The sequence below is a fragment of the Nitrospirota bacterium genome (genome assembly GCA_016212215.1).
Lineage (GTDB): Bacteria > Nitrospirota > 9FT-COMBO-42-15 > HDB-SIOI813 > HDB-SIOI813 > JACRGV01.
In genome coordinates, this window is the sequence record JACRGV010000106.1 from 1 (window position 1) to 40,551 (window position 40,551).

Here is a 40,551-nt window from a genome sequence, read left to right on the forward strand (position 1 = left end):
CAGCAGGAGGTGGCAAAACGCACTTACCTGGAATTTGTAAAGGCCGGGCTTGTCACACCTGATAGGATTCTTGAGGCCGGATGGGATGAGCTGGTGAAGGTTCTGGATGAGGGACACTATGTCCGGTATGATTTCTCAACTCCATTCTGCAATGCTGCTTTCCGCCATTCCGGTAAATTCATGCCTCTCTTCGGGTGTGACTTCAGGCTGTGCCGTCAAGAGCGTTATATCAAGATGCAGGGCATCTGCAATCTTCCTCAAGGTAGTGAGTGAAGGTACATGGTGCCCTTGTTCTAAGCGGACTATATTGGGCCTTGCTATTCCGGTCATCTTTGCAAGGTCTTCCTGTCTTAACTCCTGCTGTTCTCTCGCCTCTCTGATTCTCTGAGCAATAGCCCAAACGATAACCCTATTTGGATTTGCCTCTTTACGGATACTTATCTTTTTCTTCGGAATATGTTGTTTTATGGATGTTGCAAAATGGCACCCGCTAATAGCAGCTAACAGATATTTGATTATCCCCGGACCAAATTGAAAGTAGAGGATTTGTTCAGCCTCCTTAGTCTGTTTCTTATACCGCCTAAGATTCTTTGATGAGGAGTAAAGCATTGAATCAATATTAAGCATTCTTTTCCCTCTTTACTACACGTCTTTTCTTTTTGACAGGCGACCCAGACATGGAAGTCTTGAGCTTAAGATTCTCCTTTTTAAAAGTGTCCAGTTCCTTTATAAGTCTGTTATTTTCTTTGTACAACTCGGCGACTACATCATTAAGGGTTTGTATCTCCTTATATAAAGCCGTATTAACACTCTTCATGGACAGATAGGCACTTGAGACCTGTTCATAACGCCCTATCATGTTGTCATAATGATGCTTGAGGTTGTCTGCGTATGCCTTTAAATTTTGATGTTGGTCTTCAAGTCTCTTTTGTTTAACAATCTGTAATATATTTGCTATCAAACTCCCAAATGTGACCAGGCCGAGGAAATCATCTGATATATTTTTTGGTTTGTAATTCCCCAAACTGACCTACCTTTGTCACCTCGATGTATTATGCTCCTTCTCCAATAGTAGTGGAGAAGGACTTCTTCCAAATGATTATTTTCAGAAAAGATAACAATAATTTCCTATTCAAAAAGATCCTCACCATTGCATTTATAGTTTCTTTTGTATTTGTACTGAATATATGCTCAGTCTCTCTCAGCAAGGCGGCAGCAGGCGGAGAAGGAAATGGTTTATTTAAACCAAGAAGCCGTGAGTCAATAAAAGAGGTACTCACATCCTACAGTGGAAGCATAACCTTCCTTTACAAGAAGGCACTCAGGGACAATCCGGAACTCAAAGGGACAATAACTGTTGAATTTACTATTGAGCCCAGCGGAGAGATTATAAATGCACGAATTGTCTCAAGTACAGTTAATCCTTATTGACAGTGAAATATCATCCTGCTACTTTAAACCCAGAAACATTCATGAGCCGGGGATCACAAAGGGGAATGAAAATCAGCGGGACAAGAAAACCCCACCCTCACCCTAACCCTCTCCCTGAGGGAGAGGGGGCTATGTTGATTCCCTCCCCTTCAAGGGGAGGGGTAGGGTGGGGATGGGGTTGATTTTCGGATGAAACAGATAATTAATACAGGCAAATGGACTGTTGAGGAATTAGACCGCATCCTGCATGAATCATCCTGCATAGAAGATGCCGGGGCACGGATAGAATTTATCTCAGGGATATTTCTTGATGTTGGTTATTCAGGATCAACTTTGATTGGAGACGTAACTACGCCGGAGGTCTTTGTTGTTAATCTGGCAAAGGTGGACTGTTTTACATTTATTGATTATGTTGAGGCAATGAGGCATTCAGGTTCTTTTTCGGGGTTCATGGAAAATCTTGAGCGGGTGAGGTATCATGCAGATCTAATTTCCTTTGAAAACAGGAACCATTTTTTTACAGACTGGATTGAATATAATGGAGGGTTCGTTGAGGATGTTACAGATATAGATGGAGGACACAAGGCAATTCAAGTCATAAAAAAGTTAAATCTCAAAAAAGATGGCACTTATGTTGTTGATGGGATAAAACCGGTAGAACGGAATATTGAATACATCCCTGCAAATGCATTGGATAACACTGTGATAGAAAGGCTTAAAACCGGCGACTATGCAGGTATATACTCGGATGAAGAGGGATTGGATGTCTCGCATGTGGGAATAATTATCAGGGCAGGAGATAAGATTTATATTCGTCATGCATCTTCACGACCGGCAATCAGGAAAGTGCTTGATGAGGATTTTATAAAATATATGGCTGAGAAACCCGGTTTGATTGTATTAAGACCTAAGTGACTATCTTCACAGGCAGGCGGCCATTAAACTCTATCTTACCCATCAGGCAATTCATCACAGCACGCTGAGTCTTTTCATTATTGCCATAGGCCGCGATAAGGACATCTGCATCACTGAAATATCTCAGGACATAAGGGCTTCCCAAGGAGATAACAATAGATTTGCCGGAACTTTTAAGTATATCTATAAGAAGGTCTTTCTCCTGTTCATTAATGCCTGATCTGCCTTTCCATCCGGCGGTTTCAGAGAAGATGGCGAAGATGGTGGTGGAATGTGAAAATCCTTCCGGCGGGGTTGAAAAACCCTTCGTATCCACTCCCATGCCATCCCACACCGAAGGGTCATAAAACTTCTTCTCCCCTGCAATGATCAATTGGACATTTTCATCCGCAAATCCCTCCGGCGGGGTAAGAAAACCCCGCCTATCCAAACCTATATCAAGGATAGGTGGGACATTCTTGTCCCATCCATTTTCATTTCTCCCTTGAAAGATATGTGGAACATTCCTGCCCCGCCCATTTTCATCATCCTTTGTGAGGCCAGCTTTCACAAGTGTAATTGCCCTCTCTGTAATATGCTCAGAAAGGGCTTCGTGTTTATTGTAATCAATATGTACTTTTTTTATTTTACTCAGGTCTCTCTTTGCCTTTATGATACGCTCTACAGCATTATCAATAATCCCTTTATCAAGCATCCCTGAATATATTGCCTCTTCAAGTTGTTTTACAGTTACGTCTGGGTCAGTGGGATGGAGAAGTATATCAATGCCTGCTGACATACACCTTGCAGGGACATTATCAAAATCATCGAGGGCAGACATATTTAATGCATCAGTGATTATGAGGCCGTTGAAGCCGAGCTTTTTTCTTAATATCTCTGTGATTATCTTAGCGGATAGGCTTGCAGGGGCTGAGTCAACAGCCGGTAATGTTAAATGTCCGACCATTATACTCCTTACCCCGGCATTAACTGCCTCAACAAAAGGTACTAACTCCGTCTTCACAAGTTCATCATAAGATTTTGTTATAACGGGAAGTGCAATATGAGAATCTATTGAAGTATCGCCATGACCGGGGAAATGCTTTGCACAAGATATGAGACCTGTTCCCTCAAGAGCCTTTATATATTCAGTGCCGAACCATGACACATCTCCGGCATTGTCAGAGAACGCCCTTGTGCAGATAATGGGATTGTCAGGATTAGAATTGATATCCAGAACCGGGATGAGAGGCATGTTAATTCCGACATCTGTTGCCTCAAGTGCAATCGCCCTGACTGCATCTCTCAACATGCAGACATCTTCCGGATTATGCTTATCTACAGCCGCTGAGAACGCCATTTGAGAAGGAAAAATTGTACAGCCATTAATCTGCTGTCCGACACCGCGTTCTATATCCGAGGCGATGAACAAAGGAATCTCAGCTAAAGACTGCATCTCATCAATAAATGACCTGATACTTTCCAACTCTCCTCCGAAGACTATGAAGCCGCCTATCCCTTTCCTGACAAGCTCAATGATTCTTGCCCTGTAAGCCTCTGAATGAATATCATGGCCATTAAGCCTGCTGATGATGAGCTGGTATAATTTTTGTTGCATGGTTGTTATCTGAAAGCCTCCATAGCTCACCCCCACCCTGTCCCTCCCCCCTCAAGGGGGAGGGGATTAAGAGAAGGCGGGGTAAGAAAACCCCGCCTATCCATTTCTACGAGGATAGGCGGGACTTTCTTGTCCCGCTGATTTTCATTCCCCTTTGTGAGCGCCCCGCCTCATGACGGTTCACTCGAAAATCTCCATAGCTCACCCTCCCCCTTCCCCCCTCCCATCAAGGGAGGGGGGAAGATGGGGGGGACGTATAATTCAGCCCGCCGGTATCAGGGTTATAATAAATTACATGGATATCACTGTCTGCAATAATGGACGTGAACATACCCGGATTATCGAACATGTCTAAGATGTAGGTTGTCCAGTTATCCGCTATCCCGTCGTTCTTCTCAGGATTACGGGTGATGTTTTCAACATTGTCTGATGTGCAATTTAGATTTAAAGAACATACCGCATATTTCAATACGCTCAAGCCGGCAGAGATACGGTTATACACAATGTATACCTTATTATCTGTTCCTATTGAGAGGGCTGAATGAATCCCTGCCCTGTCATAATTATCAACCACAACACGATCCCAACCACCGCTTCTATTGGTTGCATATTTCAGGTCACCTGTTGTCTCATTAAAATAACTTATGTGAACATATCCATCCTGATCCACTTTCACAGAGGTATAAAGCCCTCTTGCATCTATTGCGCCGCTGACAGGTTCTTTCTTTCCTTCATCAATAACCTCTGTTGTCCAGTTATCTCCTATACCATCTCCGTCACCATCCTCTATACAACTACCCCCACATACGGCAATCATTAAAGAACCCTTTATCCTTTCAAAGTAACTCATATAAATCTTATTTGCAGATTTATCTATGGCAATTGAACTATATTGCCCGACATCATATATGACAATATTATTGACTATCACACTCTTATCAACAAAAACCCTTTTCCAGTTATCACCAATGCCGTCTTTGCCATTATCAACAGTACATCCTGTATTACAGAAGGCATACTTCAATGACCCTGATGAAATATCATAATAACTAATATGAATACCGTCGTCTTCATCCGTAATCAATGACACATGAGAGAAACTGATGTTACCGGGAAGCCCCATCTCAATTATTGTGCTTGTCCAATTCTCAGGTTTAACACAGTTATTTTTACACACAGCATATTTAAGCCCATTAATATCATTATCATAGTAACCTATATGTATATTTCCTCCGGAATCTATTGCCATAGATGTGTACTCCCCTGATGATGACCCGTTTCTGCCGACAACCGCTGTCCTCCATGTTCCTGTTGTATTCTCTGCATATCTGAGCGCTCCCCCGCCTAGGTAGCTGACATGAAGATTCCCGTCAGCATCCATTGCAATAGAATTGTGCCTGCCTGCATCTCCGGAACTTAGTACACGTTCGATTGACCAATTAGAAGCATCTGTGCAACTGCCGGTACAAACAGCATATTTAACGGATAGATTAGTGCTGTCAAAATAACTTATATGAATATTATCTGAATCAGCAGCAATAAGATTATAAAGACCGGATGTTCCAACCGTGTCCAAAGAAACAGTTACCCACGAACCGGTCTCATTAGTTGCATACTTGAGCACTGAAGTCTTTGTGTCAAAGTAGGATATATGAACAATGTCTCCGGCATCCACAGTGATTGAAAGAAAGTTTGCTGTAAAACTATCTTTGTCCAATTCAGCAGGCTCCCAGTTACCTGAGACAACAGAGGCATATCTTAGAATACCTGTAGTGTCATAATAAACGATATGTGGTTTGTTGTTGGAATCTAATGCAATATCACTATAATCGCCGGAATTATTATCTACAGTAACAGGAGTACCCCATGTACCATTACTATCAGCAGTCACATATTTTAGAGAATTATTCGTATTATCAAAATAACTTATGTGAACACTGCCGTCTGTCCCTGTTTTTATAGAACTATGGTTTCCCACATCCCCCGTGCTATCCAAAACTTTGCTTGTCCAATTAACCGGTTCAGAACAGTCCGACACACAATTTACATACCTGAGGTCCCTGCCTCCTGCATCATAGTAACTTATATGCACCCCGGCTGTACTATAATCAATATCAGGAATCCCGGATACATGTCCGGAGCTATCCACTGTTGTATATTTCCACGCACCTGATGAGTTTGTTGCATAGATAAGATTTTTATTCCCATCAATGTAACTCAAGTGGACATTTCCTGAAGAGTCGAATGATGTGCCGGCATGTGAACCGCCTATATCAATGTCATCTAACTTTTCTATTGTCCATCCTGTTGCATCCTGGACAGCATGATATAATTTATTTTCACCGAATACTATATTGGGATAACCATTACTATCAACCAGTAATGCATGGCTGAACAGACCATTTGCAAAATCCCTCTCCCCGTCAATAGTCTCTTTCTTCCATCCTTTTTTAATCTGACCTGATACAAGAAGCACCTCAGCAGTTGTAACATCCGATATTTTCCCGCCAAGGTCCTTAATCCACACCTTTATCTTCTTTATCCCGTCACCGGACGGGGACGGCAGACTATAAGTAATAGTCTCATCATAAGTTGTACCTGCAGGGGCAATGGTGATCCAGTTAGCAGGAATCAAGGCATCCCCGGATGTGATATAGTAACCTGCGATTCCAACGTCATCACTCCCTTGTATCCTGACCTTAACAGTAATCACATCAGAAGGGTCGCTTCTGAGCATACATGGGACATCTTTGCCGCCCTTATTACAAATGTCATTAGCCTCAATAGAAACACCGAGTATCTTAGGCGCCTCAACATCATTCAGCCCGTGAGTACAGCCGCTCAGAATCAGCAATAAGAAGATTATAAGAAAGTGCATGGCCTGTATTTTAAATATTAAGGCGTCTAAAGTAAAGAGAATGAAAATGGAACTCCGATGAACCTATGTTCACAAATGTCAATGAAAATCAGCGGGACAAGAATGTCCCGCCTATCCTCATAGAAATGGATAGGCGGGGTTTTCTTACCCCGCCGGAAGGGATTTTCGCATGAATAAATTTCAGATCAATAACCACGCTAATAAGATCACAGGCAGCAATAAAACCCTTACTACAGCCTTTGCCCAAGGTCTTTGGGAAATCCAGTCAGCCGCGGGAGGAGAGAGCCGGTAATATGCGTCCACAAACCTCCGGCCTAAAAAACTCTGCATCAGCACATCATCACGAAAGTCCCGTAATATCCTGACATAAGGATGCAGGTACGAGCCGAAAGCTGCTGTAGCAATAAAACATCCGCCTCCACCACCGCCGCCGCTCTTTCCACCGCTGCCTGAGCCTGTATTATCTTTGGCGGCAGCCAGGGCAAGTCTTGTAGCAGGGTCCCCGAAGAATGTAAATACATCCAGGTTTTCCTCATATATTTCACCCTTTATAAATGGATTAACCTTTGCCGCAGTTGTTACTGACCCTAATATCTTATTCCCTTTCTCAAATATCCCTGAAAAGAGTTCCTTGCCGATTAACCTCTGCTCTGATGGATATGCAAATGCAGAGGGACTCCACATTGCAATCGCACCCTTGCTATCCTGCATCAGCATGGCCTCTGCAAGGGGAATAGAATATGTGATTTCGCTGCCGTCAGGAAGTTTAATGGGTACACCCTCTGAAGGCTCTGCAAACAGCCCGTTAAGGCAGGCAAAGACGACAATAAAGGGATACATCCCCTGGTTCGATAGTCTGGATGCATCATCCGAAGTAAACAGCTCCTGAATATCAGCGGTCACTGCCCACAGGTCAATACTACCGTGACCGAAAAAACTTGTTAGTGCTACCCCGTTATTCAATTGATTAATAAGGTCAGTCCTCGGCTGGGTCTTATCCATATATTGACTGGCGTATATCTTCGTGGTGGTGTAATCCGGCGGGATATTACCGATCCACTCATCAGAATTCTCATCAAATCTTGGGTCCTGATCATTGGTTGCAAATAATGTGCGGCTTTTCCAACTGCCGTACCCGCTCGTCTCATAAGATAAAATCTTATTAACGACAGCCTTTACTTCCTCCGGTGATTTAGCGGGTATCCTCCCGATAAACATATCAGGGAGAAGGTCATCGCCAGCCACTGTTACAAACCAGTTATCACTGGGCGTCTCTCCAATCTCTGTGTCCACAAGAAAAGTTGGGACATAGTTGATCTGTTTTGTCACTATATAATCTTTAAGGTAGTCTTTATAATCTACATTAGCATCTCCAATAAGTACAACAAACTCAGGGGGATCACCTTTCCAATTTTCATAAGCATATTTCAGGAAATTCTTTATTGCCTCAGGCGTGAATATGCCGCCTGAAAATTCATTATATATTTCCCTTGTTGTAACAACCTTTACCCTGTAGCCCTGCCCTTCCCTGTGGGAGGCAAGAGGGAGAACAGAATCTTTCAAATCCTCATGTGTAATTATAATGTAATCTGCCCCGTTATCTGCTGATTTAAGAGATAATGGCTCAGTAAAAAAATCAAACTTGTTTTCTTTGATAACAGGGCGTGCTATAGCAAGATATGTTGCCTTCTCCGATATTACGTCAGAGAATTTTACTTTATTCCCTACTCCGCCGACTCCGGTGGATGAGGTAATTACGGGATTTTTAAGCCGCCTTACGTTATAAGGGTCAGTTACATCAAAGACATTAATCAGCGGACTGCTGAAACCTGAAATAGAGAAATTCCGCTCACCCTGCCCCTCTGCTGTAAATTTAATGCGGTCTCCTTCTGCAATAAATTTCTTGAAATAATCTATCTCTATCCAGTTGACGAATATGCTGTCTACGGTTACATCCGGATTCTTGATCTCTTCAAAGGTTACTATATTATCTCCATCCTTTAACCGGCTTGCCGGTATATCATTGAATGTATAGGTAACCGGCTTTTGGCCATCCCATTGTACCTCACCAAGTTCATTCCCATTTAGACTGACCTTTGTTGTATGGTCAGAGGCGGCTGAATCATCCGTTCGCCCATGCAGATAAACCCTTACATCAGCAGACTTAGAGCTATCTAAGTTAGTAAGGTCCAACCCTTTTAATCCATGCGGCCGGCTTTGTCCTGCCTTAATCCTGTCTCCCCAGAACCAGTGGTCCAGTCCGGCACCATCAGGCATACTCTCCCAGTAGAACCAGTTAGACTCCCAGTGGTTTGTATGCAGGTAGGACGTCTGCGTTTCACCTGAACCTGTAGAATCCCATTCGGTCATCCTGGCGGCAGGGTCAGAACTTATTTTAAGCCAGTAAATGTTTTCATCTGTATATTTATATTCTGCATCACCAGCCCTTATTGGTACAGCATAAAATTCTATGAAATCGCCTGCATCAAATGTCCCGTCTTCTTCGCCTTCCACATATACTGCAACATCCTTTTCCCTGTTATAAACATGAATCTGTGAGGGAACAATGTTCTTTGGATTAATGCCGTTAGACTTGACATATTCAGCCCCAAGGTATTCATAGGTAATCCTGTATATACCCTCCTCAGTAACAGGTATCCTGAGGATGAAATCCTGAGCATGGACTTCATCCGGAGAACTGATAAGGATTAATAAACACAGAATTATAGAAGAAGATAATAAAGGAAAGACTGCTTTAATATTATTAAAGCTCACATCAATAAAACTCACTTCACATTGTTGTTAAGACCTGGTTTTTCTGTTGATGAAATCTTAAAGATCATCCCCATCTCATGATCAGCCATTAACGGCTCAATCCGATAATCATACTTAATCCCAGGCTTCACACTGTTATCAATATAAATATACTCATAAATATCCTGTTTGTTACTGCTGAAATTCGGTATCTCACCTGAAACTGGCTGATATTCTTTGCTGTTATTTTCAGCCCTGTTCAGAACAAAACCTTTCACCGGCCCTGCCCCTTTCCATGAAATTATCATACGCCCGGCATCCTCTTTTACATTAAATGAGGATACCGATGACTCTGTTAAGACAGAACCATTAATCCTGCTTATTGTAAGAAGGTTTCCCTTCTTATCTTCAATAGAGACCGACAGAGATGAATGAGCAGTATCAGTATTCGGATTGGGGGCATAAGCTATGTCCTGCCTATGACCGTCAACATGCGGTTTGCCGGCTGCGTTCATGCCTTCGGTGTTCACCTTATCCGCAGCCGCAGGCATTTCGATATTATTGTTTGCATCTGCAGGGATAAGAGTTTCAGTATTATTTGCCGGTACAGGCTTTTCTTGGTAATCCTGAACAGCAATAGTTACCGTCTGACTGCGGGAATTTTCCGGGGCCTTGGCACTAACCTCAGTATTCGTTGAAATAACTTCCTCCGCCTTGCTTATTACATCAGCCTTCCCTTTCAATTCCGCAACATCAACTAAAACAGAAACAACATTATGAGCAGTTACAATCCCTTTGGCATCAATATCCTGCAGCTTGTAATAATATTTTTTCCCTGCATCAACTCCATTATCTGTAAAGGCATACGATGCCTTCATACCGACACCGCCCCTGGTTGGAATCATACTCGGATTAATTTGTATAAATTGACCATCAGCAGATTCACTCCTCAGGATATTAAACCCTTCATTGTCTGTCTCAGATGAAGTTGACCATGTCAGCACCACTCTCTCGCTGTTTGCCTTTGCAGACATTCCGGATATGGATACCGCTGTGGACCTCTGTTGTGCAACAATAAAAGGTGAAAACCCTCTTGTCCTGCCGCATATAATATTGGCAGTGGTATCTACATTTGTAGTAATATCATCCCATTTAGTCAGATTATAATGGAGCAGTCTCAACCGGCTTTCCCATGTATATTTTGTCTGATCGTAAGGAAGACAAACTGTTGCATAACCGGTAAATGCAACATTGGTAATAATATCATGGTAAACAGGGTTAGGGCCTTTGTCATATCCGGAAGGTACTTCCGGGCCTGTACTGTCAGTTATATCCGTAGTTGTACCGCTCATTGAGACCGAAGAAAAAGAGACCTTAGTTACGCCATCCGGTGTGTGTTCAGCAACTTCAACGTTCGCCCCGCATGTTGTGTTGCCCCCCTGAAAGCCCTCATCAACGTTGCCGTCATGGTCATTGTCAATACCGTCACATTTCTCTAAATGCTCTGTTGGGTCAAAGCTATTTATTATCTGACCATAAACATCATAGTCTGTGTTATTCCTGAAGTCCTGCCACACTGCAAAGAGATTCGTTCCATCAAAGGCAACACGCGGACGGGATTGGTCTCCGGATGCAGACGATACCTTAAATTTATATTCAAGCACAGCACCGGTCTTCTTTATGAACCTGCCATATATATCCCCAAGTGTTGTCCGATAACAAGAGGCGGCAGGACATTCATCCCATACTACAAAATAGCGGTCATCATTATCAAAGATTATATTTCCAGGCTTCTTATACCCTGCTCCTGTAGTGATCGCAAACGGACTGCCTATAAGTGCCCCTGTTACAGACAATCTCTGCCCATAAATATCCGTCTGTATCCCGCTGTTGTTATCCCGCCACACAACAAAGAAACGGGTACCATCAAAGCCTATCATAGGGCTGTCTTCATTGTTTACTGATGAGGCTATTGGAAACTCCGTACCTGAAAGAGCGCCTGCAGACGTAACGAACCGGCCATACACATCCAAATTACCGTTTCTGTCATCCTCCCATACGACAAAGAAGTCTGAGCCATAAGCCTTGATCTCAGGACGCTGCTGATTACCCACAGAAGTGCTGATAGGAATCTCACTACCGGCCAACGCACCGGATGGAGATACCATTTGACCGTATATGTCTGCGTCCACCCCATTCCGGTCATCCCACCAAATTATAAGATAATTAACACCATTGAAGCCTATCACAGGTCTTAACTGCGAACCTGCGTTAGTAGTGATTGGAATCTCAGGCCCTATCAGTGAACCATTCTTTGAAAGAATCTGTCCATATATATCAGATGTGCCGGCCCTGTAATCGAACCAGACAACAAGATAGTTTGTTCCGTTAAAATATACTGCAGGACGGTACTTATTATAAAGCGAGGTGCTTATTGGAAAATTTGTTAATGACGGGACTCCTGATGTGGATACAAACCGCCCGTAAATATCAGATGCACTGCCATTATTATTCTCATAAGTAACGAGATAATTTGACCCGTCAAAAGCAACCAGAGGCCCCTCCTCACTATTAAGTGAGTTATCAATAACAGCCTCTACGCCCAAAATCGTCCCATCAAATCCTGTCAGCGTCCCTTCAAACGACCCTAACAATTCTTCCTGACTACTGCTTGCAACAGCATGAGGAGGAACAGAAAATAATACTATCAATCCGATTAATAACAGAGGTAAAAACAACTTTGCACTAAATCCGGTTGAATCAGACTGATAACGAAGAGATACACCTTTGAACATGAAAAGCCTCCTGTAAAAAAAGAATTAACAATAGAAATCCACAAACTCAAGTCCGTATTTTTAAGTCCTTTCAAATAATATGCAAATTCAATACCTGATAAAATAATTTTAAATAATTTGTTATAACTACTTGAAATCCTTAGTTTTATATGGCCACATTAGAAAATATAGAAGGAACCCGGCCGGCGTATATTTTTTATACAGATTGGCTACAAAAGTAACAATAGCGTGAATGTGGGAGTTTAAAAAACCGTATTGGTTTGATATTAACGGGAACGATCAAGACACCTTCCCCTCCCCTTGCGAGCTGAGTATCCCGCACAATTCATCCATGCTATGAAACGCCTGTTTCTCCTCTGCCCCCACATGCTCCACTATCCCTACCACTTTCCGAATATCCTCTTCATCCCTGCGATAGATACGGACGATGTAATTGTCCACAATAAACGGTTTTTTATTTTTCATAAGAACTATTATTATCATGGGGAGATAACGGATTGATAACGGATTGGGGGGGTATTTTGAAAATATTTTGTTTTTAAAAGAAAGTTTTACCTTTTCAGGAGTAATTTATGGATGGCTTCAGTCTCTGCGGAGGGTTCTATGCCGAGGTGGGTAGATAGGAATGTTTTTAATCTTTTATACGCCCGTATTGCCTCAGTACGGCTGCCTGTGCGTTGCCGGCAGAGCATGAGGCGCTGGTATAGTCTCTCGGCAAGTTCATATGCCTACATCCATTTAAAGATAACTTAAATTTCTCTCAAGTTTTTATTAAGATAAAAACATTCTGGGGGATGAATATGTCAAGAGTTGAACAAATTGAACATGAAATTCAGAAGTTAAACCGTGAGGAGCTAACAAATTTCCGGAACTGGTTCCGTGAATACGATGCGGATGAGTGGGATCGACAGATTGAAGGTGATATTCATGCAGGAAAACTGGATAAGTTGGCAGAAAAAGCCCTTGCAGAACATAAAGCCGGAAGGACTAAACAGTTGTAGCATCTTTTGACAACAGCTTTATCCTGATACTTGTCTTTTACTCGCATGAAGGACTGTAATACCTACAATTTCCCCCTTTTCGTACCTTATAATAATATCATCATCAGTAAGCTCGCTATCATCCGCATGACTCGGTTTCTTAAAGTTTAAATACAACACATCCGCCTCCTCATCATAACTGGACCAGATACGTTTAAATGGTATGTTCAAGAGTCCGGATGTAATGTTTAAAACCTCTCTGACGTCTACTGTGGCCATAGTTTTCTCCTCTTCTGGATCTGTTTAATCCTCCTAAAATAATACCCGGCCATTTCAGAATGTTCTTCAGTAATATGAAGCCATCTATTTTCATTAAGCCTGATCGGCACACTATTTTTTGATTGTACTATATCCATAATATATTGAGCTTTCCTGTCTGAACCTGAAGATCTGAACCACTTTCCTGACTTTGTACAATTCCATTCACCATGGTTATTCTATAATACCAGACATTCCAATGCAATAATCGAAATTAGATTATCAAATTCTACCCCGCCAGGATGGCCTTAGAGATCGTCTCGGTCTCCCGTGAGGGTTCAATTCCGAGTGGGTAAAGAATATTCCCTCCACATTGACGGGGTGGGGGTGATTCTATGGGGAACAGAATAATAACATTGGGAAAAGATATTAGGAAAAGACCTACAGATGCGGAACAATTGTTATGGATTCACTTGAGAATCAAACGGTAATAAGGGAGAACTGCTTATACCACCCTCCCCTTACCCCCTCCTACCTCCCCCTGCAAGTGGGGGAGAGATAAGGAAGTGGAATAATTATAGCCCTCCAGTCAAGGGAGGGGAAAGAGAAAATGTTATTCATTACGGAAGATGGTTTACCCACTTGAAATGAGAAAGAACCAAATAATTTTTTTCAGGATTTTTTTACCCCGGGCGACGTTACAACCGACGTTACAACCGATTTGACACCACGGATAAACTCTTCTATCATAATTTCCACAAGGTAAAGGATTGGACAATGTCATTGATTGCAGTTTTACAGGAGAGAGAAAAAAGGCTTAAATGCTTACGAGAGGATGCCATAATCGAGGCTGAAAGGCTCGCATCCCTTTTAAGAAAAAAGTATGACTTCGACGCTATTTATCTCATTGGCTCTGTTCTGACAGGAAGATTCAGGATTAACTCGGATATAGATATGGTTATAAAAGGCTTGAAGATAGAGGATTTCTTCAAGGCTTATGCCTTTATCATCAAAGAGGCCGGATACAGGGTTGATCTGAAACCTTTTGAAGACCTCTCAGAGGAATTTAAAAAAAGAATTTCAACTGAAGGGAAGCAGCTTGGATAAAGAGATTATAAGAAGTCTGATATCCGGCATTGAAAGAGAGTTAGAAAATCTCAATGAACATAAAAGAGAGTTAAAAGATATAGATTCCTACAACTCGATCATCATCAGACGTTCAATCGGTTCAATCCTCCATGATTTTTACAACTGTTGTGAAAGGATATTCAAGAACGTAGCCATTGAGATAAACGGCGGATATGAGGATAGTGATAAGTGGCATAAGGCCCTGTTATATAAAATGACCATGGCAATTAAGGACACCAGGCCGGCGGTTATTTCAGAAGAACTTGCCGCTGACCTCGACGAATTTCTCTCCTTCAGGCATGTTTTTAGAAACATCTACGGATTTGGGCTCAAAAGTGAAAGGATAGATTACCTCGCAAAGAAATTCGATAAAGTTGTAGACCGGTTTATCGAAGAAACCACTAAATTCCTTGCCTTCCTGAATGAGGAACTCGTAGAAGAAGCATAGACAACATTAGCAGGCATAGCCGTAATCCATGACTCCAGCACCTGATACCTTCACTGTGACAACAACAATTCTGAATATGCAGAAGAACTTATCTCAAAGATACACAACTCAGAACTGATCATCCTTGAGGGTGCCGCCCATTCTTTCAAATTTGAAAAATCCGACATTTCCGGTACATATTTCATCTACTATAGCTAAAACGACTCAAGCCCATACCTAACCTCCGTCCCGTTAGTAAATGTAAATACTCCTCCCTTGAGATCAAGATTGTGTTTTGCAACACCCACCTTTGTCTCAATATCAAGGCCTTCATCACAGTAATACTCGGTATAATTCTGTGACCTGTTGGACACAAACCCCTTCTGATAATATATGTCCTTGTCCTTTTCAACCTTTGATTTATAATCTCCTTCCCAGAACCAGCCGGTAGCATCCTTTGTCATCAGGAAAACAGAATCATGGAAATCCTGTTTAATACCATAATATGTACTGTTATAAACAGTGCCGTCATAGGATATGCCATATCCGCCGGTGTAGAATTGATTGTGTATATTATCGAATGGCGCAAGTGATGTTGTAATACTGAGGGTGAGAGTGTCCTTGTCACGTGGAGGTACCCCATTATAAATCTCCTTACTGTTTACCATGAATGCAATATAATCAGTCCTTAATCTGAAGGATACATTGAGACTGCTAATATCCATCCCTGCGAAACTTATATCCCCGTCAATGAAATCATAAAGCGGTCCATGGTCGAAATTATATTTCACCCCTTTCAGTGATATAGAGATTTTTATATTTGATATGAATGTCTCTTTATCAAATAAGTTGTATGGTATTAAATCGCCGGTGTGATACGTCCCTAAGTCTTTTGCAAAATACAATTTAAAACTTATTCCCGTCCCGTCCTTTGACACCTTGTATACTCCATCATTAAATGAAATCTTATAGTCAGAGAGGCTTGTAAAATCAATGCCATTAAGGACAATGTCTTCAATAAGCCCCTTTATAATATCTGAACTGGTACTGCCTTTATCCCTGTAAGCCCCTACAATAACAAGATTTCCATTAAAGAAATCCATGAACTCGTCCCTGCTTAAATCTTTCCCGCAAAAATCATACTTAACAGTTATTGTTATATTGTCAGTTACCAGTGATGATGACTCCCTGACTGAAATAGTCGCTGAACCTCCGTCTGTTCCAGTTACACGTCCATTTTTATCAACAGTAAGAACCAAAGGGTCTGAAGATGTCCATGAGAATCTATCTGATGAAAGCGGTAATTTATTTCCGGAACTATCGTAAGCAGACGCAGACAGTTGTGCTGTTCTCCCTGTTTGAATATCCTGCACATCTGGGGTAATTCGCAAATAAGCAATATCATACTTTACATTCATTATCACTGATATGCTTTTCCCTGACACAGACTCAGTAGCAGCAATCTGAGTACTCCCTTCTGATAAGCCTGTGACAATCCCATTCTTATCAACAGAGGCAGCCGATGGAGTTGAAGATGCCCATGAGAATCTGTCTGAAAGAAGCGGTAGTATATTTCCAGAGCTATCATAGGCAGACACAGTGAACTGTACAGTCTTGCCAATTTTAATCTCCTGAGTATCAGGTATCACACGCAAATAAGCAATGTCATACGTTACCTTTATTGTTATTGATGTTTTTATCCCGGAAGCAGATTCCGCCGCAGAAAGCTGTGTACTGCCTTCTGATACTCCTGTAACAAGTCCATTCTTATCAATAACAGCAATTGCCGTATTCGCAGAACTCCATGATATGCTCTCATTTGAGACTGATACCGGATTTCCTGATGTATCATACGCTGATGCTGTCAGAAGCATTGCTTTCCCAACCACCACAGAGGGGTTTGCAGGAGTAATGCGTATCTCTTGAATCTTTGGTGCCTGTTGTTCATTCTCAGGCGTCTCCACATGAGATGTACAACCATCCAGTAAAACTGCAATAGAAAATAATACAACGATTACTTTACATGAGAGAATATTTTTTTTATTCATAATCTGACCTCTGCAAATCCTATTCATTTCCATACTTACTGCACTGTCACAATCCCGCTTTTTATATATGAATAATTCAACGCCTTATCCTTTGCCTGTATCTTGTAGGTGTATGTGCCTGCAGGAACGAGCACTCCTGAGTTGTTCTTTCCATACCATGTTACGGAGCTTGCTGCTCCTGCTGTTGGACATGGTGCCCATGTCTTGTTAATTGTTTTCACAAGGACATTTGCTGAATTGTAAATCTTCACTGTAACGTCACACGTAACTGATAGATTATCCGAGACTGTAAAGCTGAAGGTTGTCTTACCACCGGTACTAGGATTGAATGGGTCTGGGGTATCTGCGACAGAGATAACTACTGGTTTAGTTGTATCCAGCTTGATGCTGTCGGAGTATCTAATTGAGATATTTCCTGCTAAATCCCTGAATCTGACATATACCCATCTGTTTCCATTTCCTGTAGCTAATGTCCATGCCTTGCTTGTAACATAAGACTCCCACAGCTCTGTATCAAATATACCGTCACGTGAAATCTGCATATCAACACATCCACTGCCGCTCCCATCATCACAACTGATTGTTAAGGTCACGGATGTGGTCTTTGTCCAGACAGCGTTGTTGTTGATTGAAATAGAGCCGGTTGGAGAAGCGCCGTCTGCAACCACGACCATATTATCCGTTGTCACAGCCTGTCCATCACTTACGGCAATCTGCAGTACATAACTGCCTGATACATCAGGTGTAAAATCTGCACGAACAGTATTGCTGTTAATTATAGAGGCATTCGTAAGGGTACTTCCTGAAGGGCCTGCCGGGATTGAGACAAAGCCCCACTGGTATGTAATCGGTTGCGGGCGGCCATCCTGGTCATAGCTTCCTGAACCATCAACTGTTACTCCCACTCCCAGTTTGATTAACTGATCTAATCCTGCATTTGCAACAGGCGGAACACTGACATCCGCAGTGATTATTACCTGATCGTGAGTTGTGTCAGTACCATCGCTGACAGCAAGATTAATATTATAATCACCATCCGTATCAGGGACAAAACTTGCCATCGGGAGATTATTTCCTGTTATGTCATTATTTGTTATGACGCTTCCTGAAGGGACACTCATAAAACTCCACAGATATGATAAAGTATTCGGCCCATGGTCAGGGTCATTACTGCCGCTGCCATTCAGCAGAACAGCAAGCCCTGTAAGAACATTCTGGTCAGGGCCTGCGGATGCATTCGGCAGAACGTTCGGAGTGACAGCAGATATAACAACAGAATCTGCCCCGTTGCAGACCCTATGGTCGCAGACCGTCAGGTTAAAACAATATGTCCCCACTATATCAGGGATAAATACAGGCTTTGGTATCGTAGAATCAGACAGGGCAGAAGAACTGCCGGAAGGCAGGCATGTCATTGTCCAGTTATAGGTTATCAGGTCATCATCAGGGTCAGAGCTTGCACTGCCGTCAAGGGTAACCTGACTGCTGATCAAAACATTCTGGTCAGAACCACCATTGGCTGCCGGTGGATGGTTTGGTAAAGATGCCGGATCAACCGGGCTTGATCCCCCTGAAAATTCTGCACTATTTGTAAATCCGTCGCCGTCAGGGTCCCCATCAGCGCCATTATTGCCTGTCGCATCAAGTGGATTTAAGCCATATTGGGCTTCCCATGTGTCCGTTAATCCATCGTTGTCGTCATCTGTATCAAGGCAATCAGGAATACTATCAAAATCAGTGTCAACCATGGGACAGTGAATCAACTGTCCGCCGTAAACAGTACCACCCAAGTCATCCAGATTATTGTAAAAAAGATCGTGTCCGTTAAGGTTCAGAGACGCACCTGAACTTAAAGAGAGTTTGCCGACATAAAAGGTTGAACCACCACCCCCGGTAATCATAAGGTTTCCCCCATCTCTCAATTCTAATCTAATGTACCCCATGCAAACCTGCCGACCGCCATATCCCCAGGGTAAAATTTATGCGTACCAGTCCCGGTAAATGCAAGATAGGCGATTGCCGTATCCCAGAGAGCCGGCTGATTGCTGTAGTTGAGATAGTTGTTGCTTACAAAGAACCGGTCATAAGCACCTCCAACAAGATAACCATCTTGATAGATGGTGAGATCATGAAAATAGTTGTCAGATGTGTCGCTGATAAAACCGCCATTGTTTATAAATGTATCTGTAAACTCTGCCGTTGTCCCGGTTGTTTTAACAGTGCCTCGGGGGACATTTGAGAAATTTCCGTTTACAGTCCTTGTGCCGCTGCCGCTCATGTTGAAGTGAGCACCATTAATTACGCCAGTGTTAAGTGTGCCGCCTGAGTAATTGAAGGTACCGTAATTTTCAAAAAATACGGTTGTTAAGGTTCCTCCGCTTAAGTTATATGTGTCGTTTAGACTGGGATAATAATAATTGCCAATGTAGATTTTTTGGGCCACACTGTTAGTCCCGCCTGTCTGCGTGTACGTGCCGATGCCTTTATTAGGGTTACCACCTATGGACTCCCAGCTTGCAGTGTTCGTCCCGCCTGTCTGTGTAAACGTGCCGGTGCCTGATAAACCAATGTCTTCACTCTCTGCCGTTAGGTTTCCGCTGTTAAGATTATACGTGCCATTTGAACCGGAATCATAACCGAGGAAGAGATTTTTCACATTGTTCGTCCCCCCATATTGATAGAAAGTACCCGTATTTGAATAGTACAGGGGACCAAGTGTTTGATTTATTCCCGGTCCTGTAGTTATATTATACCCCCAGTTGCTTCCGATGATCTCCCTATCATAGGTTGCACTGCTGCTCCCTGATAAGTAATAGGATGATGGATACATATTTGTATACCCATAATGTCCCGGCAACACTTCGCTAACAGGGGATAGCTCAAGAGTGATGTATCCAGAATCAACCTCACCATCAATATTGTACCAATTAATTGGCTGAGGCCCACCCGTAGTGGACCAATTACCCAATGGTGGTGGTGCAAAGACAAGCGGTTTACCATTTGGATCAGGTTGGAAGACCAATTGTGATGGTACCCATGTATTAAGACCGAAGTTTTTGTCATATCGTAAGTGTCCGTCTATCGCGCTTACTCCGGCAGGCGATAAAAATGCTGTTACAGACAGTACAGCGATCATCTTAAGAATTCTATGTTTCATAATGGCTTCTTATATTAATGTTTTTTTGTTTTAGTTATCTTTTCCTTTTCCGGAATGACAGAGACTTTTGCAAGAGGCTCCGCAATAAATAGTTCAATACCCATAATTACGGACATATTATCACAGAAGAGATAACGGATTGATAACGGATTGAAAATTATTTTCCATTTTTTATTGAGGCTATAGGCAGCATTGACTCATTTACAAGCTTCTTCAAATTATACTCTCAATTTCTACCCCGCCAGAATAGCCTTATAGATTTCCGCTGTTTCCCGTGATGGTTCTATGCCGAGGTGGATGGAGAGGAGGGTTTTTAATCTTTTAAAAGTCCTTACTGCCTCAGTACTATTGCCTGTGCGTTGCAGGCAGAGCATGAGGCGCTGGTAAAGTTTCTCGGCAAGTTCGTCTATCTCTATCCCTTTGTTGTAACAGGCAATCGCGTTGTCTGTTACTCCCCTTTTCTCGTGATACTGGCCGAGTCTGCTGATTGCTGTAATGAATCTGTCTCTAAGACGTTCGCGCTGTGAAAGTGTCCAAGGCTCTTTTATATCACCGGGCAGAAAGTGTCCCACGTACATAGTGATGGCCTTTTGGATGCATGGGATTCCCCTTCCCGCTTTACCGCCTGCATCAATATCCTCAGACTGTTTCAGGAGGTGATTGAAACCCCATGTATCCACCCAGCAGTGTTGCCTGTCTATGGCCAGTCTGCTGTTGTTGTAGATGACTGTCTTGTCACTTCCTATCAGTCTCCTTAGCCTGCAGAGCGCCATTGAAAATGCCTGATTAGCCTGGTCTCCATCAGAGTCAGGCCAAAGTGAGTCAATAACATCTTCCTCTGCAGCTCCTTTCCCCCCTGCGGCAATAAGCATCTTTAGTAAGGACAGCGGCTTTTTCTGTACCTTCCCGGAAAACTCTACTTTCTTGTTATCTACCCATATCTCAAACCTGCCGAGGGTATATATCTTTATATCCCATGGCCAGTCAAGGACATCCGGCGAAGGTGTGTAATAGGCAGTCAGATTATTCAGCCGGATCAATTCCCTTACATGAGGTACTTCAATCCCTTCTGCACATAGTCGGGCTGCAGTAGGTAAGGTGGTCAGCATAAATATAGAAATCCCTGTTGTCTTAGACAGTGCCATGGCTCCCCTGAATTTATCACAAAAGATACTCCTCCTTGCTTTCATCATTGCAGACATTGCTTCTAATAGCAGGCACAGGTATTCATGAAAAATGCTGTTTACAGCCTTGCCTGTCCTTCGTATTTCAGCAATATCTCCTTTTAAAGATACGGACTTGCCGGCCTCAAGCCTGTATAACGCAAGTACGTATCTGTGGAAGTTCAGCATAAGAGGCCCGCCCAGTTCTTCGGAATGTCTGACACACTCCTCTGCATGTTCCAGAGCACAATTAATATCAGAAGTGAACATGGCTAAGTGCATTGCAATATTTGACATCTGGTGATGATAAAAGACCCTGCTGTAACTGCGGATTTTGTCCATCTCTGCGGTTAATTTCTGGGAATATTTTTTTGCTGAATCTTTATCACCAAGCAATACTGAATTATAAATCCCGGTTCCATAAAACATAACATTCAATAACTGTATCCCTGTTTTTTCAACAATTCTGAGACACTCATCAGTCATGTCCATTGATTTCTTCAGTTGTGCAGTGTAGACATAATACATTGCAACAGAGCGGAGCCAGAAAAGGTGAGGTAGATAATGGCTGACAGAGGTATTATAAGCCTGTGACACAATATCCAAAACAACACTTGCCTTGGCTATCCTGCCTAACCAGAGATAGTATAGAATAATAGTGTGACCGACCATAAGCTTACGGTTTATATCCTTGGAATTTTGGATGATATCCAATGCACGGCCTTCCCAATATGCGATTGCCGGATTTTGAGGCTGTCTGAACATCATGGCGCTGAATATAGCGGATACGGTACGTTCTTCTATCCCTCTTGTTGGAAAATCCGGGTAAGCTGCTATTATGCCCTCAATGTCCTGCAGATAGCGGTCAAGCGGTTTAAATGCCTTCCACTCATACAGGTATGTCTCTACAATGCCGCTCCATGCCTCAAATATACTGGCTGCATCACCGGCTGTTTTAAACAGCCGGTACGCTGATTCGAGACTGGATCTTGCTTTCTCAGGGTCTGCGGACATAAGGCACATTCCAAGATAGTAGAGTAATCGCGGAGATTGGTTCATTACTTCAGCAGGTACAGACGTAATCCATGACTCCAGCACATTATACCTTCCTTGTGATAACAGCAATTCTGACTGTTCTGATATAACCTCCTTAAGTCCCGGCCACTTTTCCGCTTTAATAAAGAGATGTGCGGCATTTTCTGGAAAACCTGCATCTTTTAGCACATAAGCGGCAGTTGCAGTAATTTCCCTCCACTCATCCTTATTAAACCGCCCTTTAGCATAAGACTGGAGAAACTCCCTGAACATGGGATGATACTGATATATTGCATCCTCATGATTAAGAATATTTATAAAGAATCTACCGGCGTTTAATTGGTAAAGGATGTCTCCACCGGCAGGATTTAATGTAAGTTTCAGGGCCATTTCAACCGTAATTTCATTAAAGAGTGATATCTTCACTAAAAAGTCCTGTGTCCCTGCATTAAATTTCTTAAAGACTTCTCTCATAAAGTAATCAAAGAGTACCTTCCTGCCTGTATGTCCTACACCAAATGACTTATCCTTTCTTTTAATGCCTTCTTTAATATATCCCGTCATCAAAACAAGCCCTGCTGTCCATCCCTTTATAATATCCTGTATCCTGCAAACCTCGTCATTACCTGACAGACGGCATCCCAGCAACTTTGCTATCCCTGATACATCTTCATCAGACAGAAGAAGCTCTTCGCTGTCAATAATATCCATTTCACGATTTGTAATATGTCTCGCAAATATAGATGGAGGGGATGTCCTGCTTATAATGATAATGCTGCAATCGGCCGGTATCTCTTTAATGGCAGTATTGATGATTTCCATGAAGGTTGAGTTAGCTGAAAACACCCCCCCAGCCCCCCCCTTGAACAAAGGGGGGGATTTTAATTTCCCTTTGTGAATCTAAGACTCCTGGCGGGACGCCCGACAACCCTTGTTGCTCGCACTCCCCCTCACCCCCTCCCGTCAAGGGAGGGGGAATTAATTTTGTACCCTGTCCCCCACTTGTGAAAGACTGGGAGGGGCTGGATAAAAAAGCACCCTCCTGAAAATTATCAAAGACAATTACGGAATGAGGAGGTATCTGTGTAAATAATTCATGGAAAAAGTTTCGTGTAAAGGTGGATAAACCTCCCTGGTATTCAGAAGTAAAGTGCGGAAGGTCTTTCAGCTTACTGTTTTTCTGTTGTGATTTGACGGCAAGGCTAAGATAGTGGAAAAGGGTGGCAGGGTCCTTGTCCCCTGAGTCAACCTGATACCATAGACAAGGGGTTTTCTTTTTATCAATGTAACTATTCACAAGGGTTGTCTTACCTGCACCGGGTGGGCCGTTAATCCAGACTGACTTGTATTTAATCGCATCATTCAGGAGCTTAAAGAGCCGCTTGCGCAGATAGACTCTGGATACAACAGGAGTGGTAATCTTTGCAGGGGCCTTTATTCGTTGTTGCCGTTGTCGCACGAAAATCCTATCTCTGTATTCATGGCTTAGAGGGTTATTTTTACCTTGATTTTTTTCTGTAAAATATACAATAATACAACTCCAATTTCAAGCTAAAGGAGGGGATTTACATGCCGGTTGTAAAGGTAAATGACATAAACATGTATTACGAGGTTCATGGAGAGGGTGAACCTCTTGTGCTTATCCACGGCTCATGACTTGATTCAACTGCATGGTCTTTACAAATGCCGGCGTTTTCTGCAAAGTATAGTGTAATAATCTTTGATAACCGCGGTGTCGGACGAACTGATACGACAAAACCTCCCTACTCGGCAGAACAGATGGCAGGAGACGTAAAGGGGCTGATGGATGTACTTGGTGTCAGGAATGCCCACATACTTGGATATTCCATGGGCGGACAGATTGCGCAGGAACTTGCAGGAATGTATCCGGGATATGTAAGGAGCCTGATACTTGCGGGTTCTTATGCCCGGCAGACGCCTATCGGCCTGAGCAAAACACGATTGCTATTACAGATGTTCATGGAAGGGGTTAACCCTGAATTTGTTGTGAAAACATTCTTCCTATGGCTCTTTTCAAACCGGTTCTTTGAAGATGAGGAACAGGTAAACATTGCTGTAAAGAACTTTCTGAATCCCCATTATCCTCAGCCACCGGATGGCCTTGAGGGTCAGGGACTTTCGATTATTAACTATGACGGCCGGGAGCGGGTCGGCAAAATCTCCGCACCAACCCTCATAATAGCCGGCAAGAATGATATAGCCATACCTTTAAGCTGTACAGAAGGACTCGCCTCCAAAATCCCCAACTCAGAACTCATCATCCTTGAGAACGCCGCCCATTCCATGATCTTTGAAGAACCTGAAAGATTCAACCGGATAGTGATGGAGTTTCTGGGGAGGATGAGAATAGGTGATAGGTAGGAAGGCTGAAGTAAGAAATGAGTATCCCCCTTTAGAAAAGGGGGGCAGGGGGGATTTGAAGCGAGGATTTTCGGATGAACTCCCATGAACCGAGGGTTCACAAAGGGGCATGAAAATCAGCGGGACAAGAAAGTCCCGCCTATCCTCGTAGAAATGGATAGGCGGGGTTTTCTTACCCCGCCGGAGGTCATTTTCGGATGAATATTTTATCTTGGTTCCGGCTTGTACGGTATAGGGCAAACTAACTGATTGAAACCTACAACCATATTTCATATAATGCTTACATGGATGAACATCAAGTCACAGAGTTGAGAGCAATCTTTAAAAATTATCCTGAGGTCAAATTGGTCTATGTGTTTGGTTCAAGGGCGGCAGGCAAGGAAGGACCATTGAGTGATTACGACTTTGCTGTGTATATAGCTGACGACAATAGGATCAGAAACTTTAATATCAAATTTTCTTTAATGGACAAAATCAGCCGGTTACTTAGAAATGACAATGTGGATGTTGTGATTTTAAACTTTACAGAGTCTCCAGAATTAAAATACAATATTATTGCTCAGGGAAAGTTAATCTATGAGGAGGAACCATTCAGGGTAATTGTAGAACCCCGCATACTTAATGAATATTTTGACTTTCACTCTCTGCTCTTAAAATACAATTTAACAAAGGCATAAATCTATGACTAATATATCCGTCATTGAAAATAAGATAAGCTCTATCAGAAAATATTTGAAGATTCTGGAAAGGTATCCTGAATATTCCAGAAAAGAGATTGGCGAAAACATAGATATAAGAGGCGCGGTTGAGCGTTATCTCTATCTTATGGCTCAATCTGCAATTGATCTTGCAGAAGCCGTAATCGCATATAGAGATTTAAGAAAGCCGGCTACGATGAGTGAGGCATTTTATATATTAAATGAAGAGAATATAATCTCAGGTGAATGCACGGACAAGATGGTAAGGATGGTCGGATTTAGAAACATAATAGCCCATGACTATGAAAGGATTAATTATGATATTGTGTATGATATCCTTCACCATAGATTAAAAGATATTGAAGAATTTATAGAAAAGATCGAAACCATGTAATTGCCCCACGAATCCACCATACCCATATCACCTTTCCCATTATCTTATATAAAAATAGTATGGATTACGCATGTAGGTTCGATACCCATAATTGCGGATACTGTAACCGTTCACAGTTGACAGTTTACAGTTAACGGTTAAGAAAAATATAAAAGTAAGAGGAAATTGTGGGCGCTTCTTTTGAAGATTTAGAAGTATGGAAAGAAATAGTATCCCGGATTTCCAGAGATTCTTAAATATAGCAAAAGGTTCGGCTGCGGAACTGAGAACACAAGTATATATTTCACAAGAGGTCAAGGTATTTTCTAATAGTAATGCGAAAGAACTCATTCAAGAATTGAAGTCAATTTCAAAAATGCTCCAAGCGTTACATAACTCGTTGAAAAACCGTGAACCGTAAACTGATAACTGTGAACGGTTACGAAACTGGATACATATCTGTATTATGGCGGATACCCGGGGCTGCCCCTCTTATCAATGACAGAGACAGGTGGGCAAGGTACATTGTTGATTCCCTCATATAGACAACCATTTCCCGTGACATCCTCCTGATGACACGTGTTGATAAGCCTGCCCTGTTACGCAGGCTCTTTCAGCTTGGGTGTGTATATTCAGGCCAGATACTTTCCTATCAGAAAATGCAGGGGCAGCTCACTGATGCAGGGAATACAACAACATTAGCCCACTATCTTGAACTTCTAGCAAAAGGGTCTCGTGGTCCGACCCCTATACACCTCCACTATATCTTTCCCTTTCCTCGGGATAAACGACTCAGAGGTTTTTTTAAATAAAATTGACTTATGGTTTCGTCTTTGCTTTAATCTGTAGCTAAGATAATCGAGAAATCATTACAAAATCCTCTGGGTTAAAACAGGAGTAATTTAAGTGAACGCGGTTAACAATACCCTGATTGAATCACACAAAGACGATTGTATCCAGAATTTCCTGAATGTTTTCCGGTAATAAGATTTTTGATAAAATGTTAAGGTAAGAAGTTTTAAGATATGGAGGATATTATGAAAGAGGTATCGCCAGCACACATTGATATAACACCGGGAGTGGCCGGGGGTAAGCCTCGTATAGCAGGTCATCGTATTACTGTTCAGGATATCGTTATATGGCATGAACGTATGGGATCAAGTGCAGATGAAATAGCTACAGAACATGGCCTCTCATTATCAGATATATACGCTGCCCTGGCATATTATTATGATCACCGTATAGAAATAGATGAGGCCATCCGTTCTGATGAAACATTTGTTGCCGAACTGCGCCGTAAGACACCCTCCAGGCTGAAAGATAAAATCGGTGGCTGACCCCCTAAAGTTCTATATGAAGGTCTCATACTGGCGTGAGCGCGGCCGTGAGGTTGATTTCATCATAAGCAGAGGGAGACATGAACACATAACAGATAAAGGTAAAGTAGTTGGATTTGTTGTCCAGCATGCTTATTCTGATTTATCTATTCTTTGAAATCTATTTCTTAGGCAGCCCGAATCTCAATGTGTTGCTGAGGCCCTATAATAACCTGAGCGTCCAGTGCATTGACCAGTTTCAAGAGGGTCTCAAGTGTTGGGAGATAATCACCGGATTCTATTGATTAATGGTCATTAAGGGGTCTGTTTCTTCATGTCTGGAAGTTAACGGGTAAATCAGACTGTTACGAAGTGTTACTCTGATTTGCTGCGGGTATTTTTGCGGCTGGTTCCACGCATTGTGGAAACTATCTCTTTGATGGCTTTTGAGCGTTGTGTCCTGTCTTTGATCTCTTTCATAACCTTGTCACGTGCGTTCTTTACATGCTCAAGGCGCTTTTTAAATTCAGGGCCGCCGTATAATTTCTGCAGCTCTTCACGAATCTCTTTGGCTATTGCAGGACTTGCCCCGCCGGTAGATATGGCGATTGTGAGTAAGCCCCTCTGGAATACAGCAGGGGTGATATAACTGCAAAGTGCCGGTTCATCAACAACATTTACAAGTTTGTTGGAAGCCCTCGCATCATCAGCAACCTTCTGATTTATCTCTTCATAGTCTGTTGCGGCGATTACAAGAAATGCAGTATCAAGGTCACCGGCCTGATAATCACGTTTAATATGGGTAATCTGTCCCTTTGCCTGAATGTCTTTGAGTCCCTTGGTAATCATTGGTGCAATAACTGTTACATCAGCACCGGCCTTTATAAGTGACTCGCACTTCCTTTCTGCAACACTCCCGCCGCCTACAACAATGCACTTTTTACCTGTGAGGTCTAAGAATATCGGAAAGTAATTTTTCTTTTCTTGAGTATCATCCATAATTGGGAGGGATTATAGCAAATGAGGCTGAAAGAAACAATAGGTTTTTTCATGCAAAGATAACCCCATCCCCACCCTAACCCTCCCCTTGAAGGGGAGGGAATCTCTGAGATTACACCTACCCCTCCCCCGTCAAGGCGGAGCGAATTTCTTTTGCAATTCTTATTTCTTACGTCTTACTTTTTACTCCAGCCTTCTTACTTCTTACTTCTTACTTCTTGCCTCTTACTTCTTACGTCCACCTTCAGTCTTCAGCCTTCAGCCTTCTTACTTCTTACTTCTTACTTCTTACTTCAACCTTCAACCTTCTTACCTCTTCCCTGCCATCTCCCCTCATATTGACAATCTTCCGTTATAAAGTGTATTTTAACGCATGTTGCTTCAGCAGGTTATAAACGGCCTTACGCTTGGCGCTGTGTACGCACTGATTGCACTCGGCTATACAATGGTGTACGGGATACTTGAGCTTATTAATTTTGCACATGGTGAGATTTATATGCTCGGTGCTTATGTATCAATTATTACACTCTCTTTTCTAACTGTTACTGGATTTACTTCCAATAATCTTGTCCTGTCATTATTAATAGTGGTGATTGTTGCCGCCATATATGCTGCTGCTTATGGCCTCACTATGGAGAGGCTGGCATACAGGCCATTAAGAAATGCACCGAGGCTTTCACCGCTTATTTCTGCCATCGGGGTTTCTATCTTCCTGCAGAATTATGTTATGCTGACTCAGGGTTCTGCTGATAAGATATTCCCGCATATACTCTCATCCGGCGGGGTATCTCTCGGCAACGCAACATTAACTTATCTACAGGGATTTATAATCATTACCTCCATATTCCTTATGACTATCCTTCATGCATTTATAAAAAAGACCAGATTCGGCAAGGCTATGCGGGCTACTGCACAGGATAAGAAGATGGCATCACTTGTGGGGATAGACATTAATACTGTCATTATGACAACATTCATCATAGGTTCAGTCCTTGCAGCAGTTGCAGGATTTATGGTTGCGATGTACTACGGACTTGTAAATTTTTACATGGGTTATGTTGCAGGGATAAAGGCATTTACAGCCGCTGTACTCGGCGGCATCGGGAATATTCAAGGCGCTGTTTTAGGCGGCTTTATGCTGGGGATTATGGAAAGCCTCGGTGCTGCATACATCTCAAGTGAATACAAAGACGCATTCGCATTTATAATCCTCATATTAATCCTGACATTTAAACCAACAGGTCTGCTTGGAGAAAGTGTTCCAGAAAAGGTATAAGATTATTTTTTTATCAATATGGTCCGGCTTGCTGTTACTGCCATTCCTCGGCATTTTTAATTCAGCGCTGGCGGCCGGCATTATCTTTTCAGGTATCCTCCTGTTTCAAGTTACACAAAGGATTGTAACAGCTTCATCTTGCAGAGATACTTTTCAGCAGATTAATGTCAGAATTCAAAAAATAGAAACAGTGTGCAAGAAAAAAGGTGTTCAAAATGCTCTTCTTGCCGCTCTTTTATTATTGCTCGTGACTGCCCCGTTTTTAATAAATAACTATTATACAGACATCTTAATTATCACAGGGATATATGTTATCCTTGCACTCGGTCTTAATATTGTGGTCGGACTTGCGGGTCTCCTTGACCTCGGCTATATTGCCTTTTATGCAATAGGGGCATACTCTTATGGAATCCTGAATACAAACTTCGGGATACCCTTCTGGCCGGCCATATTAATAGGCGGGACGCTTGCAGGCATTGCAGGCATGATACTTGGTATGGTGACCCTGCGTCTCAGAGGTGATTATCTGGCAATAGTTACGCTGGGGTTTCTTATGATTGTCCACCTTATGCTCAATAACTGGGACACTGTCACACGCGGGCCGAACGGTATACTTGGGATCAAGCCGCCGGCTATCGGAGGCTTTACATTCTCTGAACCGGCGCATTTTTACTATCTTATCCTGCTATTTGATATAATAGCTATTTTCATTATAAACAGGCTTAATAACTCAAGGATAGGGAGGGCATGGATTGCAATAAGAGAGGATGAGATTGCCGCCTCGGCAATGGGTATTAATATTACAACAATGAAGATTCTCGCATTCACAATGGGTGCATTGTGGGCAGGGATAGCGGGTGTTTTCTTTGCAGGCCGTTATGCATTCATATCACCGGAGAGCTTTACATTTCTTGAAACAGTGCTTGTACTCTCAATGGTAGTTTTAGGTGGAATGGGAAGCATCGCAGGTGTTATAATCGGGGCTGGATTGCTTATAATACTGCCGGAGGTCTTCAGGGGTTTTCAGGATTACAGGATGCTCGCATTCGGCGGGGCTATGGTACTCATGATGGTATTCAGACCGCAGGGGTTGATAGGAAATCCGAGGAGGAAGATAGAACTGATAAATGAAAATAGTGAGCAGTAAGCTGTAAGCTGTAAGCAGTGGCGGCAGGTTTTATCTGCTAACTGCTCACTGTTTACTGCTTACTCAAAAGTATTTTCGCGTGAAAGGGGGATTTTAGAATGGAGTGCAGAACAAAGGTAATCGCAACACTCGGCCCGGCGAGTAATATGCCGGAGGTAATTGAAGAGCTTATTAAGGCAGGGATGGATATAGCAAGGCTTAACTTTTCTCACGGGAGTGCTGAAGACCACAGGCGGGTAATCAATAATGTAAGAACAGCCTCAAAAAAGGCAGGACGGGATATCGGTATACTGCTTGACCTCCAAGGCCCCAAGATACGAATAGGCAAGATCGAAAACAGGGTAATAACATTAGAAGAGGGCAGGAATATTATAATAACAACACGGGATGTGCCCGGAAATAATAAAGAGGTATCTACAAATTATGAAGGACTGCCGGCTGACCTCAACGAAGGCGCTCATATCTTATTGGACGACGGTCTGCTGGAGCTTGAGGTACTGAAGATTTCAGATACTGACATAGAGTGCAAGGTTATCCGCGGCGGCGATTTGTCTGAGAAAAAGGGGATTAATGTCCCGAATGCAAGATTATCCATCAAAAGCCTTACAGATAAGGACAAGGAAGACATGCTTATAGGGATTAATGAGCATGTAGATTTTATTGCAATATCATTTATCAGGGATGCTGAGGACGTACAATCGGTAAAAAATATCCTGAAGATGGAGGGTGCATCTATCCCTGTAATAGCCAAGATTGAGATGCCGGAGGCAATAGACAACCTCGAAGAAATACTGAAGGTATCAGATGGGATAATGGTAGCAAGGGGAGACCTTGGCGTTGAAATATCTCCTGAAAAGGTGCCTATATACCAGAAGATGATAATAAGGCGTTGTAATGAGGAGGCTATACCGGTTATTACTGCAACCCAGATGCTGGAGTCAATGATACAACATCCGAGGCCTACAAGGGCAGAGGCATCGGATGTTGCTAATGCAATTGTTGACGGGACTGATGCAATAATGCTGTCAGGAGAAACGGCCGTAGGCAAGTATCCTGTTGAGGCCGTTGAGATGATGAAAAGGATTGCTTTTGCAACAGAGGACAACCTGCTCGATTCCATAAGACCCGACCCTGAACAGATTAAAGTTAAAGGTGACCCTGAACACGCAGTTGCCCATGCTGTTTATTACACTGCAATGGATATAAAGGCAAAGGCCATAGTTGCCTTAACAAAGACAGGCGGGACTGCAGGTATTATATCCAAGTATCGCCCTGATATTCCTGTGATAGGCATTACACACACAGAACCGATTCTGAGGAGGCTCTCACTTTACTGGGGTGTTAAAGGTGTCATGGTTGAGGCTATAGATAACACGGATGTCATGATTGATATTGTTGAAAAGAAACTGTTACAGGAAAAACTCGTTGAAAAAGGAGATACCATAATCATCACCTTTGGCGTCCCGATGGGCGTGGCAGGATCTACAAATATGTTGATGATACACCATATAAAATAGTGAATAGTAAATAGTGAGCAGTAAGCAGTGAATAGTAAGCAGTAAAGGAAGTCTTGATCTGCTAACTGCTTACCGCTTACTGCTTACTTTGAGGTTATTTTCGGGTGAACTCCTATGAACCGAGGGTTCACAAAGGGCCATGAAAACCCCACCCTCACCCGGACCCTCTCCCTGAGGGAGAGGGTGCTTAGTTTTTATCCCCTCCCCTTCAAGGGGAGGGTTAGGGTGGGGATGGGGTTGATTTTCGGATGAACCGACATGAGCCTTCGGCTCACAAAGGATGATGAAAATGAGGCCCCCTCACCCGTGCCCCCCTCCTGCCTCCCCCCGCAAAGGAGGGGGGAGGAATTTGGTAGGAATTTTATTGCAGCTCTCCCGCCGGGCGGAGAGGGTACATGGTTTTATTCCCCCTCCCTTGACGGGAGGGGGTTAGGGGGAGGGTGAACTATGGAGATTTTCGGGTGAACCGTCATGAAACGGGGTTTCACAAAGGGACATGAAAATCAGCGGGACAAGAATGTCCCACCTATCCTCATAGATTTGGATAGGCGGGGTTTTCTTACCCCGCCGGAGGTATTTTCGATTGAAAAATAAGCGTGTAATTGTACTAATCCTTATAGTGATTTTCATAGTCGTAGCTCTTACTTATACCCGATGGAACGGCTCTGTTAAAAAGGGGCTTGCTATCGAGGCAACGGGTATGATTGAGGCATTGGAAGTTGATATAAGCCCTAAGATTCCGGAGAGGATAGAGTGGTTATGCTGTAAGGAAGGGGACAGGACAACTAAGGGGATGATATTAGTACGCCTTGACAAGAGGGAGATTACAGCAAAAGCAGATGAGATAAATGCAATGTTAAAGGGTGCAGAGGCAGGATACAATGTATCACTCTCTAATTATGAAAATGCAGAGACAAAGATTGAACGGGCAAATGCAGAGATTAAGGCCGCTGAATATGAGATAGAAAGGGCAACAGCGCTTTTTGAGGATGCAAGGGATAATTTCAATCGTATCACAGAACTGTTTAAACAAGGCTATGCTGCAAAGAAAGACCTCGACACAGTAAAGACAGCATACAATGCTACTAATGCCCAGCTTAATGCTGCATTATCAAAGAAGCATAGTTTAGAGGCCGACCGTTCGGCTGCAGGTGCAAACCTGAAGACATCTACTGCACAGGTAACATCAGCAAGGGTCAATATTAAAGAGGCCGAGGCACGGCTCAGGCTTGCAGGTCTACAGATAAAAGACACGGAAGTATCCTCACCTATAGACGGGGTAGTAGCATACAAATATTTTGAAGAAGGGGAAATGGCATCACCCGGAAAGACAATACTTACAATATATGACACAAAAAACTTATGGGCAAGAATAGATATAGAAGAAACCAATATAGGGAAAATCAGGCTCGGTGAAAAGGCCGTCATTACAGCAGAGTCAGTACAAAACAAAACCTTTGACGGTGAAGTAACAGAGATAAGCAGAGAGGCTGAGTTTGCCACACAGAGAGACGTAACCAGAGGCAGGCAGGATATAAAAACCTTCAGAATAAAAACGGCAATAAAAGATAATGAAGGAGAATTAAAACCCGGGATGACTGTAAGAGTCAGATTTGAATCAGTAAATGGTAAATGGTGAATAGTGAATGGTGAATGGTGAGGAAACACCCATCACCCATTACCTATAACCTATTACCTGTTACCTGTTTTTAATATGTATGCAATAGAAGTCAACAATCTATTAAAGAAATATGGCTCCTTCACAGCGCTGAAGGGTGTCTCTTTTTCAATTAATCAGGGGGAATGTTTCGGGCTTCTCGGCCCGAATGGCGCCGGAAAAACAACCCTGATAAGAATTCTCACAACACTGCTAAAATCCACATCCGGTAAGGCAAATATGCTGGGGATTGAGGTAGGAAAAGATAATACAGCAGTAAGGAGATTAATCGGGGTTGTCCCTCAGGCCATGACAAGCGATTTAGACCTGACAGGCTGGGAGAACATGGACATATATGCCAGATTTTATAGTATGCCCAAAAAGGATAGAAAGGTCAGGATTGATTATTTGCTGGAAAGGGTCGGGCTATCAGAGAGAAAGAATGACCTTGTTGCAGCATACTCCGGCGGTATGAGAAGGAGGCTTGAGATTGCAAAGGGGCTTGTACACAAGCCGGCCATATTAATCCTCGATGAACCGACTATCGGATTAGACCCGCAGAGCAGGCACGCAGTCTGGGACCTTCTTATAAATCTTCGTAAAGAAGATACCCTGACTATTCTACTGACAACACACTATATGGAAGAGGCAGAGTTTTTATGTGAACGGATTGCCATAATAGACCATGGAGAGATTGTGGCCATAGATACTTTAGAGGGGTTGAAAAAGGTTATCCCCACAAAAGATATAGTTGAAATCTCTGTTGCCGGAAAGACAGAGGACACAATTATTGAAGATATTAAGACCCTGCCGAACGTACAATCAGTAATATCTTCAGAAGGGAAATTAAGGATTTCAGTTGAAAATGGTGCACAGGCCATTCCATTACTTTTAGACAAAATAGAAAAATCAGGCGGCAAGGCAAATTCTATATTGCTGAAACAACAGACATTAGAAGATGTGTTTATCCATTTCACCGGCAGACCCATAAGGGAAGAAGAGGCAAGGAAGGTGAGCTTCCTGATAGGTGCGGGGATCCCGCAAAAGTGGGGAAGATGAAGATAATATCAAAAATCAAAATGCAAAAATCAAATATACAAATCAAAAAATAATTGCATGGCTTCATATTATTTTTAATTTTTGATTTTTAATTTTTAATATAACTTATGACCCGTTTATTTGCAGTTGTTGAAAGAGACCTTAGGAGATTTATAAGGAATCCCCTTGTAATCATGTCCAGTATCATAATGCCCTTATTATATCTGGTGATCCTCGGGAGTTCATTTCAGGGTGCATTGAAAAATCTCCCGCTTGCTGTCGTAAACATGGACAACGGGCCGTATTCTCTTCGTGTAATTGAACGCCTTCAGGCAATTGAGGAAGGCCCGAGGTATGTGCAGGTATTCAGGGAAAGTGACCAGGGAAGGGCAATTGAAGGTATTAAGAACGGAAAATATAAAGCTGCATTGATCATGCCTCATGATTTCAGCAGGAATATAATAAAAGGCAAGGGCGGCGAGATTGGACTCTTCCTTGATAATACTGAGACCATATCTTCTGAAACAATCCGGAATGCTGCACTTGGCGGATTATCCTCGATTGAGGTAAGGTTTGTACCGGTCAGAGAGAAACATGAAAGCGCTATTGTACGTTACATTGAATTATATAAAAAGGTTGATTATGACCAGTCTCTTATACCCGGTATTGTTATCATGGCTATTTTCCTTGGCTCGCTTACCACAGGCGCCTTTAACACAGTGATGGACAAATTTCTCGGTCTTGATGAGAGTTACCTGCTTACACCGCTGTCAAAAAGAGATATCGTATTGGGACTTGTAATAAGCGGGGTTATCATCACCACCACAATTGCAGTCACAGTCCTTTTTTTAGGCTCCCTGATATCCGGGATTCATATATGGAGTACGTTATCTCCCTCTGCCCTGCTATCGGCAGTTACAATTATTATCCTATCCACGTTGGGTTTATTAGGTATGATGTTTGTAATACTAGGACGTGCCAATCACCCCAGGGTAGTCGGCGTACTCGGCGGCTTCCTGAATGTTATATTCTTCTTTCCGAGCGGCGCCATCTATCCTATAGAGAGCTTCCCCGCATGGCTAAAGACATTTGCCAAAGTAAACCCGGAGACTTACGCTGTTCATGCCCTCAGGATTATACTGTTCAAAGGAGCAAGCCTTACTGCCATTCATGGAGACTTCCTGTTTCTTGTATGCTTTGCCATAATAACATTAACCATCGCAACTTTTACTTATAAAAGAGAATTATAGCAAATGCGGAGTGTCCATCTTAACTTCTTACTTCTTACTTCTTGTTTCTTACTTCTTCTTAATTCTGCATGCTCTCAGCCCTTACACATCTACAAACGTTCCCAGCTTCTGATGGGGACAATTGTTGAGATTACGGTTGCGGCAGAGAATGAAAAAAAGGCAGATGATGCCATCACTTCCGGTTTTCAGGAGATACGGCGGCTTGAAGAGATAATGAGCACGTATAAACCTGAATCTGACATTTCACAAGTAAATGCCTCTGCGGGTATTAAACCGGTGAAAGTAGATAAAGACCTCATCATTATTGTTAGAAAGGCTCTCGGATTTGCTGAACTATCCGGAGGGGCATTTAACATAGCCATCGGGCCTGCAATAGACTTGTGGAAGGTCACAGAGTCAGACAGGATACCTTCAAATAGAGAATTGGATTCCGTACGGCCTTTGATTGATTATAAAAATATTATAGTGAATGAGACAGCAGAAACAATCTTTTTAAAAAAGAAGGGGATGAGGATAAATCTCGGCGGCATCGGCAAAGGATTTGCCGCTGACTATGCCTTGAATATACTAAAAAAACACGGCATAAATTCAGGGATTATTGCTGTTGCAGGAGACCTGAAAGTATTCGGTAAAAAAACTGACGGTACTCTATGGAATATCGGCATCACACATCCCCGAAAAATATCAGGAGGGACAAATGACACACTGGCAAAGGTACACTTTACAGATATGTCAATATCAACATCAGGAGACTATGAGCGATTTTTTATGAAGAATGGGAAACGATATCACCATATCTTATCCCCTGAGACACTCCATCCTTCTGTAGGATTCCAGAGCGTATCCATAATTGCAAAAGACTCCACAACAACAGACGCACTTTCAACCGCCATATTTGCAATGGGGCCGGAAAAAGGGATCAAACTTCTTGAAAGCCTACCGGAAATTTATGGGATAACAGTATTAGAAGACGGAAGGATTAAAATGTCTTCAAACCTTGCGGGAAATAATAAACTGCGAGTAGAATTACTTCAATAAAAGATGTTGAAAAGTTGATTAGTTGAGGAAGTTGACTTCTAAAAAACCAATCAACTAACCAACCAATCAACTAATCAACCAACAACCTAATTCTTAAAATACTTCGCAATATTCTTAGACCTGCGGGATAATTTCTTTCTCTGACCAAGAATATCGTATATGTTCAGCCTGTTAAATTTATATTTCAATGTACTAATTGGAACACCGAGGATATTTGCTGTCTTTGTCCTGCTCCACCTCTCATGTTCAAGTGTCTTTAAGATGAAGTTACGTTCAAAGGTATCACATACATTTTGCAGTAAGCTATCCTGACCGTCTTTTCCTGATTTGGGGAACATATAATAATCTACAGGTATATCCTCTTCTGCTATCACATTGTTGTCTGAAACAGCAACGAGCCTCTCTATCAGATTCTCAAGTTCCCTTATATTACCTGGCCAGTTGAAAGTCAGCAGTATATTCATTGCCTGGTCAGTTATCTTATTTACATTTTTCCTGAAACGCCTGTTGTATTTTACCATGAAGTTTTTTACAAATTCAGGTATATCCTGTCTTCTTTCTCTGAGAGGCGGCAGTTTAATAGGAACAACATTTATCCTGTAATAAAGGTCTTCACGAAATTCACCTTTTCTTACTGCGTCCGTAAGGTCTATATTTGTTGCCACAACAAGCCGGACATCCACCTTTATTGTTTTAGAACTTCCGACCCTCTCTATCTCCTTATCCTGAATTACCCGCAGGAGTTTACTCTGTGTCTCATATTTAAGACAGCCGATTTCATCAAGGAAAAGGGTTCCTCCGTTTGCCAGTTCAAATTTACCGTAATTTTGTTTATGTGCACCGGTGAAGGCCCCTTTTTCATGTCCGAAAAGGGTACTCTCAATAAGATTTTCAGGAATTGTTGATAAATCAACTGTGACAAATGGCTTATCACTGAGGTGGCTCTTGCTATGAAGATACTTAGCAATTAGTTTCTTACCGGTACCGCTTTCTCCAAGTAAAAGAACAGTTGTAGGAAGCGGGGCAATCTTTTCCAATGTCTCCTCCAACTGACTCATCAATACACTCTGTCCCCTGATAAACTCTACATCAGAGACCTGTTCCAGTTCACCTCTGAGATAATTCTTTTCACGTTTCTCTTCTATCTTTTCTTTCATCTTGTCAACCTGGGCCAACACCTCATCAGAATCAAAGTCTTTTGAAATATAGTTGAAGGCACCGAGCCTCATCGCCCTTACAACCATCTCAATATCCTTCACAACGGAAACAACCATTACCTCAATATCAGGATAATCTTCCTTTACAGTCTTTAGTATATCCAATCCCTCAATATCAGGAAGACGCATGTCCAAAAGGACAATGTTTATGTCAACCTCTTTCAATATCTTAAGTGCAGCCTTTCCTGATGATGCTGTAACTACAGTATATTTCTCCTTCAGAATTGTCCCCAGAAGGTCTCTTATGCTTTGATCATCATCTACTATTAATACTCCTAAGCTTTTGTCTTTCATGATTTCCTCTCCCCCTTTATAATGCTATTAATAACTACCTCCGATAAACTTCATTCTTCTCATTCTATAAATCATCAAACTGATATTAGTAATAATTTCTATTATTGTTATATAAATAAAATGTTAGCACACTTACAACGAAATTTAAACCTTTTTTTTAAAACATTATTTAACCATTTTCTTGACAACATTTTTTCTCCTGAACGAAGTACAATATACTTCAAATCTATATATAATTTCAAGAGAAAAGATTACAAGAAGGTAATTTTTTTATGACCACATGATTCTGGAAAGGAGAGGGAATAAGAGGGGCACCGTTAACGATGCCGCCTAATTTATTAACCAGTCAAACAATCGGTAAATTAACCGTTTAATCAAATAAACCGTTTACTTTTTTATACCTAAAGTAGTCTCCCAAATATCAGCGTGGTTTTCCTCATCTGTAAGTATCTTTTCCATCATAAGCCTGCTTGTGGGGTCGCCCAATTCATCGAACAGTTTAATATGAGACTTGTATTGTGCAATCGCCTCATTTTCTCCATCGAGGTCATCCTGCATCATCTTGTAAAGGTCTCCACCTTTCTTAATGACAGCAGGTGTTGTGGTCGGATCGCCGCCAAGGTAATTAACCCTCTCTGCAATCATTTCCATGTGTTTCATCTCATCCCGTGAAATCTTCTCAAATAATCCAAGAACTGCCGGACTATCAAAGCCCTCTCCTGTCCAGTGATGATGCAGATATTGAAGTGTTGCCGCAATCTCAAGTGCAAGGTCCTTATTAAGCGCCTCTATAATTTTTTCTCTACTCATATACCCACCTCCTTTTTTGGTTGCCGAATATTTATCATTTAGCAGATAGCACCTTATTCTTACTTCTTACTTCTTACTTATTACTTATTACTTATTACTTATTCTTGTCTAATCAGCATTCATTTGTCAACTACAAATCAGGTTTTCTTAACAAAAATCTCTTTTGCCAGGTCTTTATCAAGTGCAAGCTCAGTCTCACCAATTTTTATAACATAAGTAGGCTGTTTCTGATGAAGTTTTATTATGCCGCCTGGAAGGATACCGAAGGAGCTTAAGCGATCTAACCTTGCATGATACTTGGATGATATAAATACTATCTTTGCCTCATCTCCTACAACCAGATCCGTTAAGGATACTACAAGGGGCCTGACCTCAAGTGAGGATTTCTTACAGCACTCCCCACGTGGAATAGCCTTCCCATGCGGGCATGTGGGCGGATGACCAAGGAATGTGCAAATACTGTCTACTACCACCTGTCCGAGGACATGTGTATGTTCAAGCTCACATGCGTGGTCTTCAAGCTGTTGTTCATCTACCTCAAAGACCTCAGATAAAAGTCTCTCTGCAATCCTGTGCCTTCTGATTATCTCCCCTGCCAACTTCTCACCGGCGTCCCTAAAAGCTATCTTACCATTGCTTGTTGAAACCAGCCCTGATGACTCAATATTTTTAAGCAGTACACCGGCCTGAGGATCTTCTGATTTCTTGATCAGGTTATCAACAGTCGCCTCTCCGTCTTCTACAAGCATCCAGACCAACTCAAGTAACTCGTCTACCCTGTCATCCTCAAATCTCTGCTCCCGTGTCCTCGAATAATCCACGCACTTCTCCTTTCATCCGAAAATCAACCCCATCCCCACCCTACCCCTCCCCTTGAAGGGGAGGGAATCAACATAGCCCCCTCTCCCTCAGGGAGAGGGTTAGGGTGAGGGTGGGGTTTTCATTGCCATTTGTGAGCCACCGGCTCATGACG

General features: G+C 42.4%; 37 protein-coding genes and 1 pseudogene. 19 read left to right on the forward strand and 19 right to left on the reverse strand.

Translation table 11 applies throughout. The features are described from left to right. Positions 1–135: 135 nt before the first annotated feature. Positions 136–627: a helix-turn-helix transcriptional regulator gene (locus tag HZA08_09550; GenBank protein MBI5193669.1), complete on the reverse strand. Its 492-nt coding sequence runs from the start codon at positions 625–627 to the stop codon at positions 136–138. Beyond that, positions 620–1,024 carry a hypothetical protein gene (locus HZA08_09555; GenBank protein ID MBI5193670.1) on the reverse strand — a complete coding sequence of 135 codons (405 nt, stop codon included), beginning with the start codon at positions 1,022–1,024 and terminating at the stop codon, positions 620–622. The genes HZA08_09550 and HZA08_09555 overlap by 8 nt, the downstream gene beginning before the upstream one ends. Positions 1,025–1,095: 71 nt before the next feature. On the opposite strand from HZA08_09555, the gene HZA08_09560 reads away from it, so the two are divergent. Beyond that, on the forward strand, positions 1,096–1,431 hold the full coding sequence (locus HZA08_09560; GenBank protein MBI5193671.1) for an energy transducer TonB: 336 nt from the start codon (positions 1,096–1,098) through the stop codon (positions 1,429–1,431). A 189-nt stretch (positions 1,432–1,620) separates the two neighbouring features. Beyond that, positions 1,621–2,346 carry a DUF1460 domain-containing protein gene (locus tag HZA08_09565; GenBank protein ID MBI5193672.1) on the forward strand — a complete coding sequence of 242 codons (726 nt, stop codon included), beginning with the start codon at positions 1,621–1,623 and terminating at the stop codon, positions 2,344–2,346. On the opposite strand, the gene HZA08_09570 is transcribed toward HZA08_09565, so the two are convergent. The 6 genes from HZA08_09570 to HZA08_09595 all read right to left on the reverse strand — a co-directional run bounded on the left by HZA08_09570 (position 2,339) and on the right by HZA08_09595 (position 13,062). Then, on the reverse strand, positions 2,339–3,973 hold the full coding sequence (locus HZA08_09570) for a hypothetical protein (GenBank protein MBI5193673.1): 1,635 nt from the start codon (positions 3,971–3,973) through the stop codon (positions 2,339–2,341). The two genes, HZA08_09565 and HZA08_09570, sit on opposite strands and share 8 nt — an antisense overlap. Before the next feature lie 196 nt (positions 3,974–4,169). Then, positions 4,170–6,821 carry a hypothetical protein gene (locus tag HZA08_09575; GenBank protein MBI5193674.1) on the reverse strand — a complete coding sequence of 884 codons (2,652 nt, stop codon included), beginning with the start codon at positions 6,819–6,821 and terminating at the stop codon, positions 4,170–4,172. Between the two features lie 180 nt (positions 6,822–7,001). After that, a complete protein-coding gene (locus HZA08_09580) occupies positions 7,002–9,596 on the reverse strand; it encodes a hypothetical protein (protein MBI5193675.1) in 2,595 nt (864 codons plus the stop codon). A gap of 11 nt (positions 9,597–9,607) precedes the next feature. After that, positions 9,608–12,370, reverse strand: a complete 2,763-nt coding sequence (locus tag HZA08_09585; protein MBI5193676.1) for a hypothetical protein — start codon at positions 12,368–12,370, stop codon at positions 9,608–9,610. A 279-nt stretch (positions 12,371–12,649) separates the two neighbouring features. Further along, positions 12,650–12,835, reverse strand: a complete 186-nt coding sequence (locus HZA08_09590) for a hypothetical protein (protein MBI5193677.1) — start codon at positions 12,833–12,835, stop codon at positions 12,650–12,652. An 86-nt stretch (positions 12,836–12,921) separates the two neighbouring features. Then, entirely contained in the window at positions 12,922–13,062 is a 141-nt protein-coding gene (locus HZA08_09595) for a hypothetical protein (GenBank protein ID MBI5193678.1), read from the reverse strand. 108 nt (positions 13,063–13,170) lie between these two features. On the opposite strand from HZA08_09595, the gene HZA08_09600 reads away from it, so the two are divergent. Beyond that, positions 13,171–13,371: a hypothetical protein gene (locus HZA08_09600; GenBank protein MBI5193679.1), complete on the forward strand. Its 201-nt coding sequence runs from the start codon at positions 13,171–13,173 to the stop codon at positions 13,369–13,371. Between the two features lie 18 nt (positions 13,372–13,389). Here HZA08_09600 and HZA08_09605 read toward each other — a convergent pair whose 3' ends face one another. Together HZA08_09605 and HZA08_09610 are read right to left on the reverse strand one after the other, a co-directional pair. Then, positions 13,390–13,629, reverse strand: coding sequence for a DUF2283 domain-containing protein (locus HZA08_09605; protein ID MBI5193680.1), 240 nt, complete (start codon positions 13,627–13,629; stop codon positions 13,390–13,392). After that, positions 13,617–13,766, reverse strand: a complete 150-nt coding sequence (locus tag HZA08_09610; protein ID MBI5193681.1) for a hypothetical protein — start codon at positions 13,764–13,766, stop codon at positions 13,617–13,619. Before HZA08_09610 ends, HZA08_09605 begins: the two co-directional genes overlap by 13 nt. Before the next feature lie 619 nt (positions 13,767–14,385). Here HZA08_09610 and HZA08_09615 point away from each other — a divergent pair. Further along, the gene (locus HZA08_09615) at positions 14,386–14,715 is read left to right on the forward strand and encodes a nucleotidyltransferase domain-containing protein (protein MBI5193682.1); all 330 of its coding nucleotides are present in this window, start codon (positions 14,386–14,388) and stop codon (positions 14,713–14,715) included. Beyond that, positions 14,708–15,184, forward strand: coding sequence for a hypothetical protein (locus HZA08_09620; GenBank protein ID MBI5193683.1), 477 nt, complete (start codon positions 14,708–14,710; stop codon positions 15,182–15,184). Before HZA08_09615 ends, HZA08_09620 begins: the two co-directional genes overlap by 8 nt. 194 nt (positions 15,185–15,378) lie before the next feature. On the opposite strand, the gene HZA08_09625 is transcribed toward HZA08_09620, so the two are convergent. The 5 genes from HZA08_09625 to HZA08_09645 all read right to left on the reverse strand — a co-directional run bounded on the left by HZA08_09625 (position 15,379) and on the right by HZA08_09645 (position 24,025). Further along, a complete protein-coding gene (locus HZA08_09625) occupies positions 15,379–17,211 on the reverse strand; it encodes an Ig-like domain-containing protein (GenBank protein ID MBI5193684.1) in 1,833 nt (610 codons plus the stop codon). Between the two features lie 35 nt (positions 17,212–17,246). After that, positions 17,247–19,112, reverse strand: a complete 1,866-nt coding sequence (locus tag HZA08_09630; protein ID MBI5193685.1) for a hypothetical protein — start codon at positions 19,110–19,112, stop codon at positions 17,247–17,249. A gap of 23 nt (positions 19,113–19,135) precedes the next feature. Then, positions 19,136–20,368: a hypothetical protein gene (locus tag HZA08_09635; GenBank protein ID MBI5193686.1), complete on the reverse strand. Its 1,233-nt coding sequence runs from the start codon at positions 20,366–20,368 to the stop codon at positions 19,136–19,138. A 233-nt stretch (positions 20,369–20,601) separates the two neighbouring features. Continuing rightward, positions 20,602–23,412: a hypothetical protein gene (locus tag HZA08_09640; protein MBI5193687.1), complete on the reverse strand. Its 2,811-nt coding sequence runs from the start codon at positions 23,410–23,412 to the stop codon at positions 20,602–20,604. Continuing rightward, positions 23,399–24,025: a hypothetical protein gene (locus HZA08_09645; protein MBI5193688.1), complete on the reverse strand. Its 627-nt coding sequence runs from the start codon at positions 24,023–24,025 to the stop codon at positions 23,399–23,401. The genes HZA08_09640 and HZA08_09645 overlap by 14 nt, the downstream gene beginning before the upstream one ends. A gap of 224 nt (positions 24,026–24,249) precedes the next feature. Here HZA08_09645 and HZA08_09650 point away from each other — a divergent pair, with 224 nt between their 5' ends. The 7 genes and pseudogenes from HZA08_09650 (at position 24,250) to HZA08_09680 (ending at position 27,513) form a co-directional block, all read left to right on the forward strand. Then, positions 24,250–24,948: an alpha/beta fold hydrolase gene (locus HZA08_09650; protein MBI5193689.1), complete on the forward strand. Its 699-nt coding sequence runs from the start codon at positions 24,250–24,252 to the stop codon at positions 24,946–24,948. 284 nt (positions 24,949–25,232) lie between these two features. After that, the gene (locus tag HZA08_09655) at positions 25,233–25,625 is read left to right on the forward strand and encodes a nucleotidyltransferase domain-containing protein (protein MBI5193690.1); all 393 of its coding nucleotides are present in this window, start codon (positions 25,233–25,235) and stop codon (positions 25,623–25,625) included. Between the two features lie 4 nt (positions 25,626–25,629). After that, entirely contained in the window at positions 25,630–26,040 is a 411-nt protein-coding gene (locus HZA08_09660; GenBank protein MBI5193691.1) for a DUF86 domain-containing protein, read from the forward strand. 196 nt (positions 26,041–26,236) lie between these two features. Continuing rightward, complete coding sequence (locus HZA08_09665; GenBank protein MBI5193692.1) at positions 26,237–26,440, forward strand: four helix bundle protein; 204 nt, start codon at positions 26,237–26,239, stop codon at positions 26,438–26,440. 55 nt (positions 26,441–26,495) lie between these two features. Beyond that, positions 26,496–26,741, forward strand: a pseudogene (locus tag HZA08_09670) (AAA family ATPase). A gap of 315 nt (positions 26,742–27,056) precedes the next feature. Continuing rightward, positions 27,057–27,356 (forward strand): DUF433 domain-containing protein, encoded by a 300-nt coding sequence (locus HZA08_09675; protein ID MBI5193693.1) that lies wholly within the window; start codon positions 27,057–27,059, stop codon positions 27,354–27,356. A gap of 16 nt (positions 27,357–27,372) precedes the next feature. Further along, entirely contained in the window at positions 27,373–27,513 is a 141-nt protein-coding gene (locus HZA08_09680; protein MBI5193694.1) for a hypothetical protein, read from the forward strand. 197 nt (positions 27,514–27,710) lie between these two features. Here HZA08_09680 and HZA08_09685 read toward each other — a convergent pair whose 3' ends face one another. Next, positions 27,711–28,334 carry a bifunctional precorrin-2 dehydrogenase/sirohydrochlorin ferrochelatase gene (locus HZA08_09685; protein MBI5193695.1) on the reverse strand — a complete coding sequence of 208 codons (624 nt, stop codon included), beginning with the start codon at positions 28,332–28,334 and terminating at the stop codon, positions 27,711–27,713. Positions 28,335–28,707: 373 nt separating this feature from the next. Here HZA08_09685 and HZA08_09690 point away from each other — a divergent pair, with 373 nt between their 5' ends. From HZA08_09690 to HZA08_09720, 7 genes are all read left to right on the forward strand, one after another. Beyond that, entirely contained in the window at positions 28,708–29,610 is a 903-nt protein-coding gene (locus HZA08_09690; protein ID MBI5193696.1) for a branched-chain amino acid ABC transporter permease, read from the forward strand. Then, positions 29,582–30,757, forward strand: a complete 1,176-nt coding sequence (locus HZA08_09695; GenBank protein MBI5193697.1) for a branched-chain amino acid ABC transporter permease — start codon at positions 29,582–29,584, stop codon at positions 30,755–30,757. Before HZA08_09690 ends, HZA08_09695 begins: the two co-directional genes overlap by 29 nt. Positions 30,758–30,855: 98 nt before the next feature. Further along, positions 30,856–32,274: a pyruvate kinase gene (gene pyk / locus HZA08_09700; GenBank protein ID MBI5193698.1), complete on the forward strand. Its 1,419-nt coding sequence runs from the start codon at positions 30,856–30,858 to the stop codon at positions 32,272–32,274. A gap of 583 nt (positions 32,275–32,857) precedes the next feature. Beyond that, positions 32,858–33,913 carry an efflux RND transporter periplasmic adaptor subunit gene (locus tag HZA08_09705; GenBank protein MBI5193699.1) on the forward strand — a complete coding sequence of 352 codons (1,056 nt, stop codon included), beginning with the start codon at positions 32,858–32,860 and terminating at the stop codon, positions 33,911–33,913. Between the two features lie 75 nt (positions 33,914–33,988). Next, on the forward strand, positions 33,989–34,990 hold the full coding sequence (locus HZA08_09710) for an ATP-binding cassette domain-containing protein (GenBank protein MBI5193700.1): 1,002 nt from the start codon (positions 33,989–33,991) through the stop codon (positions 34,988–34,990). 107 nt (positions 34,991–35,097) lie between these two features. Continuing rightward, entirely contained in the window at positions 35,098–36,219 is a 1,122-nt protein-coding gene (locus HZA08_09715; protein MBI5193701.1) for an ABC transporter permease, read from the forward strand. A gap of 111 nt (positions 36,220–36,330) precedes the next feature. Further along, the gene (locus tag HZA08_09720; protein ID MBI5193702.1) at positions 36,331–37,257 is read left to right on the forward strand and encodes an FAD:protein FMN transferase; all 927 of its coding nucleotides are present in this window, start codon (positions 36,331–36,333) and stop codon (positions 37,255–37,257) included. Positions 37,258–37,343: 86 nt separating this feature from the next. Here the strand turns inward: HZA08_09720 and HZA08_09725 are convergent, their stop codons facing one another. The 3 genes from HZA08_09725 to HZA08_09735 all read right to left on the reverse strand — a co-directional run bounded on the left by HZA08_09725 (position 37,344) and on the right by HZA08_09735 (position 40,399). Then, positions 37,344–38,768: a sigma-54-dependent Fis family transcriptional regulator gene (locus HZA08_09725; GenBank protein MBI5193703.1), complete on the reverse strand. Its 1,425-nt coding sequence runs from the start codon at positions 38,766–38,768 to the stop codon at positions 37,344–37,346. Positions 38,769–39,155: 387 nt separating this feature from the next. Then, on the reverse strand, positions 39,156–39,578 hold the full coding sequence (locus tag HZA08_09730; protein ID MBI5193704.1) for a ferritin: 423 nt from the start codon (positions 39,576–39,578) through the stop codon (positions 39,156–39,158). Positions 39,579–39,715: 137 nt separating this feature from the next. Beyond that, on the reverse strand, positions 39,716–40,399 hold the full coding sequence (locus tag HZA08_09735; GenBank protein MBI5193705.1) for a metal-dependent transcriptional regulator: 684 nt from the start codon (positions 40,397–40,399) through the stop codon (positions 39,716–39,718). Between the last annotated feature and the right edge of the window lie 152 nt (positions 40,400–40,551).

Coding starts and splice junctions, on each gene's coding strand:
- HZA08_09690 (MBI5193696.1), top strand. CDS start 28,708: ATGTTGCTTCAGCAGGTTATAAACGGCCTTACGCTTGGCGCTGTGTAC.
- HZA08_09720 (MBI5193702.1), top strand. CDS start 36,331: ATGGGGACAATTGTTGAGATTACGGTTGCGGCAGAGAATGAAAAAAAG.
- HZA08_09635 (MBI5193686.1), bottom strand. CDS start 20,368: ATGAAACATAGAATTCTTAAGATGATCGCTGTACTGTCTGTAACAGCA.
- HZA08_09610 (MBI5193681.1), bottom strand. CDS start 13,766: ATGGATATAGTACAATCAAAAAATAGTGTGCCGATCAGGCTTAATGAA.
- HZA08_09575 (MBI5193674.1), bottom strand. CDS start 6,821: ATGCACTTTCTTATAATCTTCTTATTGCTGATTCTGAGCGGCTGTACT.
- HZA08_09550 (MBI5193669.1), bottom strand. CDS start 627: ATGCTTAATATTGATTCAATGCTTTACTCCTCATCAAAGAATCTTAGG.
- HZA08_09565 (MBI5193672.1), top strand. CDS start 1,621: ATGAAACAGATAATTAATACAGGCAAATGGACTGTTGAGGAATTAGAC.
- HZA08_09725 (MBI5193703.1), bottom strand. CDS start 38,768: ATGAAAGACAAAAGCTTAGGAGTATTAATAGTAGATGATGATCAAAGC.
- HZA08_09625 (MBI5193684.1), bottom strand. CDS start 17,211: ATGAATAAAAAAAATATTCTCTCATGTAAAGTAATCGTTGTATTATTT.
- HZA08_09675 (MBI5193693.1), top strand. CDS start 27,057: ATGAAAGAGGTATCGCCAGCACACATTGATATAACACCGGGAGTGGCC.
- HZA08_09600 (MBI5193679.1), top strand. CDS start 13,171: ATGTCAAGAGTTGAACAAATTGAACATGAAATTCAGAAGTTAAACCGT.
- HZA08_09595 (MBI5193678.1), bottom strand. CDS start 13,062: ATGCTCTGCCGGCAACGCACAGGCAGCCGTACTGAGGCAATACGGGCG.
- HZA08_09715 (MBI5193701.1), top strand. CDS start 35,098: ATGACCCGTTTATTTGCAGTTGTTGAAAGAGACCTTAGGAGATTTATA.
- HZA08_09710 (MBI5193700.1), top strand. CDS start 33,989: ATGTATGCAATAGAAGTCAACAATCTATTAAAGAAATATGGCTCCTTC.
- HZA08_09655 (MBI5193690.1), top strand. CDS start 25,233: ATGGATGAACATCAAGTCACAGAGTTGAGAGCAATCTTTAAAAATTAT.
- HZA08_09590 (MBI5193677.1), bottom strand. CDS start 12,835: ATGAAAAATAAAAAACCGTTTATTGTGGACAATTACATCGTCCGTATC.
- pyk (MBI5193698.1), top strand. CDS start 30,856: ATGGAGTGCAGAACAAAGGTAATCGCAACACTCGGCCCGGCGAGTAAT.
- HZA08_09585 (MBI5193676.1), bottom strand. CDS start 12,370: ATGTTCAAAGGTGTATCTCTTCGTTATCAGTCTGATTCAACCGGATTT.
- HZA08_09680 (MBI5193694.1), top strand. CDS start 27,373: ATGAAGGTCTCATACTGGCGTGAGCGCGGCCGTGAGGTTGATTTCATC.
- HZA08_09560 (MBI5193671.1), top strand. CDS start 1,096: ATGATTATTTTCAGAAAAGATAACAATAATTTCCTATTCAAAAAGATC.
- HZA08_09730 (MBI5193704.1), bottom strand. CDS start 39,578: ATGAGTAGAGAAAAAATTATAGAGGCGCTTAATAAGGACCTTGCACTT.
- HZA08_09650 (MBI5193689.1), top strand. CDS start 24,250: ATGCCGGCGTTTTCTGCAAAGTATAGTGTAATAATCTTTGATAACCGC.
- HZA08_09665 (MBI5193692.1), top strand. CDS start 26,237: ATGGAAAGAAATAGTATCCCGGATTTCCAGAGATTCTTAAATATAGCA.
- HZA08_09615 (MBI5193682.1), top strand. CDS start 14,386: ATGTCATTGATTGCAGTTTTACAGGAGAGAGAAAAAAGGCTTAAATGC.
- HZA08_09660 (MBI5193691.1), top strand. CDS start 25,630: ATGACTAATATATCCGTCATTGAAAATAAGATAAGCTCTATCAGAAAA.
- HZA08_09630 (MBI5193685.1), bottom strand. CDS start 19,112: ATGATTACCGGGGGTGGTGGTTCAACCTTTTATGTCGGCAAACTCTCT.
- HZA08_09605 (MBI5193680.1), bottom strand. CDS start 13,629: ATGGCCACAGTAGACGTCAGAGAGGTTTTAAACATTACATCCGGACTC.
- HZA08_09685 (MBI5193695.1), bottom strand. CDS start 28,334: ATGGATGATACTCAAGAAAAGAAAAATTACTTTCCGATATTCTTAGAC.